Origin of the sequence: Plantactinospora veratri (assembly GCF_036421995.1) — a bacterium.
Classification (GTDB): domain Bacteria; phylum Actinomycetota; class Actinomycetes; order Mycobacteriales; family Micromonosporaceae; genus Plantactinospora; species Plantactinospora veratri.
The window spans coordinates 1-56,824 of sequence record NZ_JAZGQL010000021.1 but is presented as its reverse complement, the minus strand read 5'-3'; the positions used below and the strand labels follow the sequence as shown (position 1 = coordinate 56,824).

Here is a 56,824-nt window from a genome sequence, read left to right as displayed (position 1 = left end):
GGTGGCGGCCGACCGCCACCGCCGCTCCCGTGTCGCGGGCTCAGCCGGCGTTGCGGCCGATCCGGACCACCACCTGTTCCTGGTCGGCGCTCTGCACGGTGGCGTACAGGCCGCCGACCTCGGTGGCCTGCTGGCCGACGGTCAGCGCCAACTGCTCACCAGCGACCTCGATCGTCACCTTGTCGCCGTCGACGCCGATCAGCTTGGCCTCGACCCCGAGAATGCTGGTCTGGGCGTCGACACCCTGCTTGAAGGTGACGGTGCAGGCGTCCAGCCCGCAGTCGGTGCTGGCACCCTCGGAACTACAGCCGGCCATTACGGCCACACCGAGGGCCAGGCCGGCGAGGAGACCGGCGGCACGACGGACGGTGGTCATTTGGCGGTACGGGGGATTCGTCACCCCACCAACGGTACCCGGAGTGATCCAGGCAACGGCCGGGCCGCGTTCGCCGCCACCGGCGATATCGTGCCTGCCATGCCGTTCGAGATCGCCCGGGTCCGGGCCGCCTACCCCGCCCTCGTCGAGGGATACGCGCACTTCGACGGGGCCGCCGGCACCCAGGTCGCCGCTCCGGTCGCCGAGGCGGTGGCCGGCACCATGCGCACGGCGGTGGCCAACCTGAGCAGCGCGCACATTCCCGGGCAGCGTTCCGGTGACCTGGTGGCGGCGGCCCGCGCGGCGGTCGCCGACCTGCTCGGGGCGGCCCCGGACGGGGTGGTGTTCGGGCCGAGCGCGACCGCGCTGACCTATCACGTTGCCCGGACGCTCGCCCAGGCGTGGCGCCCCGGCGACGAGGTGGTGGTCTCCCGGCTCGACCACGACTCCAACGTCCGGCCCTGGGTGCAGGCCGCCGAGGCGACCGGCGCGGTCGTCCGGTGGGCCGAGTTCGACCCGGAGACCGGTGAACTGCCGGCCGGGCAGTACGCCGACCTGGTCGGGCCGCGTACCCGGGTGGTGGCGCTCACCGCCGGCAGCAACGCGATCGGCACGGTGCCGGACGTGGCCGGGATCGCCGCGACCGCGCACGCGGCCGGTGCGCTGGTCTACGTCGACGGGGTGCACGCCACCCCGCACGGCCCGACCGACGTCGCCGCGCTCGGCGCCGACTTCTACGTGACCAGCGCCTACAAGTGGTCCGGCCCGCACCTGGCCGCCGTCGTCGCCGACCCGGCCCGCTGGGCGGAGTTGCGCCCGGCGAAGCTGCTCCCCTCCCCCGACCGGGCCCCGGAGCGGTTCGAACTCGGCACGCCGAGCTTTCCACTGCTGGCCGGGATCCGGGCCGCCGTCGACCACCTGGCCGGGCTGGACCCCGACGCCACCGGCGACCGCCGCACCCGGGTGACGGCCGGTCTCGCCGCCGCGCTCGCCCACGAGGAGCAGCTCTTCGACCGCCTCCGCCAGGGCCTCGCCGGGCTGCCCGGGGTGACGATCTACGGCTCGCCCCGGCGCCGCTGCCCGACCGTGTCGTTCCGGCTCGCCGGCCAGGCCCCGGGGCAGACCGCCGCCGCGCTCGGCGAGCGCGGGGTATGTGTCTCGGCCGGCGACTACTACGCGTACGAGTATTTCTCGGCGCTGGGGCTGCGGGACAGTGGCGGGGCGGTCCGGGCCAGCGTCTACCACTACAACACCGTCGAGGACGTCGACCGGCTGCTCGCCGAACTCGACCGGCTGGCCGTGTCCGGGGTCACCGACGCCACCGGGCTGGTTGGTGGAGAATTGCTCCGGTGAGCTTCCTCGTCGAAGAAAATCCTGCCCGCCGCCGCTTCGAGATCCTGGTCGACGACGCCCTCGCCGGCTTCATCGGCTACCAGGTCGAGTCCGGGACCATGGTGCTGGCGCACACCGAGGTCGACAAGCAGTTCGAGGGGAAGGGCGTGGGCAGTGCGCTCGCCCGGGGCACCCTCGACCAGCTCCGTGACCGGGGCGAGCGGGTCCGGGTCACCTGCCCGTTCCTGCTCTCCTTCCTGGAGCGGCATCCCGAGTACTCGTCGGTGCTGGTCGACGGCTGAGCCGCCGGGGCACGGCGGCCGGGTCCGGTGCACGGGCTACCGTCGTACCCGTGGCGGAGCCGGGAGTGCGCACGACGGGCCGGGCGGGTCGGTGGATCATCGTGCTGGTCGCGGTGGTGGCGCTGGCCGCCGCCGGGATCGGGGTGGGGCTGTGGCGGGGCTGGTTCGCCGACCCGTCGGTCTCGGACGCGCCCCGGGCCCGGGCCGGCACCGTGCAGACCCTGGTGGCCGACCTCGAGGCGCCCTGGGGGCTGGCCTTCCTCCCCGACGGCTCGGCCCTGGTGACCGAGCGGGACAGCAGGCGGCTTCTCCAGGTCACCGGCGGCGAGGCCCGGGAGGTGGCCCGGATCGAGGAGGCGGCACCGGCCGGCGAGGGCGGCCTGCTCGGCGTCGCCGTCTCCCCCGGGCACGCCACCGACCGCTGGGTGTACGTCTACTACACCGCCGCCGACGACAACCGGGTCGCCCGGCTGCGCCTCGGCGGAGGAAGCCCGGAGATCGTGCTGAGCGGGATCCCGCGCGGCTCGCGTACGCACAACGGCGGGCGGATCGCCTTCGGCCCCGACGGGATGCTCTACGTCGGCACCGGGGACGCCGGTGACCGCGACGCCGCGCAGGACCGGAACAGCCTGGCCGGCAAGATTCTGCGGATGACCCCGGACGGTGCGCCCGCCCCGGGCAACCCGTTCGGCGACACCCTGGTCTACAGCTACGGCCACCGCAACGTGCAGGGTTTCGGCTGGCATGCCGACGGGACGATGTACGCGGCCGAGTTCGGCCAGAACCACTACGACGAACTCAACCGGATCACGCCGGGCGGGAACTACGGCTGGCCGGAGGTGGAGGGTGACTCCGACGACTCCCGGTTCGTCGCACCGGTCGCCACCTGGGGTACCGCCGAGGCGTCCCCGAGCGGGCTGGCGGTGGTCGGTGACCGGGTCTGGCTCGCCTGCCTGCGCGGGCAGCGGCTCTACCGGATCGGCACCGACGGGCGCGGCGCGGAGGCGCTGCTGACCGGGGAGTACGGCCGGCTCCGGCACGTCGCCCCGGCGCCGGACGGGTCGCTCTGGGTGCTCACCTCCAACCGGGACGGGCGCGGCTCGCCGTCCGGCGACGACGACCGCATCCTGCGCCTGGTCCCCTGACTCACCCCTGGTGACGGGCGGGTCTAGATGGCGTGTTCCGGGGCGGGTAGTTCGGTGAACGGGAACCGGAGCCGGAAGTCGGGCCACGGCACGCTGAGCCGCAGCCACTCGCCGCCACGGCCGGCGTCGATGCCCAACTCGGCGATCTGACCGAGGTCGGCGAGCGAGCGCCGGGCCTGCTCCTCGGTGACCCCGGCCGCGCCGGCCAGGCTGGTCAGGCTGGTGCTGACCACCCGGCGGCGCCACCGTCGACGGGTGCGCTGGGCCAGCCGGCGGATCGCGATCGCCACCAGCACGGCCTGGTCGTCCCGCTGCGCCCGGGCCTCCAGCTCCCGTTCCGTCTCGGAGAGCGGCAGCACCTCCAGCGGGTCCCGGTCCAGCCGGGGCGTGACCCACGGGTCGTCGCCGTCGCCCTCGGCCACCTCGAAGAGGCCGAACTCCGCCAGGCAGAGCAGCAACTCGCCGACGGTGTGCGGTACCGGCAGGTCACGCCGCCGGCACATCTCGGCGAACAGCTCGATCCGGGTGGCGCGGATCCGCACCATCCAGGCGTAGTGCTGCCGGGCGTGCAGCTCGGCGTCGTCGGCGTCCCGGCCGGCGCGGCGCCGCCGGGCCCGCTCCACCCAGTCGTCGACGCTGCCGGGATCGCACCACGCCGACCCCTCCCACGGGACGATCGCCGACCAGGCCGACCGGCGGAACCGGGGTTCCCCGGGTACGACGGTGAGGTAGACGAAGGCGCAGGGTAGCCACCGGATCCAGGACGGGGTGAGGGCGGCCCGCTGCCAGCGAGGGGTCACCGGACGAACGATACAGCGACTCGCCGTAAACGTGGGGGCACCCTTCGTGACAGTCGTGGTACTGATCGGTTGTCGACCCGAACTCGCCCCCGACGGCCACGACACCGGACCGGGCGACGGTCCGATCAGGACCGTCCGGTGAGCACGACGACGACCCGCTCAGGACCGTCCGACGAGCACCTCGGCGACGGCCCGGCCGGCGGCCCGGGTGGCACCGTAGGTCGCCAGGTGCACCCGACCGGTGACGATCGAGGGCACCCCGAGTTCCACCACCACGGCGTCCGGGCGGTCGGCCAGGATCCGGCGTACCGCCGCCGACATCCAGTGGTGCCGGTGCAGGTCACGGACGACCAGCACCAGCGGTCGCCCGGCCGCCCCGGCGAGGGCACCGGCCGGCGGGACGTGCTCGGCGGCCAGGTCACCGGCGGCCAGCCGTACGGTCGTGGTGCCGGGCAGCAGGGCGGCCAGCGGGGCACCCACGCCCCACGGCGTCTCGGCGCCGATCGCGATGTTCCGGGGCGGCTCGAACTCCAGCACGTGGGCCGGGCCGGTCAGCGGCAGCCCGGCCGGGCCGGCACCGTCGGTGACCCGGATCGCCCGGCGTGCGGCGGCCAGCCCCAGCGCGGAACCGTCCGGGCCGGCCGGGGTCCACTCGGCGCGCTGGGCCCGGGCGGCACCGCTCCAGGCGGCCAGCAGGCCGACCCGCTTGGCGGCCTCGACCAGTCGCTCCTCCGGCAGCACCCCGGCGAGTACCGCGTCGACGATCGCGTCCCGCAGCCGCAGCGCGTCCGCCTCGTCGGCGTGCTCGCCGCCGACACAGATCGCGTCCGCCCCGGCGACCAGGGCCCGGACGGTCGCCCCGGCGAAGCCGTACCGGTCGGCGACCGCGCGCATCTCGATCGCGTCGGTCACCACCACGCCCTGGAAGCCCAACTCCTCGCGGAGCAGGTCGGTCAGGACCCGTCGGCTCAGCGTCGCCGGCCACTCCTCGTCGATCGCCGGGACCAGCAGGTGGCCGGTCATCACCGCCTGCACCCCGGCGTCGATCGCGGCCCGGAACGGCGGCAGCTCACAGGCGTCGAGGCGGGCCCGGGAAACCGCGATCCGGGGTACGTCGAGGTGCGAGTCGACGCTGGTGTCCCCGTGCCCGGGGAAGTGCTTGGCGCAGGCGGCGACCCCGGCCGACTGGAGACCGCGTACCCAGGCGGCGGTGTGCCGGGCGACGAGCCCCGGCTCGGCCCCGAAGGAGCGTACGCCGATCACCGGGTTGTCGGGGTTGGCGTTCACGTCCGCGTCCGGGGCGTAGTTCAGGGCGATGCCGGCGGCGGCCAGCTCGGCGCCGAGGTCCCGGGCGACCGCCTCGGTCAGCTCGGGGTCGTCGACCGCGCCGAGCGCCAGGTTGCCGGGCCGGGAGCTGCCCAGCCGGGATTCCAGCCGGGTGACGTCACCGGCCTCCTCGTCGATCGCCACCAGCACGTCCGGCCGCTCCGCCCGCATCGCGTCGGTGAGCGCGGTGACCTGCTCGGCGTCGACCACGTTGCGGGCGAACAGCACCACCCCGCCGAGCCCTTCACCGAGCCACCGGCGCAGCCAGTCCGGCGGTCGGGTGGTGCCGACGAACCCTGGTTGTAGCACCGCCGCCGCCAGGCTGGACAGGTTGTCCGTCGTTCCGCTCATCCCGCCGGTTCCCCCCGGTATCTACAGTGGACAGCCGCCGCCCTGGTAGCGGCGGGTGCTGCCATGGTCACACCACCTCAGCAAATAGTCAATAAACCTTCCTATTAGCCGGAACGGCCCGGGAGACGGGACACGGCACCGACGACGTGCGAGAGTGCTGGCATGCAGTCCAGCATCGCGGAGACCGCGTCGCGCCTCGTCGAGCTGCCGCAGCAGCTGCTCGCCGCCGAGGAGACGAGCTGGTTCGACATCCCCGGCGTCCGGCTCGTGGGCGCCATCCTCGGCACCGTGCTGCTGGTCGCCGCCCTCCGCTCGATGTTCGGCCGCCGGTAGGCCCCTCCCGGCCGCCCGCGCCGTTTCGGGCCGGGGCCCCCGGGGTACCTCCGGCGACCGATGAAGCTGCCACCCCTGCACGCCACCCGGCTCCGTCGTGCCGCCCGGCACCGGTTCGGCTGGCGATCGTTGCGCCCCGACCAGCTCACGGCGATGCGTGCGGTGATGCGCCGCCGGGACGCTCTCGTCGTACTCCCGACCGGGGCCGGAAAATCGGCCGTCTACCAGGTACCGGCGACGCTGCTGACCGGACCGACGGTGGTGATCTCACCCCTGCTGGCCCTTCAGCAGGACCAGATCGCCGCGCTCAACGACCGTGGCCAGCCGGAGCTGCGGGCGGTGCGGATCAGCTCGGCGGAGAGCGCCGGGCAGCAGGCCGCCGCCCTGGACGAGATCCGGACCGGCCGGGCCCGATTCCTCTTCACCACCCCCGAACAGCTCAGCAACCCGGACCGGCTCGCCGAGGTACGCGCGCTGCGCCCGGCCCTGGTCGCGGTCGACGAGGCGCACTGCATCTCCGCCTGGGGCCACGACTTCCGCCCCGACTACCTGGCCCTGGGACACCTGATCCGGGAGCTGGGCCGCCCGCCGGTGGTCGCGCTGACCGCCACCGCCTCCCCGCCGGTCCGGGACGACATCATCGGCCGGCTCGGCCTGCGCAAGCCCCGGGTGGTGGTCTCCGGGCTGGACCGGGCCAACCTCTTCCTGGAGGTGGCGAACTGCGCCACCGAGGACTACCGGTGGCGGCGGCTGCTCGCGCTGCTCCGCGCCGAGTCCCGTCCCGGGATCGTCTACGTGCCGACCCGGCGAGCCGCCGAGGAGCTGGCCGAACGACTCACCGAGGCCGACTTCCCGGCGAAGTACTACCACGGCGGGATGCCGGCCGGCGCCCGCGAGGAACTGCACGAGGACTTCCTCGCCGACCGGGTGCCGATCATGGTCGCCACGTCGGCGTTCGGGATGGGCATCGACAAGCCCAACATCCGCTGGGTGGCGCACATGGCGCTGCCGGACGCGCCGGACAGCTACCTCCAGGAGATCGGCCGGGCCGGTCGGGACAACGAACCGGCCCGCGCGCTGCTGCTCTGGCGGGCCGAGGACGTCGGACTGCGCCGCTACTTCACCGGCGGCGCCCCGGACCCCGAGGAGCTGCGCGACCTCGCCGCACTGCTCCGGGACGGGCCCACCACCCGGACCGCGCTGCGCGAGCGGACCGGGCTCGGCGCCCGCAAGCTCGGCCAACTCCTCGCCCTGCTGGAGCAGGTCGGTGCCGCCGACACCCGGCCGGACAACCGGCTCGGCAGTCCCCGGTACGCCCCGAAGCCCGTCGACGCGGCCAGCGCCGCACTGGCCGAGGCGGAACGGCAGCAGACGGTGCAGCGGTCGCGTACCGACATGATGCGGGCCTTCGCCGAGACCCGGAGCTGCCGGGGACAGTTCCTGCTGGCGTACTTCGGTGAGCGGCTGCCCAAACCCTGTGGGCACTGCGACAACTGCCACGCCGGGTTGCCCGACACCGCATCGGCCGGCGGCGGCGCGTCTCCGGGCGATCACGGCCGGCGGGGCGGGCGGGCCGCCAGGACCGACGAGCCCTTTCCGGTACACAGCGCGGTCCGGCACACCGAGTGGGGCTCCGGAATGGTGCTCAGCTACGAGGAGGACCGGATGACCGTGCTCTTCGACGAGGTGGGCTACAAGACCCTCTCGGTGCCGGTGGTCAGCGAGCAGGGCCTGCTGGAGCCGGTCGACGACTGATCCACGGCCGGCTGGGGTACGGATCACAGGGCGGCACCGGAACGCCGCCCGTTCCGTACGGCGATTCGGTTTGCCCTCGGCCACGCCGTGCCGTGGGATGTGATGGTTTGTTCTGGACTGGAGGGAGGTTGCCGTGACCGAGCAACCGCTATACGCGAGTGAGTTCGGATTCTCCGACGACGAGTGGGGCCTGCTCGTCGGCCTGCCGCAGTCGGTACTGACCGCGGCCAGCGCCGCGGAGTCGGACGGCAGCCGCCGGACCCGATCGGAGAACGCCGCCGGGTTGGAGAGCATCGCCGCCGGACGGGAGTCGGCCAGCCCGCTGGTCGCCGCCGTCGCCGGAGAGCTGATCACCCGGATCGGCGACCCGGAGGTGGGCGAGGAACTGCCGGCGATCGAGCCGGACGACCCGAAGGCGATGATCGCCGACGTGCTGAGCCGGGCGCAGAGCGCGTCGAAGCTGCTCGCCGGCAGGGTTTCCGAGGGCGAGGCCGGGGCGTACCGGCACTGGCTGCTGACCATCGCCGAGCAGGTGGTGACCGCCGCGTCGACCGGCGGGGTACTCGGCCTCGGCGGCGACGAGGTGACCGAGAAGGAGCGGCGGTTCCGGGACGAGCTGGCGCACGTACTCAACGACTGAGCCACTGCGACAGCGACAGCGCCCCTTAGCCGGCAGGGTTACGGGGTGCGGTCGCTGCTCCCAGGTCACCCGGACGACCTGATCGCCCGCTTGCCCGGCTGGCTGCTCGACGACGCCTGACGGCCAGCGCTCACCTGTACCTCAGAGGCGCTACGACCGACCGGTAGCGCCTCTGAGGCACAGGTGAGTCCACGGAACCCGGCAGCGCGGCGCCAGCTGCGGGCGGCGGCTGACGAGTGGTGCGGGGCGGCGGATCCGTCACTTGGCGAGCAGCGCCAGTACGGCGCGTTCGGCGTCGGCGTCGGTGCTCCCCGGGGTCACCTCGGCGACCGTCCCGTTCTGGTAGAGGTCGATCAGACGAGGGTCCACGTAGGACGCCCGCGCCACCGCCGGGGTGTTGCCGAGCCGGCCGGAGACCCGGCGCATCGCCTCGGCGATCACCCGGCGCCGGGCGGTCACCGACCGCTGCGGACCCGCCTCGGCGAGCGCCCGGGACGCCCACAGCGTGGCGTGCCAGGTGCGGAAGTCCTTCGCCGTCATCTCGCCCCCGCTGGCTGTCCGCAGGTAGTCGTTCACCTCGTCGCTGCGCACGTCCCGCCAGCTCCGGCCGTCCCAGTAGCCGAAGAGCCGCTGGGCGGCACGCCGCCGTCGACGCAGCTCCCGCAGCACCCGGCACGCCTCGGTGTCGTCGATCCGGCACACCTGGTCGATGCCGCCCTTGGCCGGAAACTCGAAGACCACCGCGCCGTGCCGGGTACGCGTGTGCTCGGGCCGGAGCGTGGCGACCCCGAACGTCGGGTCGTCGCCGGCCGCGTACTGGTCGCTGCCGACCCGGAAGGTGCCCATGTCGAGCAGCCGGGCCACTGTCGCCAGCACCCGGGGACGGCGCAGACCCCGCCCGGCCAGGTCGGCGCAGACCTGTTCCCGCAGTACCGGCAGCCGGCCGGCGACCTCCAGCACGTGGTCGAACTTCGCCTGGTCCCGCCGTACCCGCCAGGTCGGGTGGTAGAGGTACTGCCGGCGTCCGGCCGCGTCGGTGCCGACCGCCTGGATGTGCCCGGCCGGGTGCGGGCAGATCCAGACGTCCTTCCAGGCGGGCGGGATCACCAGCTCACGGAGCCGGGTCAACTCGTCCCGGTCCCGGATCGGCCGCCCCTGCGTGTCCAGGAAGACCACGCCGCGACCGTGCCGGCGCCGCCCGTAGCCCGGGGCGGACAGGTCGCTACGCCGCAACCGCACGGCTGCCCCGCCCCACCCGGTCGACCTCACCGGCCGCCCCCAGCACCTCGTCCACCCCGATCGCGGCGAGCGCCGGATGGATCCGTGAGTCGTCGTCCGGCTGCCAGGCCCCGTCGGGACCTACCGTCCGGTGCAGGGCCCGGTGCCAGGGCCGGTCCGGCGGCGGTCCCCAGAGCTGCGGCCGGATCGGCCCGAACAGCACCACCGACGGCGTCCGGTACGCGGTGGCCAGGTGCGCAACGCCGGTGTCGGTACTCAGCACCAGGCGGGCGTGCGCGACCACGGTGGCCAGCTCGACCAGGGTGAGCCGGCCGGCGAGTACCGCCGTGTTCGGCAGTCCGGCCCCGGCCGCCACCCGCCGCGCCAGATCCCGCTCGTCCGGTGAACCGGTCACCACCACCCGGTGCCCGGCCCGGGTCAGTTCCCGGGCCAGGGTGCCGAACCGTTCCGCCGACCAGCGGCGCGCGCTGCCCTTGCCGCCGGGGTGCACGACGGTCACCCCGACCGGCACCCGCCGGGGCGCCGGGCGGCGCAGGTCCAGGTCGTCCGGGTCGCACTCGACGCCGTACCAGTGCAGCAGCCGGCACCAGCGGCGTACCTCGTGCTCCTCCGCCCACCAGGCCGGGCCGTCGAGGTGGCCGGCCTCGGCGCAGTGATAGCCGCAGAGCCGCTCCGGACCGGCGGAGGCGAGCAGCCGGTGCGACTGCGGTCCCCGGCCGTGCAGGTTGACCGCCCAGTACGGTGCCGGCCCGGCCCAGTCGACCGGGTCCAGCCCGTCGGTCGGCAACACGTTGTCCACGTCGCCGACCAGCTCCACCAGCGGGGTGAGCCAGTCCGGGGCGGCCACCGTCAGGGTGTGCTCCGGAAACGCGGCGCGCAGCCCGCGCAGCGCCGGCACCGCCGTCGCCAGATCACCCACCCCGAGCGCCCGCAGCACCAGGATCACGGATAGGACGTTTCCCGGTCGGCGCAGACCACCATCTCCCGGATGGCGCATCCGGGCGGCTGGCGCAGGGCGAAGAGTACGGCGTCGGCGACGTGCGCCGGGTCGTTGAGTACCGCGTCGGCACCCGGCCGGTACTGCGGGTCGCGCTCGTCGAAGAAGGCCGTACGCATCCCGCCCGGCACCAGCAGTGTCACCCCGACCGTGCCGGCCAGTTCGGCGGCGAGTGCCCGGGTGAAGCCGACCACCCCGAACTTGGCCGCGCAGTACGCGGTCGCGTCCCCGACCGCCTTGACGCCGAGGGTCGAGGCGACGGTGACCACGGTGCCGCGCGAGCGTTCCAGATAGGGCAGCGCGGCCCGGATCACCGCGGCGGTGGCCAGCAGGTCGACCGCCACCACCCGTTCCCAGGTCTCCGCCGGCACCTCGCCGAGCCGCCCCGGTACGTCGACTCCGGCGGCGGTCACCACCCCGGCCAGCCCGCCGGCCTGCTCGGCGAGTTCCCGGGTGGCCGCCTCGGCGGCCCGGGTGTCGGCGAGGTCGCAGTGCAGCCACGGGGTGGGGGCGACCGGCGGCTGCCGGTCGAGCACCAGTGGTCGTCCGCCCGAGTTGGCGATCGCGGCGACCACCGCCGCGCCGAGCCCGCTGGACCCGCCGCTGACCAGCACCGCACCGCCGAGGGCGCCGGCAGCGGCGGCGGCACCGGTGGCCGACGAGAGGTCACCGGGCCGACCGGACAGGGCGCCACCGGCCCCGTCGAGACCGCCGCTCACCGGGTCCGTCCCACCGGTCGGCGGTCGGCCCTGGCCGCCGCGATCATCCCGGTGGTGGAGCGCCCGTCCAGATAGGGCACCACCACGGTGTGGCCGCCCCAGCGGTGCATGATCTCGGCCTCCGGCAGGTCCGGGCCGTCGGCACCGGTGCCGTAGTCGCCACCCTTGACCCAGATGTCCGGCCGCAGCCAGGCCAGCGCCGCGTGCGGGGTCGACTCGTCGAAGACGACCACCGCGTCCACGCAGCCGAGCGCGGCCAGCAGCCGGGCCCGGTCGGCGTGCCGGACCAGGGGCCGGTCCGGACCCTTGAGACCGGCGACGCTGTCGTCGGAGTTGACGCAGACCACCAGGCAGTCGCCGAGCTGACGGGCCGCCTCCAGGGTGGCGACGTGCCCCGCGTGCAGCAGGTCGAAGCAGCCGCCGGTGGCCACGACCGTGCCGCCGGCCGCCCGGACCCGGGCGACCACCTCACCGGCGGCCCGGGGGCCGATCCGGTCACTCCAGTCGACCGCCGTGATCGGCACGGTGTCCAGCTGGTGGGCACCGCCGGGCCGGTTCCGCCCCACCGCACCGGGCCGCCCCACCGCACCGGCACCGTCGCCGGGAGCCACCGGGACCGGCCCGTCGGGTACCGCCCGTGCGCCGTCCGGCCTCGGACCTGCCGTCGGTGCGGGCGTCGGACCTGCCGTCGGAGCGGGCGTCGGCCGGGGACCGTCGGGTGCCGCGCCGGGCCCGCCGGAGGCCGACCCCGCTCCGGTACGCACCGTCGCGCCCCGGGCCGGAGCCGCCGGTACGGCACTCGCCACCCCGCCCGCCGCCACGTACCCGGACGCCTCCGCCACGGCCTGCTGCACCGCCTCGGAGACCAGCGCCCCGGCGGCCAGTGCCACGGTGGCGGCGGCGGCGAACCGGTCACCGGCACCGCAGGTGTCGCCGTCGGCGCAGGTCGGTGGCGGCACCACCAGTGGCGTCGACCCGGCATGGCAGAGCAGCGCGCCCTCGCCGCCCATCGTCACCACCACCGCACCGACCCGCCAGCGCTGGCGCAGCGTCTGGGCGGACCGCGCCGCGCCGACCAGCCGGGAGCCGCCGGTCGCCACCCCGGCCAGCTCCCGGGCCTCCACCTCGTTCGGGGTGGCCAGCCGGACGCCGGGTACCGCCGCCGGGCCACGCGGATGCGGGTCCCAGACGATCGGGGCGGCGGTGCCGGCCAGTGCGGTACGCAGGGCCGACAGCCGGGCCACGCCCCGGCCGTAGTCGCTGACCAGGATCCCGGCCGCCCCGGCCAACAGGTCGAGTACGGCCTCGCTCGGCTCGCCGGGCGGTCCGGCCGGCCCACCCCGGTCGTGCCGGAGCAGCACCCGGCCCCGGGTACGCAACCGGATCTTCTCCGGCGTCGCCCCGGGCAGCGGCAGCCCGTAGACCTGCACCCCGGCGGCGGTGAGCAGGTGGCTCAGCCGGGCGCCTCCCTCGTCGTCGGCGAGCGCGGTGACCAGGGCGACCTCGTAGCCGCGTCCGATGGCGAAGAGCGCGGCCAGCCCGGCGCCGCCCGGCCGGTCGACGCTGTTGTTCTCGTCCAGCACCGGCACGGGCGAGTCCGGGCAGAGCCGGTTCACCACGCCCTCCACGTCCCGGTCGAGCAGCGTGTCGCCGACGACCACGATCCGCCCGGTCACGGCGCCTCCTCGGAGCCGGCCGGCCGGAGCGTGCCGGGCACCCGCAGCACCAGTTCGTCCTCGACCCCGGAGGGGCGTACCGGGGTGGCGCCGGCCGACCGGCCGGGACCGGTACCCGGCGGCGACGCCGCCACGCTGGCCACCGCCGGTGCCGGGCCGACACTGGCCGGACCGAACGGCACCGGCAGGTACGCGTCGACGTAGGCGCAGAGCACGTGCGCCGACACCAGGTGGAGTTCCTGCACCACCTGGCTGTCCGGGCAGGGTACGGCGAGCACCTCGGTGCAGGCGTCGGCGAGCGGGTTCGGCGTCGGGCCGGTCAGCGCCCAGCAGCGCATCCCCAGCTCCCGGCCGGCCCGGGCCGCCCGGACCAGGTTGGCGCTGCGCCCACTGGTGGAGAGGAGCAGCAGCACGTCGTCGGGGCGGCCGTGCGCGCGCACCTGCCGGGCGAAGACCTCGTCGAAGCCGTAGTCGTTGCCGATCGCGGTCAGCGAGGAGGTCTCGGCGCAGAGCGCGATCGCCGACAGCGGGGCCCGGTCGTCGCGCAGCTTGCCGACCAGCTCGGCGGCGAGGTGCTGCGCCTCGGCCGCGCTGCCACCGTTGCCGGCGACCAGGACCCGACCACCGCCGGCGAGCAGCCGGGCCAGCTCGTCGCCCCAGCGGGCCAGCCGGGCGGCCTCGGTCCGGTACGGCAGCAGTGCGGAGGCGAGCCCGGCCAGGTGGCTGTCCAGCACCTCCATCGACGCGGTCATCCGGCGACCACCCCGCTCGGCCGGCGCACCTCGCTGACCGCCGTGTAGACGGCCGCGATCTGGTCGGCCGTCCGGGTCCAGGAGTACCAGCGGCGGGCCCGGTCCAGCGCGGCGGCGGCGTACCCGTACCGGCGTACCCGGTCGGCGAGCAGGTCCCGGACCGCGGTGCCGAGCGCCTCCGGATCACGCGGCGGCACCAGGTCGCCGGTCTTCCCGTCCGCGACCGTGTCGGTGAGCCCGCCGACGGCGGTACCGACGACCGGCACCCCGCAGGCCATCGCCTCCAGCGGGGTCAACCCGAACGGCTCGTACCAGGGGGCGGCGACCAGTACGTCCGCCGAGCGGTACCAGTAGGGCATCTGCTCGCGCGGGACGGCGCCGATCAGGCGTACCCGGTCGGCAACCCCGACCTCGTCGGCGAGTGCCCGCAGCCGGCGGACCTGGGGGTCGTCGTCGACCTCGCCGGGCGGCGGCCCGCCGACCACCACGCACTCGGCCTCCGGGACCATCGGCATCGCCCGGATCACGTCCTGGTAGCCCTTCCGCTCCACCAGCCGGCCGACGGTGAGGATCCGGGGCCGGCCGGGCACCCGGGGCACGGACGGGCCGTCGGGCGAGAAGGTCGTGTCGTTGACCCCGGACGGGATCACCGTCACCCGGGCCTGCGGTACGCCCATCCGGACCAGCTCGCGGACCTCGTCCTGGCTCTGCGCGATGACCCGGTCGACCGCCCGGCCCAGCGCCCGCTCGTAGCCGACCCGGCGCGCCGGGCTGGTGTCGGCGGCCCCCTGGTGCCGCCGCTTCACCGTGCCGAGCGCGTGGTAGGTCTGCACCACCGGGATCCCGGTCTGCCGGCCGGCGGCGATCCCGGCCAGCCCGCTCATCCAGAAGTGCGCGTGCGCGACGTCCGGCACCCACTCGTCGCCGCGCCAGCGCGCCACCAGCCAGCGGCTGAAATCCTTCATGTACGGCAGCAGCTCGTCCTTGGCGATCGGGTGCGGTGGACCGGCCGGTACGTGCACCACCTCGACGCCGTCGCGCAGCCGTACCACCTCCGGCGCGTCGGCACTGTCCCGCCGGGTGTAGACCCGCACCTCGTGGCCGGCGTCGGCGAGCGCGGCGGAGAGTTCGGCGACGTGCGTGTTCTGCCCGCCGGCGTCCTCGCCGCCGAGTACCGCGAGCGGGCTGGCGTGCTCGGAGATCATCGCAACGCGCATAGTTCCTCCTCCAGCAACCGGTCCCAGTCGGTCAGGAACCGGTCCAGGCCGTACCGGGCCTGCGCGACCTCGCGGGCCTGTCCGCCGAGCTGGCGGGCGGTGTCGGGCTCCTGCACGAGCTGCCGGGTGGCCGCCAGCAGGGTGTCGAGCCGGGTGGAGAGCGCACCCGCCTCCGGCGGTACCGCCTCGACCGCCTCGGTGGCGGCGAGTACCACCACCGGCATGCCCATGGCCATCGCCTCGATCAGGCTCAGTCCCAGCGACGTCCATCGGCACAGGTGTAGGTACGCCCGCCGCCGGGCGATCTCCGCCTGCATCCGGCCCTGCGGCAGGTCGTCGTAGACGGCGAGCCGGTCGGCGGGCAGTCCCAACCGGTCGGGCAGCCCGGCCACGCCCATGCCGAAGACGTCCAGCGGGGCGATCTCGGCGAAGCGGGGCAGCAGGTCGGTGCCGGTGACCCGCCAGCGGCGTACCGGCTCGTTGACCACCACGGCGAGCCGGTCGAGTTCACCGGTGTACTGCGCGGTGGGTGCGACGATGCCGTGCTCGACGACGGTGGTCCGGGTGCCGCCGGTGTCCCAGTACAGCGCGTTGAAGTGCGTCACGTGTGCGATCAGCAGGTCGTCCCGGTCGGCCAGCGGGTGCCGGCTGTTCGGCACGTTCCCCTCTTTCGGGGTGTTGTGCTCGACGAAGACTGCCGGCAGGTCCCGGCCGACCTGTCGGCCCAGCCAGCGCGCCACCAGGTCGATCTCCTCCGGGCGTTGCAGGATCACCAGGTCGACGTCGGCACCGGCCAGCTCCTCCGGGGTCACCTCGTCGACGGTGTCCGGCCACTGGTAGGTGCGGGCCCGGCCCAGGCCGTAGGGGCAGCGGTCCGGGGTGACCGGGACGAGGTAGCGGTGCTTGCCGTGCACGAAGGCGGTGGTCCAGGAGCCGTGCACGTGCCAGAGCAGGATGTTCACGGCCGCACCTCCTCGACGCCGGCCAGCGCCGGGGTCAGGGGCGGCAGCGCGGCCACCGGCGGTGGTGCGGTCGGCGCTGCGCCGAGCAGCCGGACCGCCTCGACCACCTCGCCCGGCTCGATGCCGGACAGGCACGGATGCCCGGGTACCGGACAGGTGGTGGCCCGGGTGTGCCGGCAGCCGGCGGCGGCGGCACCGAGGCGTACGGTCGGCACCCGGTACGGCCCCCACTGTCCGAACGGGACGGTCGGGGCGAAGAGGCTCACCACCGGTACGCCGAGCGCGGCGGCCAGGTGTGCCGGCCCGGTGTTGCCGACGACCAGGCAACCCGCCCGGGCGATGATCGCGGCCAGCCCGGTCAGCGAGGTCTGCCCGCCCAGGTCGATCCCGGTACCCCCGGCGACCCGGGCGGTCAGGGTCCGCTCACCGGGGCCGCCGGTCACCACCACCCGGTGCCCGGCACCGGTCAGCGCCGCGACGATCTCGGCACAGAGTTCGGGTGGACAGGCCCGGGCCCGCACCGACGAACCGGGGTGCAGCACGACGTACCCCGGGTCGGGCAGCGCACCGTCGGCGGCAGGCGCGTCAGCCCCGGCGCGCAGCCGCAGTACCGGCTCGTCCCCTGGCGGCAGCACGAAGCCGGCCGCCGCCGCCAGCGAGAGCGCCCGCTCGGCCTCGGGGATCCCCGGCGACACCCGGTGCCGCACGTCGAGCAGCGAGCCCGGATAGTCCGGGCTGATCGCCGCGATCCGGTCCACCCCGGCCATCCGCAGCACCAGGGCGAGCGGCAGCGCGGACTGGTGGAAGGAGGTGAAGAGCACCGCCTCCTCGGCACCGGTCGCGGCGAGCCGGGCGGCCAGCCGGTCCACCTCGGCCCGGTCGACCGGACCCGGTTCCGGGTCGATCCAGGGCAGCCGCCACTCGACCAGCTCGTCGACCCCGGGCAGCAGTTCGGCGGCGGCCCGGCCACGCGGCCCGCAGAGCAGCACCACCCGGTCCGCCCCGGCCGCGACGGCCCGGATCGCCGGGCCGGTCACGAGTACGTCGCCGGCCGAGTCCGGCCGGGCCACCAGCACGCAGCGGGGGCGTCGACGCGGGACGCCCGCAGTCGGGCCGGCCAGGGCGGAGCGGTGCCGGCGCAGGATCAGGTCGACCGCACCGCGCAGGTCACCGGCGACCGCCGGAGCGGCGGCGACCTCGTCCGGCCGGGTCGCCGGGGTCGGTACCAGTACGCCGCTCGCCCCGGCCGCACCGGCCGCGGTCATGTCGGCGCCGATGTCGCCGACCAGTACGCAGCGGGTGGGTTCGGTACCGAGCGCGCGGGCCGCGCCCCAGACCATTCCGGGTGCCGGCTTGCGGCAACGGCAGCCCCGCTCACCCGGCGCCGGTTCGGCGTGCGGGCAGACCTGCCAGGTGTCGAAGGGGCCCAGAAGCTCGTCGACCCGGGCGTTCACCCGGGCCAGATCGGCGGAACTGAACCGGCCGCGGGCCACCCCGGACTGGTTCGTCACCACCCCCAACCGCAGCCCTGCGGCACGCAGCCGGTCGAGCGCCTCCCGGGCGCCCGGCATCGGTCGGACCAGGCTCGGATCCCCGTTGTACGGCACGTCGTACACCAGCGTGCCGTCCCGGTCGAAGAGCACCGCGTCGAACAGGCCGGCCCTGGCCCACACCCCGGCCGGGCCACCGTGCGGTGCCCCTGACCTGCACTGATGCGGGTCGACCTGGTCGTTGCGCACGGCCGGCGGGTTCCCGGGGGCAGGAGAAGTAAACATCAATTCGCCCCGGCCGGACGGGCGCGGCCGACCCGTCCGACGTCCCCGTCGGGCCTGCGGCGCAGCCCGGTCGTCGTCACCGGTCGGCATACCCCGGGCGGCTCGCCGCTATCCAGAGCCCGAACCGTTACCCGGGCCCTACATCGGTTTTTCCGGCCACCCGTACGGCGTTCACCGAGGTACGGGCCGGTTTTCCCCTCCCCGGCCCGTGTTGTGGCCCGCGCGCTACGTCAAGTTAGGCTTTGCCCTTGACCGCTGTCGGCCAACCGAGGATGCCCCGATGATCGAACCCGTACAGCTGCCCTCTCCCTGGCGGGACGTTCGCCTGACCGTCGTCGTCCCCACCTACAACGAGGCGGGGAACCTGCCTGTGCTGGTCGAGCGACTGCTCGCGCTTCCGCTGCCCGGGCTGCACATCCTCGTCGCCGACGACAATTCCCCGGACGGCACCGGCGAGGTGGCGGACAAGCTCGCGATCGAGCACCCGGAGCGGATCCAGGTGGTGCACCGGGCGGGCAAGGAGGGGCTCGGACGGGCGTACGTCGACGGGATGACCCGGGCCTTGGAGGCCGGTGCGGAGTACGTGGCGCAGATGGACGCGGACCTGTCCCACCCGCCGGAGGCGCTGCCCGGGATGCTCGGTTCGCTGCTCTCCACCCGGGCCGGTGTGGTGATCGGCTCCCGGTACGTCCCCGGCGGCCAGCTCGACGAGGCGTGGCCGCTGTACCGCCGAGCGCTCAGCGGTTGGGCCAACTTCTACGTGCACACGCTGCTCCAGGTGCGGATCCGGGACCTGACCGCCGGCTTCAAGATTTGGCGGGCGGACGCGCTGCGTGACATCGGCCTGCACCGGGTGCAGTCCAACGGCTACAGCTTCCAGGTCGAGATGCACTACCTGGCCACCAAGCTCGGTCACACCATCCTCGAGGTGCCGATCCGGTTCCAGGAGCGCCTGGACGGCGACTCGAAGATGACCACCGCGACCAAGATCGAAAGCGCGCTGATGCCGTTCAAGCTGCGCGGTCGGCACCGCAACATCACCCGGTTGCCGGGGGCTCCCCGCACGGGCGAGCTTCCGGTGCCGCACGAGGTCCCGCAGCCGCACGAGGTCCCGCAGCCGAACGAGATCCCGCAGCCGGACGAGGTCCCCGCGTCCAGCGAGATCACGGTGTCTGACGAGGTCCGGGAGTCGGTGAGGGTGCCGTCGTCGGACCAGGTGCCGGTGCCGGAGCCGATGAAGGAGCCGGAGCCGGAGCCGAGCGAGCTGACTGAGTCGCCGGAGGCCACGAAGCCGACCGAAGCCGCAGAGCTGGTCGAGGCCACGAAGCCGGCTGAAGTTGCGGAACTGGTCGAAGCCACGGAACTGGTCGAGGCCACGAAGCCGACCGAAGCCACGGAACTGGTCGAGGTCACGAAGCCGACCGAAGCCACGGAACTGGTCGAGGCCACGAAGCCGGCAAGGACCAGGCGGCCGGCAAAGGCCACCAAGGCAGCGGCCACCAAGGCGACGGCGACCAAGGCGACGGCGACCAAGGCAGCGGCGACCAAGGCAGCAAAGGCCACGAAGTCGGTGAAGGCCACGAAGGCCGTCAAGGCCGCGAAGCCGGCCGAGGCCACGGAGGGAACGGCGGCCGCCGAGCCGGCGCAGGTCACCGAGGCGACCAAGCCCGCCGGATCTGAGGTAACCGGTCCCACCGACAAGGTGCCGTCGCCGACACCGGCCAAGCGCAGCCGACCTCGGCCGAGCGCGAGCCGCGCGGGCCAGGCGAACGGCACGGGTCAAGCGAACGGCACGGGCCAGGCGAACGGCGCGGGCCAGACGAACGGCGCGGGTCAGGCGTAGACGGCGCGCTGCGCCCGGGCGAGCACGGCGGCGTACGCCTGGCCGGTCAGGGCACGGTCCCTGGCGAGTGCCGCCCGGGCGGCGTTCGCGCCGGGGCCGCCGTGCACCCCGGCGCCCGGATGCGCCGACGCGCTGGCCAGGAAGAGCCGGTCGACCGGGGTGTCCGCCCGGCCCAGCCCGGGCACCGGGCGGAGGAAGAGTTGCTGGTAGGCGGCGGCCGTACCGCCGCCCACCGCGCCGCCGACCAGGCTGGGATTGCCGCTCGCCAACTCGGCCGGCCCGGCCACGTGCCGGGCCCTGACCAGCCGGCCGAAGCCGGGTGCGGCCCGTTCCAGCACCGCCTCGATCCGCTCGACGTGCGTGCCGACCTCCTCCGCCCGCCAGTTCCGCCGGAACGGCAGGTGGGTGTAGGCCCAGAGCGACCCGGTACCGGCCGGTGAGCGGCTCGGGTCCGCCACCGTCATCTGCCCGGCCAGCACGAACGGGTCGGCCGGCAACTCGTCCTGGTGCAGCGCGGCCGCGTACCGGCGCAGGTCGGCGAGGTCGCCGCCGAGATGTACGGTGCCGGCACCGGCGACCGCCGGGTCCCGCCACGGCACCGGCCCGGTCAGCGCCCAGTCCACTTTGACCGTGGAGCCGTCCCAGCGGAAGTGCGCCAGATCCGCCACCAGCCGGGGCGGCAGCCGCTCCGCCCCGACCAGGTCGAGGAAGAGCGCCGGGGCCGGCACGTCGGCCAGTACCGCACGGCGGGCCCGCCACAGCAGGCCGTCGGCCGAGCGGACCCCGACGGCCCGGTTCCGGGCCACCAGTACCCGGTCGACCGGAGTGCCGGTCCGCACCCGGCCGCCCCGCTCGCGCAGCCGGGCCAGCAGCGCGTCGGTGATCCGCCCCGCCCCGCCGACCGGTACCGGCCAGCCCACCTGCTGCCCGAGCATGGCCAACAGCCAGCCGTACACCCCGGAGCCGGGCTCGTCCGGGGCGAGGTCGGTGTGCAACGCGCAGCCGGTCAGCAGGGCCGGCCCACCCGAGCCGGCGAAGAGTTCCGCCCCGAGCCGGGAGCTGGGCAGCACCAGCCGGCGGGCCAGCCGCAGCATCCCGGCGGTACGCAGCCGGCGGGCGAGCGCCAGGCCGCCGCGTACCGGTGGGAAGGGGCTGAAGAGCGCGTCGAGCAGGGGCGCGGAGATCTGCCGCCACTGCGCGTACGCGTCGAGCCACCGCTCGCCGTCACCCTCGCCGAACCGCGCCACGGAGGCGGCGGTGACCTCGGGGTCGCGGTTGAGCAGCACGGCACCGTCGTCCGGGAACAGGTGCGCCAGCACGTCCGGCGCGTGCCGCCACACCAGGCCGTGCTCGTCCAGCCGGAGGCGGCGCAGCACCGGCGAGGCGTAGCCGAGCGGGTAGAAGGCGCTGTAGAGGTCGCTGAGATAGCCCGGGGCGGTCACCTCGGCCGACCGGACCGCTCCGCCCGGCTCGCCGGTCGCCTCCAGCACCAGCACGTCCCACCCGGCGTCCGCGAGCAGGTTCGCCGCGACCAGGCCGTTGTGCCCCGCTCCGACGACGACCGCGTCGGCGGTGTCCCCGAGCACCGTCACCCGAGCACCCTATCCCGGCCCACCCTGGTCGCCCCGCCACTGTCTCGGACCGACGAGGCGCCCGGTTACGGGTGCGGCGGGATAGTTTGGACCGCCCGGACCGGGGCAAACTGCGCTCCATGTATCAGGTGCAGCAACTCATCGCCGGAGTCTGGGACGGCAGCGGCGACGCCGGATGGTTGACCGTGGTCGACCCGGCCGACGGTACCCCGGTCAGCCGGGTACCGGTGGCGACCGCGGCCGAGGTCGAGGCGACGGTCAAGGCGGCCCGGGCGATGGCTCCCCGGTGGGCCCGGACCTCACCCGCCGACCGGGCGGCCGCGCTGCGTCTCGCCGCCGACGCGATCGAGGCGTCCGCCGACCGGCTCGCCGAGGCGGAGACCGCCGAGATGGGCCGGCCGCTGGCCGCCGCCCGTGCCGGGGTCCAGGCGGGGGTGTCGACGCTGCGTCAGTACGCCGAACTCGCCCCCGTGCGCGGCGGCCGCACCCTCGGCGGCGACGCCGAGGCGATCGACCTGATGGTGCCGCAGCCGCGCGGCGTGGTCGCCGTCGTCACGCCGTGGAACGACCCGGTCGCGGTCTCCTGCGGCCTGCTCGGCGCGGCGCTGGCCACCGGGAACACCGTCGTCTACAAGCCGAGCGAGCGGAGCACGGCCAGCGGTTGGCTGCTCGCCCGACTGCTCGACGAGCACCTGCCCTCCGGGGTGCTGTCGCTGCTGACCGGCGGCGCCGAGGTGGGCGCCGCGCTCGCCGGGCAGGAGGTCGACGTGGTCGCGCACGTCGGTTCGACCGCCACCGGCCGGTCGATCGCCGCCGCCTGCGCCCGCTCCGGCGCCAAGGCCCTGCTGGAGAACGGCGGCAGCGACCCGCTGATCGTCGACGGCGACGTCGATCCGCTCTGGGCGGCCGAACAGGCCGCGACCGGTGCCTTCGCCAACGCCGGGCAGCTCTGCGTCGCGGTGGAGCGGATCTATGTGCTCCGGCCGGTGTCGACCCGGTTCCTCGCCGCCCTGGTGGAGCGGGCCGAGGCGCTGCGGTCGGGGCCGGGGCGCGACCCGATCACCGAACTCGGGCCGCTGGTCGACCGGCGGCACCGCGACCAGGTGCACGGGCAGGTCCGGGCCGCGGTCGCGGACGGCGCCACCGTGCTGACCGGCGGTACCGTTCCGGACGGACCAGGTTCCTTCTACCCGCCGACCGTACTGGCCGAGTGCACCGACCAGATGGCGGTGATGCGGGAGGAGACGTTCGGTCCGGTCGCCCCGGTGATGGTGGTGGACTCGTTCGACGAGGCGCTGTCCAGGGCGTCGTACTCGCCGTACGGGCTGGCGGCGACGGTGCTCACCGGGTCGATGAACCACGCGCAGCGGGCCTGGCGGGAACTCCCGGTCGGCACCGTGAAGATCAACGCCGTCTTCGGCGGCGCACCGGGCGGGGCCGCCGAGCCCCGGGGCGGCAGCGGTCAGGGCTTCGGGTACGGCCCGGAGCTGCTCGACGAGCTGACCGTCACCAAGGTGGTGCACATCGAGGGGCCGGGCGGGGACGGCGGCCGGTGGTGAGCCGCCCGCACACCCCGCCCCACCCCTACCCTGGCTGACCTGCGCATCCGGCTGACCCCGGGCAGCCAAGCGCCCGGGGCCAGCGACGGCTGCGGCGGCGGGTCACCGGCGGTTGCGCGCCTTCTCCCGCCCGCGGGACGCGGTGGTCTTCCGGTTGTTCGCCTTCTGGATCGCGTCGACCAGCTCGGCCTTGGTCATCCGGGACCGGCCCTTGACGTCGAGCCGCTTGGCCAGGTCCATCAGGTGCTCCTTCGGGGCGTTGGCGTCCACGCCACCGGCGGTCGGTGCGCGCCGCGCCGGTCCACCGCCGGCCGCCTGCTCGTCGCTCGGGCCCTTGCGCCCCTTCGGCTCCCAGTGGTCGCCGACCTTCTCGAACGAGTGCTTGAGCGCGGCGAACGCGGTCCGGTGCGACCGCTGCCCCTCGCCGTACGTCTCGACCGCCGAGTCGTGGGTCTTCGCCCAGGTGTCCTGGGCCTTCTGCGGCGAGCGTCGCAGGGTACTGGGCAGAACCTCGCGTCCGGGCATGATCTTCCTCCTCCGGATCGTTGTTCGTCTCCCTGGTTCGGTTTCCCGAGCCACCGTCGGCAAACCCGGGCACGTGGCAGCCCCGGGCCTGCTCTGCGGCGCCGCAGAGTTTGTCCATTTCCCGCCCGGGGTACCGGGCAGCGCAACCCGCCGGGGCGCGACCGCGAGCCCGGCCGGCCCCGCCGACTAGGGGGCGAACATGGCGTCGACCACCGAACCGGTCCCCGCGGCACCCGAGCGGGACCGCCACCTCCCGGGTCAACTGCGCCAGTTGCACTGGTCGACCTGGCGGGGCGTACTGTTCCGCAGCGTCCGAAGCTTCCTGGCGGACAACTGCGCCGACTGGGCCGCCGCGCTGACCTACTACGGGGTACTGGCGCTCTTCCCCTCCGCGATCGTGATCGTCGCGCTGGTCGGCCTGGTCTCCAACGGAGAGCAGACCATCGACACCATCGCCGGACTCGCCGCGGACGTCGGTGCCGGCTCGGTGGTCGCCAACGAAGGGGTCCTGAACGTGCTGCGGGACGTCGTGGAGAGCCAGGGGTCGGCCAAGGTACTGCTCGGCTTCGGTGTGGTGGCCGCACTCTGGTCGGCCTCCGGCTACGTCGGCGCGTTCACCCGGGCCTCCAACGCCATCTACGGGGTCGCCGAGGGTCGGCCGTTCTACCTGCTCCGTCCGCTGCAACTCGGGCTGACCGCGATCGCGCTGGTACTGCTCGCGGTGGTGGCCGCCGGGCTGATCGTGAGCGGCCCGGTCACCGACGCGGTCGGCGACGCGCTGGGGCTCGGTGACGCGCCCCGGACCGCCTGGACGGTCGCCAAGTGGCCGGTCCTGGTCGCCATCATGATGCTGCTGCTCTCGCTGCTGTTCTGGATCGCCCCGAACGTGCGGCAGCCCAGGTTCCGCTGGCTCACCGTCGGCGGCACCGTCGCCCTCGCCTCCTGGGCCGTCGTCTCGGCCGGCTTCGGCTTCTACGTCTCCCGCTTCGACTCCTACGACGTCACCTACGGCAGCCTCGGCGCGATCATCGCCTTCCTGGTCTGGCTCTACCTCTCCAACTGCGCGGTGATGCTCGGGGTGGAGATCAACGCCGAGGTGCAGCGCGGCCGGGCCCGCCAGGGCGGCGCCGAGGACCCGGTGGAGCCCGCGCTACCGCCCAGGTCGCCGGCGGACGACGCTTGACGTACCCGGATCCCGTTTAGCGCGATTCCCCTCGGGTAGCGCATCAGACATGGAACGTGGGAACAGCAAGCACGGCCCCCGCCTGGACGAGCAGATGGACCGGGAGGTGCAGGGTGCGGTGCAGGGCTCGGTCGGCGGACGCGCGGAGGAGTGGCGCGACCCCGAGCCGGCCGGCGAGGACCAGCCCGGCCTGACCAGGGCGCCCGGCAACGACACGCGCACGGGTGTGCCGCAGGGGATGACCTCGGAGGAGGTCGAGCAGCGCAGCCGGCTCGGCCGGTTCATCCCGCTCTCCGCGCTGCCCGGTGACCGGGACGGCCTGCGCCGCAGCGCCGAGGAGAACGAGGCGCCGGACGACATCCTGGCCGAACTGGACCGGCTGCCCCCGGGTACCCAGTTCCAGACCGTCTCGGAGGTGTGGGCCGCACTCGGACACCCGAACGAGACCCGCCGCTGGTGATGACCCCCGGGCTCACCGACGCAGCGACCAGACCCAGACGACCGACCGACAAGGAGGAAGCCAGATGAGTGGCGTGACCAAGTCCGTCGACGTGGCGGTACCGATCCGGACCGCGTACGACCAGTGGACCCAGTTCGAGGACTTTCCGGAGTTCATGGAGGGCGTCCAGGAGGTCCGGCAGATCTCGGACACGATGACGCACTGGAAGGTCGAGATCGGCGGGGTCAGCCGGGAGTTCGACGCCCGGATCACCGAGCAGCTACCCGACGAGCGGGTTGCCTGGACCTCGACCGACGGCACCCGGCAGGCCGGTGTGGTGACCTTCCACCGGATCGACGAGAACCACACCCGGGTCACCGCGCAGATGGAGTTCGAGCCGCAGGGGATCACCGAGAAGGCCGGCGACAAGCTCGGCATGGTGGACCGGCGGGTCGCCGGTGACCTGAACCGCTTCAAGGAGTTCATCGAGCGGCGCGGCACCGAGACCGGTGCCTGGCGCGGGGCGGTCGCCCGGCCGCAGCCGTAGCTCCGGCCCGGAAACGACGAGTCCGGTGGCCGTCGGAAGGGGTACGTCCCTTTTCCGGCGGCCACCGCCATGCTGTCCCCACATCGGCGGGTACGGGCGGGATCGGCGGCGTTTGCCCGCCGAGCGCGCCGGGTAGGGCGAGAGGTATGACGGACAGGGACAGCCACGTCTGGCGCGACGAGGAGCAGTTGCCGCTACAGGAGTTGGAAAGGGCGATGGGTACGTCGACGCCCGACGGGCAGGTCGACGACGTGACCGGCAACGACGCGGGCGCGGAGTCGGCGTTCGGCCACGGCGAGGCGGCGGACGACACCGACCGGCCCTACGACGAGGAGCAGGCCGACCAGCGCACCGACGAGCAGCGCCGGTACCGGCCGTCGACCACCGGGCGGAACGGGCCGCACTGAGCCCGGTTCAGCCGGCCGGGACGGGATGGCGGGCCGCCCGGCGGCTGGACGCCCAGTACAGCGCGATCATGGCCAGCGAGAGTACGACCAGTGCCGGCCCGAGCACCGCGACCGAGGTACGCCCGATCAGTACGCCGATCGCGCCGGGGATGATCGCCCCGCCCAGCCCGGACGCTCCGATCTGCAACCCGATCGTCCGGTCCGCGTGCTGCCGCCCCACCCGTTCGGCGGTGGTGAGGGTGAGCAGCGGGAAGACCGCCGCCGCGCCGAACCCGACGACGGCGAGACCGGCCACCGCCAGCCAGCCCGGTCCGGGCACCGCGACGAGCGCGGAGCCGAACGCCATCGCGTACATGCTGCCGAGCAGCACCGTCCGGGTGCCCAGCCGCTCGGCGACGAACCCCTGCACGACCCGGCCGAGGAAGAGGCTGCCCCAGTAGAGCGAGACGCAGAGGCCGGCGGCGGTCGGGCTCATCCCACGGTCCTCGGTGAGCAGCAGGAAGGCCCAGAGCCCGGCGCCGACCTCGATCGCCACGTACACCGCGAAGGTCAGGACGCCGAACCAGACCGCCGGCAGTGCCAGGGTGGCGCCGATCCGTACCGGCCCGGCCGGGGCCGCCGGGGCGGGGTCAGGGTCTTCGGCCTCGGCGGCGGGGCGCCGGCGCTCCCAGGTCCGGACGGTGAGCACGAAGGCCAGCGCCAGCCCGGCCTGGGCGGCGGCCAGGATGCCGTACCCCCAGCGCCAGCCGAGCCCGGCGCCGATCACGGTGGTCATCACCAGCGGCCCGATGGCGACGCCCAGCCCGAAGGAGGCGTGCAGCCAGTTCATCTGGCGCGGCCCGAACGCATCGGCGGCGTACGCGTTCAGCCCCGCGTCGACGGCTCCCGAGCCGAGGCCGAGCAGCAGCGCGCAGCCGATCACGATCGGCAACCCCGGCGCGGCGGCGTAGCCGGCGAGCGCGAGGCAGGCCAGGGCGGTGCTGCCGGCCAGCAGCCAGCCGACGCCGAGCCGGGCGATGCTGAACCCGGCCACCACGCTGGAGACGAGGTAGCCGACCGTACCCGAGGTGAGCAGCAGCCCGACGGCCTCGGTCGGCGACCTCAGCTCGGCACTGATCGACGGCCAGCCGACGCCGAGCAGGCCGTCGGGGAGGCCGAGGCTGACGAAGGCCAGATAGGCCAGGACGAGCACGGCGAGACCCGCGCTGCGGCGGGAGTACGTGGACACGCTCGCCGATCATGCCGGACGGCTGGACGTCTGGCCATCGCGCCTGGCGGCGCAGGTGCCGGCGGGCCGTCCCGGAGCGTCGGCCCGGCCCGCAGAGCCGGATCAAGTGGACAGGTACCCTGATTTCGTCCGAACGGACGACCGGCGATCGGCGTCCGGCGGGGCAGAATTTCGGGATGCGTCAGGCTCCTGGTTTCCTTTCTGTCCGTCAGCGTCGCCTCGCGTGGCTCGCCTTCCTGCTCACCGCGATGCAGGCGCCGGTCTCCGCCCGCCTGGTCGACGACAGCTCGTGGCTGTTCAGCCTCTGCGTCTCGCTGATGGTCGCCACCGTGATCCTGGCCGACGACGCGATGCGGCGTCGTCCGGTGGACGCCGGCTAGGTCGACCACCTCACCCCCCGCCCTGCACGGCTCGTCGAAGCGGGCGGGATCACAGCACAACGGGCGTACCGGACCAGTCGACGAGCGGATTCGGCGGCTCCGGTTAGGCTGCTGGCATGCCAGGCACGGTCGGGCGGTCACCCGCGCTCCCCTCCACCGTCGCCGGCGCGCCGCCAACTCCCGATGGCACGGCCGGCCCGCCGGCCGAGCGCCGCTGGTCGGACACCCCGCTGGGTCCGCCGGGCCGCTGGGATCCCGCGCTGCGGGCGGTCGTCGATCTGGTGCTCTCCGCCCCGGTGCCGATGGCCCTGGCGTACGGCGCACAGCTCGCGCTGGTCTACAACGACAGCTTCGCCGAGCTGATCCCGGCCAAGCATCCGCAGGCGTTCGGCCGGCCGGCGGCGGAGGTCTTCGCCGAGGTGTGGCAGTTGCCGGGGGTCGGCGACGTGATCGAGCGGGTCTACCGGACCGGCGAGCCGTTCCTGGAGCGGGACGCCCCGCTGCCGCTCTTCCGCGACGAACCGGGGTTCCGCGAAAATCCCCTCTTCACCCGCGGCTACTCACCCGTGCGGGATTCCACCGGCGGCACCGTCGGGGTGCTGACGGTCGCCGCCGAGGCACCCCAGGTCACCCAGCGGTTGCAGAGTCTCGGCGAGCTGGCGTCGGCGCTGGCCGGGACACTCACCCTCGACGACGTCGCCCGGGTCACGCTGCGCAACGCACTCTCGACGTTCGCGGCCGACCAGGTCGAGTTCGGGGTGGACGACGGCGGTGGCTGGCGGCTGGTCCGGCGGATCCGGGGCGAGGTGCTGGACGAGGCCGACGAGCGGCTTCCCCCGCTGTGGCGCCGGCACGGGGCCACCTCCCCCGCCCCGCTGGTCCGGACCGCCGACAGCGGTACCCCGAGCTTCGCCACGGACGGCCAGCCTCTGCTGCACAGCGCCGTCGACCGGCACGACGAGAAGATCCGGGCGCTGGCCGCGCTGCCGCTGCGTACGCCGACGCTGCGCGGCGGGCTGACCGTCGGCTACCGGCAGCCGCACCGCTGGCCGCCGGCCGAGCGGGCCCTGCTGACCGCCTCGGCGGAGCTGGTGGCCCAGGCCGCCGATCGGGCCCGCCGGTTCGAGACCCAGCACGGGACGGCGCAACTGCTCCAGCGCAGCATGCTGCCGGAGCACCTGCCCGACCTGCCGCTGCTGCGGATCGCCGCCCGTTACGACGCCGGGGTCGACGGCAACGCGGCCGGCGGCGACTTCTACGACGCCTTCGCGCTGCCGGACGGCCGGTTGGCGGTGGTCCTCGGCGACGTGGCCGGGCACGACGTGCAGGCCGCCGCGCTGATGGGGCAGGTACGCGCCGCACTGCGGGCGCTGGCCCTGAGCGACCCCGACCCGGTCGGTGTGCTCGCCGGGCTGGACCGGCTGGTGGCGAGCCTGAGTGCGGAGGCGCACAGCGACGAGCTCTTCGTCACCGTGGTCTACGGGTTGATCGAGCCGGAGACCGAGCGGTTGACCATCGCCAGTGCCGGCCATCCACCTCCGCTGGTCCGGCGCGGCTCGCCCGGCCAGCCGGGCACCGCCCGGTACGTCGAGGTGCCGCCCGGGGTGCCGCTCGGGCTGCACGGGCGGCGGACGGCGGTCACCGTGGACTTTCCGCCGGGCGACACGCTGCTGCTGTTCAGCGACGGCGTGGTGGAGCGGCGGCAGCGGAGCCTGACCGACGGGTTCGCGGCGCTGGCCGGCACGGTGGCCGGGTCGGCGACCGGTGACCCGCGTACGCTCTGCGCGCTGGCCAGCGGCGCGGTGCCGGGTAGCACCGAGGACGACGTCGCCGTCCTCGCCGTCGAGCACGCGAGCACGCCCAGCCGGTCGGCGAGCATGGAGGTGCCGGCGGAGCCGACCGCACCGGGCCGGGTACGGCACTGGATGGCCGGTCAACTGAACCTCTGGGGGGTGCCGGAGCAGGTGGTCGGTGCGGCGGTGCTCTGCACCAGCGAGCTGACCACCAACGCGCTGCTGCACGCCGGCACCGCCGCCCGGGTGGAGATCGACCTCAGTCCGGAGCGGTTGCTGGTCTCGGTCGCCGACAGCGGCACCCGGGGCGCGGTGACCCGGGCCCGGACCGAGAAGCTGAGCAGCCGGGGCCGGGGCCTCGGGTTGATCGAGCAGCTCAGCGACGCCTGGGGGACCGATCCGACGGTACGCGGCTCGACGGTCTGGTTCGAGATGATGATCCCCGCTGCGGCCGGCGCCGAGAAGCGGCCGGGCCGTTGACCGTCGCGCCGTAGGCGTGCGGAGTACTCCGGCGGGGAAAGGGTGCCGGGGTGGATTTCTCCGCTACCTCGTACGCGTTGATCGGCCTCGGTGCGCTGCTCGCCGGCATCCTGCCCCGGGTGCTGGAGCGGCGCCCGCTCTCCATGCCGATCGCCTTCCTCGGCCTCGGCATGCTGGTGTTCCTGCTTCCGCTCGGGCTGCCCGAGCCGGATCTGCCGGGCCACGCCGAGATCACCACCCAGCTCACCGAGATCGGCGTGATCGTGGCGCTGATGGGCGCCGGGCTGAAGATCGACCGCCCGTTCGGCCGCCGCCGCTGGTCGTCGACGTGGCGGCTGCTCGCGGTCGCGATGCCGCTCTGCATCGTTGCGGTCGCGCTGCTCGGCTGGTGGTGGCTGGGGTTGGTGCCGGCCGCCGCACTGCTGCTGGCCGCCGCGCTGGCGCCCACCGATCCGGTGCTCGCCTCCGACGTGCAGGTCGGCGAGCCTACCGACGTCGAGGACAACGAGGACGAGGTGCGGTTCGCGCTGACCGCCGAGGCCGGGTTGAACGACGGCCTCGCCTTTCCGTTCGTCTACGCCGCCATCACGATCGCCACGGTCGGGCTGGCCCCCGGCGACTGGCTGGCGCGCTGGCTGACCCTGGACGTCGGCTACCGGGTCCTGCTCGGGGTGGCCGGCGGGCTGCTGGTGGGATGGCTGCTCGGCAAGCTCTTCTTCCGGGCCCGTTCGGAGCGGCTGCGGCTCGCCCGGCACTCGGAGGGCTTCCTCGCGCTGGCCGCCACCTTCCTCTCGTACGGCCTGGTCGAACTGGTCGGCGGCTACGGCTTTCTCGCGGTCTTCGTCACCGCGCGGGCGATCCGGGCGGCGGAGCGGTCGCACGATTATCACCAGGTGCTGCACAACTTCGCCGAGCAGGTGGAACGGCTGCTCACCGTGCTGTTGCTGCTGCTCCTCGGCGGTGCGGTGGTCACCGGGCTGTTCGCCCCGCTGACCTGGCCGGCGGTGGCGCTGGCGCTGGCACTGATCTTCGTGGTGCGCCCGCTGACCGGCCGGCTCTCGCTGCTCGGTGCCCCGGGCCGGCCCGCCGAGCACTGGGTGATCGCGTTCTTCGGCATCCGTGGCGTCGGCACGTTCTACTACCTCGGGTACGCCAGCACGCACGCGCACTTCCCCGGTGCCGACCTGCTCTGGGCGACGGCCGGGCTGGTGGTGGTCGTGTCGGTGGTGGTGCACGGGGTGGCGGCCACCCCGGTCATGCAACTGCTGGACCGTCGTCTGGACCGCACCGGCGACCCGTCCTCGGGCGAGACTCCTGACGACCGGCCGGCGGACGGCTCGGACGACGGATCAGCGGACGGATCGGAGGACCGGCCGGGCGTACCGGCGCAGCGGGTGCCCGGCCCGGCCGGGACCGACAGTCCGACCCGGAGCTGACCGGGATCACGGCGCGGTCAGGTGCCGCCTGCCGGGGCGGGGCCGGCCGTCGGCCCGGCCCGGCGGTACATGTGCAGCCGGACGGTGGTCGAGGTGCTGTCGGTGTGCACCTGGACCAGGTCGCAGAGGTAGTTGACCAGCAGCAGGCCGCGCCCGGTGTCGCTGGCCGGTGACGGCGGGAGGCGGCCGGCGAGCCGGTCGGTGAGCACGCTGGAGCCGGTGATCTCGCAGGTCAGCCCCTCGTCGTCGAGCCAGACCCGGGCCACCGCCGGGCGTCCGGAGTGCACCACCGCGTTGGTGGCGATCTCGTTCGCCGCCACCCGCAGGTCTTCGACCTGGTCGCGGTCGAGCCCGGCCTCCCGGGCCAGCGCGGCGACCATGGCACGCATCCCGGAGAGGCCGGCGGCCTCGAAGAACAACGTGGACGCCGACGAGGGCGCGGACGGGAAGGGGAGGTTGAACGAGTCGACCACGCTCTCCGGGCGGCCGTAACCGGCACTGGCCTGCCGGTCGCCGTCACGGATCAGGAACGGGTGGGTGCTGGCCGCGTCGGCGATGGCGTCCACGTCCAGCCGCGCCGCGTCGTACGGGCAGAGCACGCTGACCGGCCGGTCGGCGAGGGCGATGTTGATCAGAGCCTCGTGCTGTACGCAGCGGGGGTAGGCGAGCACCGAGCGGCCGGGCCAGACCGGCTCCCCGACGACACGTACCCGCAGCGGCGCGTGCTCCTCGACGAAGGCGTGCAGCACTCCCGGGATGATCCACCCCGGGTTGCGTCCCTCCCGCGCCATGTCGACGAAGCGCAGTTCGGTGCTGGCGCCGAGCGCCGCCCGCAACAGGTCGAGCCGGATTCCGGGGACCGCGATCAGCACCGGCTCACCGGCGGCGAGCCCCTCGGCCACGAAGGAACCGATGCCGTCGACGTAGTCGTCGTCGGTGCGGTAGAAGAGGGCGTCGTGCCGCAACGTTCCGGCCTGCGGCCGGGCGGCTGGTTCGAATGTCATCGTCCGCCGGTCGTACGCGACGCGTTCACCGCCCACCTCCGTCTGGCAGCGTACGCGGCACCGGCAACATCCGGCCACGCAGCGTCAGCGGGCGGGTCCCCAGCGCTGCCGACGTGCCGCTGGCGGGCCGGCGGCTGTCCGGCGAGGGCGTCGGAGTGGTACCGCGTTCAAGTCGCTGACCTGCGGTGATGGCGTACGGCGGAAACCAGGGCTTCACACGGACGCAACATGGCCTTACCGTAATCGATGTCTGTGGGAGCGCTTCCAGCGATGCCCCTCGATCTCCCACCGTCCCGAAGGGAGTACCGCATGCACCTCAGACCCGCGCTCGCCGCAGCCGGTGCCGTCGCCGTCACGGCACTCGCCGCGACGACAGCGGTCGGTGTCGGCCTGTTCAGCCCCACCCCGGCGAGGGCCGCCGACTCGGCGTTCTACGTCGATCCGGACACCAGCGCCGCACGCTGGGTCGCCGCCAACCCCAACGACTCCCGCGCCGCCGTCATCCGGGACCGGATCGCCAGTGTCCCGCAGGGCCGGTGGTTCACCCAGAACAACCCCAGCACCGTAGGCGGTCAGGTCGACGCCTTCGTCGGCGCCGCCGCCGCAGCCGGCAAGATCCCGATCCTGGTGGTCTACAACATCCCCAACCGGGACTGTAGCGGCGCCAGCAGCGGCGGGCTGCCCAACCACACCGCCTACCGGCAGTGGATCGACCAGGTGGCCAGCGGCCTGAACGGGCGACCGGCGAGCATCATCCTCGAACCCGACGTGCTCGCGCTGATGTCGGACTGCATGAACTCCTCGCAGCAGGCCGAGACGCAGGCGTCGATGGCGTACGCCGGCAAGCGCTTCAAGGCCGCCTCCAGCCAGGCCCGGGTCTACTTCGACGCCGCGCACTCGGCCTGGCTCACCCCGTCCGCGATGGCCTCCCGGCTGGTCGCGGCGGACATCGCCAACAGCGCCGACGGCATCTCGGTGAACGTCTCCAACTACCGCACCACGACCGAGTCGGTCAACTACGCCAAGGCGGTCGTCGCGGCGACCGGCGCACCGAACCTCAAGATCGTCGTCGACACCAGCCGGAACGGCAACGGCCCCGACGCCCGGGGCGAGTGGTGCGACCCGCCGGGTCGGGCGATCGGCACCGCCAGCACCACCGAGACCGGCGACCCGGCGGTCGACGCGCTGCTCTGGATCAAGCTGCCGGGCGAGGCCGACGGCTGCATCGCCGGTGCCGGGCAGTTCGTTCCGCAGCGCGCCTACGACATGGCGATCGCCGCCCCCAACCCGCCCACCGGGCCGCCGACCACCCGGCCGCCGACGACGGCACCGCCCACGGTGCCGCCGACGACTCAGCCACCGACCACCCCACCGGCCGGTACGAGCTGCCGGGTGACCTGGACCGCCAACTCCTGGAGCGGGGGCTTCACCGCCGAGATCCGGGTGACGAACGAGGGACCGGCGGTCAACGGCTGGACGCTGACCTTCGACGTCGGCGCCAACGTCCGGTACAGCAACGGCTGGAACGGCGTCTGGAGCCAGTCCGGCAGCCGGATCAGCGTCGGCAACGTGGCCTGGAACGGCTCGCTGCCGACCGGCGGCACCACCAGCATCGGCTTCCAGGGCAGCTACAGCGGGACCCTGGCCACGCCGACCGGTTACACCCTGAACGGCAACGCCTGCACGAGCTGACCTTCCCCCTCCGGCCCGGGTCGCCGTCCGCCACGCGCGGGCGGCGGCCCGGCCACCCGGGCACACCGCCCCTGACCTGGCCGGGCTGGCCGCAGCCGCCAGCGCCCCGGCCGTACGATCGGAATGGTGATGACGAGATGACGGTCGCCGGACAGCGGCAGCGACCGGTCGGCCAACTGCTGCGCGAGTGGCGTGAACGGCGCCGGCTCAGCCAACTCGAACTCGCCATCCAGGCGGACATCTCCACCCGGCACCTCAGTTTCGTGGAGACCGGCCGGGCGATGCCGAGCCGGGACATGGTGCTCCGGCTCGCCGAGCAGCTCGACGTGCCGCTGCGCGAGCGCAACCACCTGCTGCTGGCCGCCGGGTACGCGCCGATCTACCCGCGTACGCCGCTGGACTCCCCGGCCCTGTCCGCCGTACGCGGCGCGGTCCGCCAGGTACTCACCGCCCAGCAGCCCTATCCGGCGATCGCCGTCGACCGGGGCTGGTATCTGGTCGAGGCGAACGCCAGCATCGGCCTGTTCACCGCCGGGGCGGCGGCGCCGCTGCTCACCCCGCCGGTCAACGCGCTCCGGCTGGCCCTGCACCCGGCCGGACTGGCACCCCGGATCGTCAACCTCGGCGAGTGGCGGGCACACCTGCTCGGGCGGCTCCGCCGGCAGGTCGCGCTGAGCGGCGACGCCGAGCTGAACGACCTCTACGGCGAGCTGCGGGCGTACCCCTGCGACCAGCCGGAGCCCGAGGTCGAGATCCCGGGGCCGGGTGAGGTCGTGGTACCGCTGCGGATCCGGGACGGAGACCGGGAACTCGCCTTCTTCAGTACCGTCTTCACCTTCGGCACCCCGCTGGATGTCACGGTGGCGGAACTTGCGGTCGAGTCGTTCTTCCCGCTCGACGACCACACGGCGGCAGCGGTGCGTTCGGCCGCCGAGCAGGAGGAGCGACGGATCGGCACCGCGACCGTCCGCTGACCGTCCGTCCATGCCGTCCGTCGCCGGGGCGTCGCTTCGGCGGCCACCGTACCGGTCTGACCGGACATTCCGCCCAATCGCCCCCTTCCGTTTACCGCGCGCGGAACGGGTTACCAAGTGGGGGCAGGCGGGGAATCGAGCCGTGACGAAGGAGGCTGATTCATGATGTCCAGGAACCCGACGGCGGCTTGGCGGTCCGGTATGCCTGGTATGCCGGGCGTTGCCGGAGGCAACAACCTACCTGCCGGACCGTCCGGCGACCAGTTCAGGGCGCCGAGCAGCGAGGGTGGGATCGCGCCGGAGCAGCAGTCCACGGTGACCGTCGCCTCGTACCCGGACTACCCATCGGCGCAGTACACGGTGGACTTCCTCTCCGACAACGAGTTCCCGGTCGAACGCGCCGCCATCGTCGGCACCGACCTCAGGCTGGTCGAAACGGTACTGGGCCGGATGACGACCGGCCGGGCCGCGCTGGCCGGCGCCGCCACCGGCGCCTGGTTCGGGCTCTTCATCGGCCTGCTCTTCGGCATCTTCACGGTCGGCAACTGGTGGGCCGTGATCCTCGTGGGTCTCGCCATCGGTGCGGTCTGGGGCGCCATCTTCGGCGCCATCGCGCACGCCATGACCGGCGGCCGGCGCGACTTCACCTCGGCGAGCAGCCTGCGGGCCAACCAGTACGCGGTGACCGTCGACGCGACCTTCGCCGACCAGGCGCGGCAGCTCATCGGCCGGATGAACTGGCAGGGTCAGCGGCAGGCCGGCGCCACCGGTTGACCGGCGGCGTTCCGACGGTACGGCCGCCATGCCGTCCCGCCGGAGGCCGGCGTACCGGTCGGGTCGGCGGGGTCAGTGGTAGACGCGCTCGCCGGCCCGGACCGGCGCCGTGATCCGGTTCTCCTCCGGCGCCAGCGGGCAGGCCCACCGGTCGTCGTAGGCACAGGAGGCGTTGTAGGCGTAGTTGAAGTCCAACCGGAGCCGGCCGCCGGGCAGCACCGTCACGCCCCGGCCGTAGGTGCCCTTGACCGTGTCGGTGAGATAGCGCCCGCCGCCGTAGCTCTCCCGGCCGGCGGTGCCGTCCCGGAACGGCAGGAAGAGCCCACCGCCGTACGCCTCGATCCACCAGAGCGTCAGCGGACCCCACGGAGTCTCGGCGATGCCCGAACGCCGGTAGTGCACCGTCCCGTCCGGCCCGCCGGTGTCGATGCTCAGCGTGCCGCTGGCCGGACGTACCGGTACGTCGACCACTGCCGACGGCTCGGGTGGGAAGTAGCGCAGGCCGGTGAAGCCGGCCCGCTCGGCCAGCGGGATCGGTGACTGCGGATGCCCGGCGAAGAGGGCGTCCCGGGCCGCCCGGAATCCGGCCAGGTCGAGGTCGGACAGGTAGAGCCTCGTCACCTGCTCGCGCCAGTCCGCCAGCTCCAGTTCCTCCACCCGTCAGAGCCTAGCGGCGCGGATCCGCCGCCGACGCCGCGCATCCACAGTCCCACTGACGGAGGTGTCAGGAAGCCACAATGGTGCCTTCCTGGCACATATCCGCCGGGAGGGGGCCCGGCGGAAACGGGTGGGCGGCGGACGGGCAGGATGTCGGCCATGCCTGATGATCTTCCGACGGTCCGCCTGCAACCGGTGACGGCCGACAACTGGCGGGACTGCACCCGGCTCCGGGGCCGGCCGGATCAGGCCGACCTGGTGATGCCGGTGGTCTACAACCTGTGCCAGTGCGCGTACGGCGGCGTGTGGCAGCCGCTGGCGATCACCAGTTCCGGCCGGGTGGTGGGCTTCGTGATGTGGGGACGCGACGACGACCGGAGCATCTGGATCGGCGGCCTGCTGGTGGACGCCGCGGCGCAGCGCCGCGGCGTGGCCCGCAGCGCGGTACGCCAGCTACAGCAGCGGTTCGCCGCCGAGTCCGACTGCCCGAACGTGGCGCTCAGCTATCCGCCCTCGAACACCGCCGCCCGTGACCTCTACGCCTCACTCGGGTTCCGGGAGACCGGCGAGACCGAGGACGACGGCACGGAGGTCGTGGCCCGGTGGTTCCCGGAGCGGTGAGCGCGTCAACCGGTCGTTGACATTCCCGGGCGACCACAGACATCATCCGGGGATGTCACCCGAGAGAGCGGACCAACCCGAGGGCCCTGCGGCGCAGCCGCCGACCGGTTCGCCGTCGGACGAGGTGGGGCGGCGGCTGGCCGCGTACGCGGCGGTGCTCGGCGCCGCCTCCGGCAGCGGTACCGGACATCCCCCACCACTGGCCGCGTTACGGCTGCTGGAGGGGGTACGGGCCGGACTCGACGAGGCGGAGCGCCGGCTCGTCGAGGCGGCCCGGGAGCAGCGGGCGAGTTGGGCACAGATCGCCACGGCACTGGGACTGGCCAGCCGGCAGGCGGCCGAGCAGCGCTGGGTACGGCTCTCGGGTGCGGCGACCCGGGACCCGGCCCGGGTGCGCGCCGAGCGCAAGCGTCAACAATCCGTTGACAGTATCTACGGGACGACGATCACCCAGCTCCGGGCGGCGGTGGTGGCCGTACACCGGCAACTGAGCACCGAACCGGACCGGGCCGGCTGGCATCCACGGGCCCGACTCGCGCGAACCACCCTCGGACTGGCCCGCTCCGCCGAACCCGGCGGACTGTACGCGCTTGCCACCCAGGCCGTCGCGGATCTCGACCTGGTCCCGTCGGAGCAGTTGGACGGCGCACTGCCGGAGGCACTGGACCGGCTCCGCCGGGCGGTCGAGCGGGCCGCCCCGGCGTCCGATCGGCGAGCCACCGACGACGACGGAGAGAACTTGAGCCGATCCGACGCAAGTTCTGGTTGACAGATGACGACGGGTGATCCGAGGATGTGAGTCTCATCGACTCAATACCTCGGAGGTCGGAACGTGCCCGTCGCCCAGCGGCGCAGCCCGGAGAAGCGCAACATCCTGATCTTCGTCGGCATCTCGCTGATCTCCGGCTTCGGCGGTACCGCGCTCAACGTGGCCTCCGGGGTCTGGGTACTCGACCTCACCGGCTCCAGCAGCCTCGCCGCCCTCACCGGCCTCTGCCTCTTCGCCCCGACGCTGCTCGGCCCGGTCCTCGGCGCACTCGTGGACCGGCTGCCCCGCAGGCCACTGATCGTCTGGACCCACCTGCTCACCGCAGTGGCCGTACTGTCGCTGCTCGCGGTCCGCACCGACGCCCAGGTCTGGCTCGTCTACCTCGTGATGGTCGGCTACGGCACCAGCCTCGTCCTGGTCGACGCCGCCGAGAACGCCGTACTCCCGGCCGCCCTCCCACCGGCCGCCCTCGGCGGGGTCAACGGGTTGCGGACCAGCGCACAGGAGGGCGTGAAGCTGCTCGCCCCGCTGGTCGGTGCCGGACTCTTCGTCTGGCAGGGCGGCCATCCGGTGGCCGCGCTCACCGCAGCCGCGCTGACCCTGGCCGCCGTCCTCTACACCCTGCTCACGCTGCGCCCACAGTCCCCGGCGGCCCCGGAGACCGCCGCACGGCGGGACGGCGGGAGCAGGCGGATCCGGGCCGGTGCCGCCTTCCTCTGGCGGCACCCCGAACTGCGCACACCCGTACTGGTCGGCTCGGTCACCATCGCGATGTCCGGGCTCACCACCGCCGCCGTCTACGCCGTCGTCACCGAGGACCTGCACCAACCCGCCGCGTTCGTCGGGGTGCTCTCCTCCGGGCAGGGCGCCGGATCGCTGCTCGGCGGTCTGCTCGTCGGCCGACTGCTGCGTACCCGGGGAAACCTCGCCGTCGGCGCACTCGGCGCCGTCCTCTTCGCGTTCGGCACCCTCGGCCGGATCGTCCCCTGGTCTCCGGCGGCCGTGGCCTGCTCGGTGCTGGTCGGGATCGGCCTGCCCTGGACCCTGGTGGCGGCCGTCACGGCGGTGCAGTCCCGGACTCCCGAGGCGTTGCTCGGACGGGTGTCGGGCAGCGCCAACACCCTGCTCTTCGCGCCCATCGCGCTCGCCACCCCGGTCGGCGCGGCCCTGGTGCTGCCGGACCACCGCCTGCCACTGGTCGTCGCCGCCCTGCTCTGCCTCGGCACCGGGCTGGTCGCGCTCCGCTCGGCCCGGCACGCCGGTCGCCCCGGTGACCCGGCCATCGAGGAGCCGCCGGACGGCGCGGGCCAGCACACCAGGCGGCACGGCGGTGCCGACACCGCGCCGCACGGGGACGCCGTGGTCCACGCCGGACCGGACGGGAGTCGGACCCGCTAGCCGTGCTGCCGGCCAGCGGGTCCCGTCACTGTCAGATCGAAGATCGTCACGTGGAGACGGCGAAGATGCCGGCCACCCCGAGCAGCACCATCACCAACACCGCGACGAGGGCCCCGCGCTCGCTCTCCACCGCCGCCTGGTCCGGTCGATCCGGCTCGGCGTCCATGATCTCGCTGGACATGCTGTCCTCCCCTGGTCGTCGCCTGCTCTCCGACACGGGCAGGACGACCACCGCCGTACCGGCTCCGACGTCTGCCGCCGACCGACCGGTTGCCCGGCGCCTCCGCTGGTACGCGCCGGTCGTCCTCGCCTGGCACCCGCCTGGGCACCTGGGCTGCCCGAAGGCCGTGTACGAGCACAGCCCCACCGACCTGCGCGATCGGGGCAACCCGACCTCGGAGTTGCCGCTCTGGGCGATCGGAAACCCGGCAACGCCGGCCGATTCCGGGGTAGCCTGCCCGCCCGGACCCGCCCGGTGGGAACCGGAGGCGGGTTCGCGCCGAAGCCTCCGCCCCGCCCGTTCCGTCCGGGTCCCGACCGAACGAGCGGTCTCTGCGGTTCCGGCGTTCCGTCCGGATCCAGCGCGGGTTGTGGAATCCGATACCGCCGGTTGTGGAATCCGCTGGGTTGTGGGACCCGACCCCGACGCCGGACCGGTTTCAGTGCCGGACCGGTTTCAGTGGACCGGTCTCAGTGCTGGGTCCAGCCGGTCGGCACCAGGATCGGCTGGTCGGGATCGCCGGCCGGCACCAACTCGGCCGTCCAGTCGCAGATCGTCGGCTCGCCCCGGGCCACCCAGCGGTCCCGCAGGGCGAGCGCGTCGGCGGCGTACCGGGCGGCGGACGGTCCGGCCGCCTGCACCGAACCGTCGGGGAGCAGCCCCGCCCCGCCACCGTGCACCTCGTCCAGAAGCAGGCAACCGCCGGGGCCACCCCACCCGCCCGGCGGCCCGGCGGAGAAGGTGGTCCGCCGGTCCCAGGCCCCGACCGCGAACCACAGGTCGTGGTAGCGGAAGACATCCAGCGGCGGATGCCAGCAGGGCGGATGCCGCACGGTCGGCGACGGCAGCGTGCCACCGCGCTGCGGCGCCGGATGCCCTCCCGGATAGCGGGCCGCCAGCGGCCCGGCCGCCGACATGAAACCGGCGCGCAGCTCGCCGCGCACCTCGCCCATCCCCGGCCCGGCCGGCCGGATCCGCAGCACCGGATGGTTCCCGGCGTGTTCGACCGGTGCGAGCAGGTAACCGTCCGGCGCGAGCTGGTCCAGCCAGCGTGGAGACACCCCGGTCACCCCGACCGTGACCACCACCCGGTCGTACCCGGCGTCCGCCGGCACGCCGAGGTAGCCGTCGCCGAGGCGTACGTCGACGGCGTCGGCCAGCCCGACCCGGCGCAGCGCCGCCCCGGCCCGCTCGACGACGTCCGGCGCGATGTCCACGCTGGTCACCCGGGCACCCATCGTCGCCATCAGGGCCGCGTTGTAACCGGTGCCGACCCCGATCTCCAGTACCCGACTGCCGGGGCGCAGCTCCAGCGACTCGATCATCGCCGCCATCAGCGACGGCTGGCTCGACGAGCTGACCGGCACACCGTCGACGACCTTGGTGACCAGCGGATGGTTCCGGTAGACGAGGGAGAGGAAGTCCGGATCGGCCGGCCCGACCCAGCGCCCGTCGCCGCCGTCGAAACCGGTCGCGACGAACTCCTCCCGAGGCACCGTGCCGAACGCCCGGACCAGGTCGGCACCGTCGAGCAGGCCGTCGCGGCGCAGCTGGTCGACGTACCGGAAGCGCAGCTCGGCCGCCGACGTCATGGCCGGCCCGCCGGACCGGCCGGACCGGACTGCCTCAGTGCCCGACCCAACCCTCGCTGCCCGGCAACGCGAACGACGAGCGTGGCGAATAGAAGCCCCACAGCAACTCCAACGGGTTGGCCGGACGGAGCGCGTAGACGGGATGGTCCGGCGCGAGGAACTCCACCGACTCGATCTCGAACGGCGCGACCGGCTCGAAGATGTACGGGCAGGTGGCGCCGACGAGCTGGCTGTCGAGCCGGCTCAGGTAGCGGACGTGGCCCCGGTAGACCCGGGAGACGTTGCTGCCCACCCGGGCGGTGGTGCGGATCAGCGCTACGCCGTCCACTTCGGTCACCGCCACCAGCGCCCGGCCGATGATCTCGATCGTGGTCCGGCCGGCGCCGGCCGGCACGCCGCGTACCGCTGCCTGGGTCTGGGCCAGCGGGCTCGAACTCAGGTGGTGGGCGTACCACCGGCCCCGGCCCGCGTCGGCCAGGTCGAGGTCCGGGCCGAGCCCGGCCGCCGAGTAGCTCTCCAGCCCCGAGGTCTGGGCCGCGTCGTCCACCACGTACTGCTGGAGGAATACCTGCCGGTTGGCCGGCAGTCGCAGGCCCGGCGGCACCAGCGCCGCCACCGCCTCGGGGTCCGCCGGCACCCAGCCGAAGTGGAGCATCCGGCAGTGCACGACGAGTTGCGGCGGAACAGGCTGGCTCAACAGGGCTCCTGTCGCGTCGGGATAGCCGCGACGCTACGACCGGCCCCGGACACAGACAAGCGCAGGCGAGACGGAAAGTCGACAGTCACCTCCGCCGGCTCAGCCCGTTCGGGCCGCCCGGTCCAGACAGCCGGGCACGTCGGCGGCGTGGAACACCCGCTCGCTCGGCTCGATCCGGGCCAGGAAGTCGGCGTACACCGCCGCCATCCGCAACGCCGCCACCGGGCGGAGCAGCTCCACCGCCCGGGCCGGGTCGCTGCCCGGGACGCTCGACCGCCAGCGCCGGACCCAGGACCGCAGCAGCTCGCCGGCCGGCTCCGCATCGAGCGCCTCGGTCAGCCGCAGGATGTCGAAGGCGGGATGGCCGACGAAGCCGTCCGCCCAGTCGATGATCACCCGACGGTCGCCGGCGATCCGGACGTTGCCCGGATGCAGGTCGCCGTGGACCAGCACGTCCGGCAGGCCGCAGCGGGCCACCTCGGCCATCCGGTCCGGCAGGCCGTCCAGCAGCGACCGCACCGGCGCCAGGTCGGCGCCGTGCGCGGTCAGCCGGTCGCGTACGGTCCGGGCCAGTGCCGCGCCGCGCCGGTCCGGTACGCCGTCGGCGACCAGCCGCTCGACCTCCCCCACCGAGGCGAGCTGGATCCGGTGCTGGTCGGCCGCGATCGCGTCCCGGCCAGCCGGGTGCAGCCCGTAGCCGTCCTCCCCCGGCACGTGCTCCAGCAGCATCCGTCCGCGGCCGTCGGCGGCGAGCAGCACCGGCACCAGGTCGGGTACGGCCGTGCCCAGCCAGCGCAGCAGCACCGCCTCGTGCGCGAAGAACCCGGGTACCTGCTTGAGCCAGACCGGTGTGCCGGCCCGGCCGGCAACTCCCGCGACGTCGAGCCGCCAGATCGCCGACAGGTTCCAGGCCCGCTGCGGCACGGCCACGTGTGGACCCCGGCCGGCCCGGTGCAGTTCGGCGGCGGCCCAGCGCAGGCTCGCGACCGGCCCGCCCGGCTCCGCCCAGGGCGCCCGCAGCGGCTCGGCCGACAGGTCCACCTCGGACGGTGCCAGCGGTACGCCGGGCGGCACCCGTGCGCCCGGGTCGAGCTGGGCCAGGTAGCCGACCGTACCGCCGTGCGGCTCGGGCCGGTCGGTGTGCAGCAGCCGCAGCACCGAGACGTCGAGGCCGTACCGCGCCCGGGCCCCGGCCACCACGTCGGCGACCTCCTGCCACCAGGGCGCCGGCACGTCGTACCGGGGCAGCGTGCCGAGTGGCCGGCCGGCGCCGTCGAGCAGGTGCAGCAGTACGGTCCGGGTCACGGCCACCAGGCTCTCGCCGGTCGGCTCCCGACCTGCCCCGCCTGGCGGGCCTGTGCCGGGGGCAGCGACTCCGACCAGCGGCGGCGCAGCCGGTCGAGGTCGGCCGGGGCGATCCGGCCGGGCAGCCGCAGCCGGGCCATGCCGCCGTCCGGGAAGACGTCCAGCCGTACCTCGGTCGCGGTCGGGACGGCGTCGACCGGGAACCGGTGCCGGGTGTCCGGCTGCAACCGGGTGCGCGGCAGGATCTCGAACCAGGCCGCCTCGTCCGCCGGGTCGGCGACCCGGGTGTCGATCCCGCGCAACCTCGCCGCCGCCGGTGCGTTCCCCTTGAAGTGGCTGGTGTCCAGCTCGACCTGCCGGATCTGCCCCGGTGCGGCCAGCCGGACCCGTACCCAGTCGTTGCCGTCGTCGCGCCGCCGGGCGGTCTCCCAGCCCTCGCCCATGCTCCGGGCCAGGCCGGGCGCGATCAACTGCCGTGGCGAACCGTAGAACATGTCGCTGCACCCGACCACCAGGCCGCCGTGCTCCAGCGCCGCGAGGTCGAGCTGCCCGTCGGGAAAGAGCGCCGGATCGGGTACGACCACACCGTGCACCCGCAGCCGGGCGACCCCGCCGTCGGGGTAGATCCGCAGCCGCACGTGCGTGTAGCGGCGTGGGTCGTCCACCTCGAAGAGGTTACGGCCGTTCCCGCGCAGCGCCGCCCGGGGCACCAGGGTGGTCCAGTCGGCGTCGAGCAGCTCGGCCGGGTCGGGATATCCGGCCATCCCGCACGCCTCCACCGACGCGTGCGGCGGATAGTTGCCGACGAAGTGGGAGGTGTCCACCACCACCCCGGTGACCATGCCGGGGGCGCCGAGCCGGAGGATCGCCCAGTCGTGTCCGGGCTGCCGGCGGCGGCGGGTCTCCCAGCCGTCGTACACCTGGCCCTTGGCCCCGAAGGTGCCGGCGGCGAAGGCCGGCGGCTCGTCGGTGACCAGGTTGTCCCGGGCGGCGAAGAACTCGTCGTTGGCCGCCACCACCGCACCGCCGAGTGATCGTGCCGCCAGGTCGGGCAGCTCGGTGAAGGCGCTCATCCGGGTCCCCTTCCGGCCGGCCGGTCCGGGTCGTCCGCCCGGCGTTCGTCCCGGGAGAGCAGGCGTCCCCGGGGCGGGTCCGTCGCGGTGACCGGCTCGCCGCGCAGCCAGGTGCCCCGGACCACCCCGGTCAGCCGACGCCCGGCGTACGGGGTGACCGGGTGCCGGTGCAGCAGCCGCGCCGGCTCGACGGTCCACTCCGCGTCCGGGTCGAATGCCACCAGGTCGGCGTCGGCACCGGCCCGCAGCACCCCCTTGCCGGGCAGCCCGGCGATCTCGGCGGGCCGCCGCGCCATCCAGCGCACCAGGTCGGCGAGACCGTGCCCGCGCCGCCGCGCCTCGGTCCAGATCACCGGCAGGCCGAGCTGGACCGAGGCGATCCCGCCCCAGGCGGCGCCGAAGTCGCCGCTGTCGAGCCGCTTCAGCGCGGGTGGGCACGGCGAGTGGTCCGAGACGACGCAGTCGACCAGCCCGTCGGCCAGGCCGGCCCAGAGCGCCGCCCGGTTCGCCGCATCCCGGATCGGCGGGCAGCACTTGAATTCGGTCGCCCCGTCCGGTATCTCGGCGGCGTCCAGGGTCAGGTAGTGCGGGCAGGTCTCCACGGTCACCCGTACCCCGTCCGCGCGGGCGGCGGCGATCGCCGGCAGGGCGTCGGCGGCCGACAGGTGCAGGACGTGCACGCGCCGGCCGGTCCGCCGGGCCGCCTCCAGCACCACCTCGACCGCGTGCCGCTCGGCGACCGGCGGCCGGGAGCCGAGGAAGTCCGCGTACCGGGCCGAGGTTGGCGCGACGGCGATCCGGGCCGGATCCTCGGCGTGCACCACGAAGAGCGCGTCGACGGCGGCCAGCGCCGCACCCAGCCCGGCCGGGTCCAGCGGCGGGAACTCCGGCACCCCCGAGTCGACCAGGAACGCCTTGAACCCGAACACCCCGGCGGCGTGCAGGGCGGGCAGCTCCGCCAGGTGCTCCGGGACGGCACCGCCCCAGAAGCCGACGTCGACGTGGCAGCGGTCCCGGGCCGCGTCCCGCTTGCGGCGCAGCGCCGGCACGGTGACGGTCGGCGGCACCGAGTTGAGCGGCATGTCGACGATCGTGGTCACCCCGCCGGCCAGCGCGGCCCGGGTGGCCGAGGCGAAGCCCTCCCACTCGGTCCGACCCGGCTCGTTGACGTGCACGTGCGTGTCCACCAGCCCCGGCAGCAGGGCCAGGTCGCCGAGGTCGGTGCCGGGCACCTCGTCGTAGCCGGCAACCCGGGCGATCCGACCGTCGCGGACGCAGATCGCCGCCGGACGCTCACCGTCGGGCAGCACCGCCCGGCGGGACCGCAGCACCAGGTCGTACCCGTTCATCGCTCCCCTCCCCCCGCACGCCCGGTGGCGGTCACACCGCCGCCAGCGCCGCCCGGTCGTAGCCGGTCTCGTCCTCGGTCAGCGCGCCGCAGTCGAGCCCGCGCAGCAGGAAGCCGGCGAGCGCCCGGGCCGTCGCCGGCTCGTCCAGGATCCCGCCGGAGCGCCCCGCAAGGTACGTCCGCAGCCGCGCCACCGCCGCCGCCCGCCCCTCCCGGAAGAACGCGTACGTGCCGGCGAACCGGGTCGGCAACTGGGCCGGATGCAGGTCCCAGCCCTGGTAGTAGCCGCGTTCCAGCCCGCGCCGGACCAGCGCGGCGTGCTCCGCCCAGCCGGCCTGCACGGCAGCGGTGTCACCGACCGGGAGCAGGTTGGTCGAGCCGTCCGCCAGGCGTACCCCGGTCCCGGCGGCGGCCACCTGCATCACCGCCTTGGCGAAGTCGGCGGCCGGGTGCGCCAGGCTCTGCTGCGCGGCGGCGATCCCGCAGGCGGCGCTGTAGTCGTAGGTGCCGTAGTGCAGCCCGGCGCACCGGCCGGCGGCCGCCCCGATCAGCCGGCCCGGCGTCGCCAGCCCGTCCGGGCCGAGGATCGCGGCCGGCGTCTCGATCTGCACCTCGAAGCGGAGCCAGCCGGCCGGCAGCCCGTACGCCGCCTCCAGCCGCTCGCAGAGCAGCACCATCGCCTCGACCTGGGCCGGTACGCTCACCTTCGGCAGCGTCACCACGAACCGGTCGGCCGGGGGCAGCTCGGCACCGCCGTCGCGCAGCGCGTCCAGGAAGAGGTCCAGGGTGCGCACCGCCCGGCGCCGGACCGGCCCGGTCAGGCTCTTGATCCGCAGCCCCGTGAACGGCACCCCGAGCCCGCCGCCGACGAGCCGCCCCGCCGCCCGGGCCGCCTCGTCCTCGGCCTCGTCGTCGGGTGTCCCGTAGCCGTCCTCGAAGTCGATCCGCAGGTCCTCGATCGGCTCCCGGCGCAGCTTGTCGACCACCCGATCGTGCAGCGAGGCCGGAAAGGGCAGCGGCGGGTGCTCGCGCAGCGCCGCCAGCGCCGCCGCACCCCACCGTGCCGGCAGCCCCGGGCCGCAGCGGTCGGCCGGCACGTAGACGGTGTGCACCGGCTGCCGCCCGGACGGCTGGCCGGGATAGCGCCGCCGCAGCTCGGCGTCGACCGGCGCCAGCCGCCCGTCCAGCTCGGCGTAGACCTCCGGGGGGAGCCGGCCCATCAGCCGGTCCCGGTCAGGTGCTCGGGCCGGACCGGTACCCGGGCCAGCGGCAGCCCGGTCGCCGCCCGGATCGCCGCCACGATCGCCGGGGTGGCCGAGATGGTCGGCGGCTCCCCCACCCCGCGCAGCCCGTACGGGGCGTGCGGGTCCGCCAGCTCCAGCACGTCGACCGTCATCGGCGGCACGTCGGCGACGGTCGGGATCAGATAGTCGGTGAAGGACGGATTCCGGATCACCCCGTCGACGACCTGGAGTTCCTCCATCAGCGCCAGCCCGAGTCCCTGGGCCGTGCCGCCGTGGATCTGGCCCAGCACCGCCTGCGGATTCATCGCCCGGCCCACGTCCTGGGCGGTGGCGATCTCCACCACCCGGACCAGCCCGAGTTCGGGGTCCACGTCCACGGTGGCCCGGTGCGCCGCGAAGGCGTACTGCACGTGCGCGTCACCCTGCCCGGTCACCGGGTCCAGCGGCCGGGTCGGCCGGTGCCGCCAGCGGACGGTCTCCTCGACCGGGCCGGCGGCGAGCAGCTCGACCAGGGTGCCGAGGGTACTGCCGGCGGCGTCCCGTACCGCACCACCGGCGAACTCCAGCCCGTCCGGGTCGGGTCGGCCGGCGGAATCGGGCAGTCGCGCCGCCAGCGCCGCCCGGACCGCCCGGCAGGCCGCCCGCACCGCACCGCCGGTCATGTACGTCTGCCGGGACGCCGACGACGACCCCGCGCTCCCCACCGAGGTGTCCGCGGTCGCCACCACCACCCGCTCGACGCCCAGCTCGGTCCGGGCGATCTGGGCCTGCACCGTCACCAGCCCCTGCCCCACCTCGGCCGCCGCGGTCCGCACCAACACCGTCGGTTCGCCGCCGACCAGCTCCAGCCGGACCCGCGCCGTCGAGTAGTCGTCGAAGCCCTCCGAGAAGCAGACGTTCTTGATCCCGATCGCGTACCCGACCCCCCGGACCACCTGCTCCGGCCCGGTCGTGTTCGCCACCCCGCCCGGCAACTGCCGCGGGTCGTCGCCGGCCGGCGGCGGTGCCGGCCGGTCCCGGACCAGCTCCAGCAACCGGGCCACCGGCGCCGGCCCCTCCACCCGCTGCCCGGTCGGCATCGTCCCGCCCTCGGCCAGCGCGTTGCGGACCCGCAGCTGCACCGGATCCAACCCGACCGCCTCGGCCAGCCGGTCCATCTGCGACTCGTACCCGAAGCACGCCTGCACCGCCCCGAACCCGCGCATCGCCCCGCACGGCGGGTTGTTGGTGTGCACCCCGTACGCGTCCACCGTCACGTTCGGCACCCGGTACGGCCCCACCCCGAGGCTGGCCGCGTTCGCCACCACCGCCGGAGTGGTGGACGTGTACGCCCCGCCGTCGAGCAGGATCCGGGCCCGTACGTAGACCAGCTCGCCGTCCCGGGTCGCGCCGTGCTCGTAGCGCAGGATCGCCGGGTGCCGGTGCACGTGCCCGACGAACGACTCCTCCCGGCCGTAGACCATCTTCACCGGCCGCCCGGTGCGCAGTGCCAGCAGGCTGGCGTGCACCTGCATCGACAGGTCCTCCCGGGCACCGAACGCGCCGCCCACCCCGGCCAGGCGGAGCCGCACCAGCTCGACCGGGAGCCCGAGCGCGGCGGCGACCTGCCGCTGGTCGGCGTGCAGCCACTGGGTGGCGACGTAGAGTTCGATCCCGCCGTCCTCGGCCGGCACCGCCAGCCCCGACTCCGGCCCGAGGAACGCCTGGTCCTGCATGCCGACCCGGTATTCGCCGGTCACCACCACCTCGGCGACGGCGTCCGGGTCACCCCGGCGGATCGGCACGTGCCGGACCAGCCGGCCGCCGGCCAGCGCCGCCTCCGGGTCCGTCACCGGCTCCCGCACCAGGTAGTCGACCACGATCCGCCCGGCCGCCCGCCGCGCCGTCTCCGGATGGTCGGCGGCCACGATCGCCACCGGCTCGCCCCGGTAGCAGACCTCGTCGACGGCGAGCACCGGCTGGTCCGCCACCTCCAGCCCGTAGTACCGGTCACCCGGCACGTCGTCGGCGGTCAGCACCGCGTACACGCCCGGTACGGCGAGTGCGGCGCCGACGTCGATGCCCCGGATCGCCGCCGACGGGTGCGGGCTGCGCAGGGTGACGCCGCACAGCATGTCGTAGACCCACAGATCCGACGAGAACGCGAACTCGCCGCGCACCTTCAGCGCCCCGTCCGGTCGTACCGGGCTGGCCCCGATCCCCTGGGAGGCCGGAGCCGCACGGCCGGGCGCGGCCTCGACCCCGTCCCGCACGCGCCGTGCGCCGCCCGACGGCCCGGTCATCGTCGTGCCTTCCGGACCAGCGTCCGGTGCGCCCGCCGGAGCCCCCGCGCCAACTCGCCCGGGTCGGCCGTGCGCAGCTCACCGTTGTCGACCACCGGCGCACCCCCGACCAGCGACAGCTCCACCGGCGCCGGCGGCCCGAAGACCAGCGCCGCCACCGGGTCGTCGATGCCGACGTGCCCGAGCCCGTCCAGCCGCCACAGCACCACGTCGGCGAGCTTGCCGACCTCCAGCGAGCCGAGCTGGTCGGCCCGGCCGAGGCAGCGCGCCCCGCCGACGGTGCCGAGCGCCAGCGCGTCCCGGGCGGTCAGCGCCGCCGCCCCGCCGCGCAGCCGGGCCGCGTAGAGCGCCTGGCGCAGCTCCGCGCCGAGCTGGCCGGCCTCCTGCGAGGCCGGCCCGTCGACGCCGAGCCCGACCGGTACGCCCCGGTCCAGCAGTTCCCGGACCCGCGCGGCACCGGCACCGAGCCGGGCGTTCGAGCTGGGACAGTGCGCGACCGAGGTGCCGCTGCCGGCCAGCGCGTCCAGCCCGGCGTCGTCCAGGTGTACGCCGTGCGCCAGCCAGACGTCCGGGCCGAGCCAGCCGAGCCGTTCGGCGTACTCGACCGGGGTGCAGCCGTGGGTCTGCCGGCAGTACTCCTCCTCGTCGACGGTCTCGGCGAGATGGGTGTGCAGCCGTACGCCCCGGCGCCGGGCCAGCGCCGCCGACTCGGCCATCAGTTTCGCGGTGACGCTGAACGGCGAGCAGGGCGCCACCGCCACCCGCAGCATCGCGTCGTCGGCCGGGTCGTGGTAGCGGTCGATCGCCTCCTCGGTGGCGGCCAGCGCCGCCTCGGTCTCCTCGACGATCTCGTCCGGCGGCAGCCCGCCCGCCGACGCACCGAGGTCCATCGACCCGCGGCACGGGTGGAACCGCAGCCCGACCCCCCGGGCCGCCTCGACCTGGGCGGCCATCAGGTCACCGGCGCCGGCCGGATAGACGTAGTGGTGGTCGGTGCTGGTGGTGCAGCCGGACAGCGCCAGCCAGCCGAGTCCGGCGGCGGTGGTCGCGGCCACCACCTCGGCGTCCAGCCCGGCCCAGACCGGATAGAGCGCCTTCAGCCAGCCGAACAGCTCCTCCTGCTGCGCCATCCCCCGGGTCGCCCACTGGTAGAGGTGGTGGTGGGTGTTCACCAGGCCGGGGGTGGCGAGGCAGCCGGTGCCGTCGATCCGGCGTACCGAGCGGTGGTAGCGGGGGGCGTGCCCGGGGCCGACCGCGACGATCCGGCCCTCGTCGAGCACCAGGTGCCCGTCGGAGTACTCGGTGCCGGCCGGGTCGACGGTGGCGACGGCGCAGTTCTCGATGATGATCACGATTCGTCCTCCCGGCCGGCGGCCAGTCGTACCGCCGTCAGGATCTTCTCGTATCCGGTGCACCGGCACAGGTTTCCGGCCAACGCCTCGCGGATCTCCGGATCGGCCGGGGACGGCGTCCTGGCCAGCAGGTCGTGTACGGCGACCACGAGTCCGGGGGTACAGAATCCGCACTGCACGGCGCCGGCCGCGAGGAACGCCCGCTGCACCGGGTCGAGTTCGCCCGGCCCCGGGCCGAGCCCCTCCACGGTGACCACCTCGCGGCCCCGCGCCTGTCCGGCCGGGACCAGGCAGGCGCAGACCGGCTCGCCGTCCAGATAGACCGTGCAGGAGCCGCACTCCCCCTGCTCGCAGGCGTTCTTGGCGCCGGGCAGGCCGAGCCGCTCCCGCAGCACGTGCAGCAGGCTCTCCCCGGCCCAGACGTCGTCGGCCCGGCGCGGCTCGCCGTTTACCACGCAGTCGATCCTCACCCGTCGCCCCCTCTGCGATGCTCCGCCCAGACCCGCTGCACCGCCCGCCGGGCCAGTACCCCGAGCGCGTGCCGGCGGTAGGCGGCCGTACCGCGTACGTCGTCGATCGGACTCGCCGCCGCCGCGACCAGCTCGCCGAAGCGGCGGACCAGCGGTTCCGGCAACGCGGCCCGGTCCGCCCAGGGCAGCTCGGCGGCGAGCAGCTCCTCGGCCGCCGCCGCCCGGACCGGGGTCGGTGCCGCCGAACCGATGCCGGTGCCGACCGTCCGGTCCGCCGGCCGCAGCGCCAGCGCGAACGAGCAGACCGCGATCACCATCGCGTTCCTGGTGCCGACCTTGGCGAACTGCTCCGGCCCGCCGTCCGGGGCGATCAGCACGGCGGCGATCAGCTCGTCCGGGGCCAGCAGGCTGCGCTTCGGTCCGGTGCAGAAGCCGGCCACCGGCACCCGGCGGACCCCCCGGACCGAGGCCAGCTCCACCAGCGCCCCGGCGGCGAGCAGCGGCGGCAGCGCGTCACCGGCCGGCGAGGCCGAGCCGAGGTTGCCGCCGACGGTGCCCCGGTTGCGGATCTGCGCCGAACCGACCGTCCGGGCCGCCATCGCCAGCCCCGGCACCCGGCCGGCGAGTTCGGTGACGATCCGCCGGTACGGCACCCCGGCGCCGAGCCGCAGCAGGCCGTCCTCGACGCCCCAGTCGGCCAGCCCGGCGACCCGACCCAGGTCGAGCAGGGCCGGCGGGCGGCGGCGGGCGAAGTTCAGCTCCACCATCACGTCCGTGCCGCCGGCCACCGGCAGCGCCTCCGGGTACGCCGCCCGCGCCGCCAGCGCCTCGGCCCAGCTCTCCGGTTGCAGGAACTCCATCAGCCCGCCCCGCCGTCCCCGGCCGCCCCGGCATCCGGCTCCCGAGTCACCGTGCCCTCGATCAGCCCGTACGGCCGGTCGGTGGCCACGAAGATCTCACCCGGGTTGTCCAGCCCGAACGGCGCCAGGTCAACCAGCAGGTGGTGGCGGTTGGGCAGGGCCAGCCGCACCTGTGCGATCTCCGGACGCTCGGCGAGTACCCGGTGCCCCATCGCGTACAGGGTCTGTTGCAGCGAGCGGCTGTAGGTTTGCACGAAGGCGTCGACCAGCGCGGCCCGCACCCCGGCGTACGACCCCGCCCAGTCCCGCCCCGGGCCGGCCGGGTCGACGTCGTGGTGCCGCCACCGCGCCTCGACGGCGGTGGCCAGGATCCGGTCGCCGGTCTCCGGCAACGTCGTGTACCGGTCCTTCAGGTAACCCCGGAACTCCGAGTCGGTGCTGTTGAGCAGCACCAGCCCGGAAACCCCGGACTCCACCACGCTGCCCTCGGCGTCCACGGTCACCGTGGCGGTACGGCTCTCGGCACCGTCGCGCTGGAACGAGTGCGGGCCGAGCCGCCGCCAGCCGTGCTCGGCCAGTTCCACCCGGGCCCGGGAGATGGCCGGTACGTTCCGGGCGAAGTGCCGGGCGAGCAGCAGGCCGAACTCCTCGGGCTGGTCGACGCCGTGTTCCCGGGCGAAGGCGTAGACGGTGTTCTTCTGCGAGTCGGTCGGGAGCACGTGCGCGTTGTCCCCGCTGCGGTGCACCTCGTCGAGGTCTCCGGCGAGCGCGATGCTGACGGTCAGGTCGCGCAGTTCGTGCCGGGGACCGTCCCGGCGTACCCGGACCAGCCGCACCTCGGCCTTGCCGTACTGGTTCGCACCGAGCACGATCGCCACCGCCGCGCCTCCTCAGCTTCCCCGATAGGTGGTGTAGCCGTACGGGCTGAGCAGCAGCGGCACGTGGTGGTGCCGGTCCGGCTCGGTGACCTGGAAGGCGACCACGATCTCCGGGAAGAAGACCTCGCCGGACGGGTAGTGGCGCTCGACCTGGAACACCAGCCGGTAGCCGCCGGCCTGCCAACCCCGCAACGGCAGCCGGTCCAGCAGCGGTGTCCAGTCGGCCAGCCGCCCGTCGGGGTCGGTCCGGCCGTGTGCCACCGGCGTCCAGCCGCCGCTGTCCCGCCGGTCGAGCCGGACCGGGATGTCGGCGGCCGGCTCGCCGCGCACGGTGTCCAGCACGTGCGTGGAGATCCGGATCAGGCCGTCCGGTGCGTCAGTCCGGTCGTCGCTCACGAGAGCAGCCTCCTCAGCCGGAGCAGCGCGATCTGCCGCAGTTCGCCCCGCACCACCTCGCGTTCGGTGCCGGGATCGTTGCCGAGCCGTCGCCGGGCCGCCGCGAGCAGTTCCAGGTCCGTCCGGCCGTCGGCGAAGACCAGGAAGAGGTGTCCGAACCGCTGCTCGTACTCCCGGTTGGCCCGGTCGAGTGCGGCCCGGGTGTGCTGGTCGGCACCGTCGAGTCCGGACTGTTCCCGGCGGGACCAGTCCGACTCCCGACCGGTCCCGGCCGGCCGTTCACCGATCCGCGGGTGTGCGGCCAGCGCCTGCGCCACCTCCGACCAGGTCAGCCGGCGCAGCGCGGCGTCGGCCACCGCGACCACCGCCGCGACGTCCGGGTACGGCCTCCGCTCCGCCACCGCGCGGGCCCAGTCCGGTACGGCGCAGCAGGCGAGCAGGGCCTGCTCGGCCTGGCCGGCGGACCGCCGGTTGAACTCGTCCAACCCGGTGCTGACGGTGGCCACCCGTTCACCTCCTGCGGTTGACCAGAAGTACAACAGCCCGGCGGTGCCCGGGTGAACCGGCGCGATCACCGAAACCACCGCCGCCCGCCGTATCGTTTTCGTAGGTTCCTCCAACCGGCCTGTCGCCGGGATCGGACGGGTACGCGATGCTGCTGCGTGAGGCGCTGGACCGACCCCAGTTGCGGCTGACGCTGCTCACCGGCGAATCCGGACTGGACCGCCCGATCAGCCGGGTGTACGTGACCGACCTACCCGATCCGCGCCGCTACCTCTCCGGCGGCGAGATCGTGCTCACCGGGCTGATGTGGCGGCGCCGTGCCGGTGACTCGGACGGGTTCGTGGCGGCCTGCGCCGCCGCCGGGGTCGCCGCGATCGGGGCCGGCGACGCGGCGTACGGCTCGGTGCCGGGAGACCTGGTGACGGCGTGCCGGCGGTACGGCGTACCCCTGTTCGAGGTGCCGGTCGAGGTCTCCTTCCGGGACATCATCGACGAGGTCACCCCGACCCTGTGGGCTCGACGGGCGAACGGGCTGGCGACGGTGCTCGGCCGGTACCGGGGTCTGGTCGCGGCGATGGCCGGCGGCGCCCGGTTGGCCGACCTGATCCAGCCGGTCGCCGCCGACCTCGGCGTCGACTGTTGGGTGCTGACCTCGACCGGCCGGGCCGTCGCCGGCACCGGGGCGCTGCCGGCCGGTTCCCGCCGCCGGTTGGCGGCGTCGTTCCTGGCCGCCGGTCGGTTGCCGGCGGTGGTCGAGGTCGACGGCCGGCGGGTCTGGCTGGTCGCCGTCGCCGGCCGACCCGAGCATCGGCTCGCCGCCTGGCTGCTGGCCTGTGCGGCACGGGAGGCGGAAGCGTCCGCGCCCGACGTCACCGCCCGGCCCGGGGCCGCCGGTCCCGGCGCAGACACCGGCCGGTGTCCGGAGACCGGCCGCTTCCCGGAGACCGGCCGCTCTCCGGTCGGCGAGTCCGCGCCGCCGCCCGGGCTACCGGAGGCGGCAACCGAACTGGTCAGCCTGGTGGCGCTGGAACGGGCCCACGCCGACGAGGCGGGTCGGCTGGAGCGGCGACTCGCCGACCAGTTCGGCACGGCCCTGTGCTCCGGCGCCTCCCGGGCGGAGCTGCGCGCCGCACTCTCCGCCTGCGGGTTGCCGCCCCGGTCGACCCTGCTGGTGGCGGCCGTCCGGCTGACCGGGCTGACCACGCCCCCGGAGCTGGCGGTCGCGGTCACCGAGGAACTCGCCCGGTCGACGGCGCTGCCGGCCGTGGTCACCGGCGCCGGCCGTCCCGGGACGGTGCTGGCCGTGCTGGCCGGCGGACGGACCGAACTCGCCGAGGTGTGCGAGGCGGTCCGGGGCACGGTCGCCGGGCTCGTGCCGGGGCTCGGCGCCGGGCGGCTCGCGGTGGGGATGAGCGGACCGGTCACCGACCCGGGCGGCCTGCCGGGCGCGGTCGAGCAGGCCGAGCACGCCCTCGCCACGGCGCTCGCGGACCCCGGCCCCGGCACCGTGGTCTCGGCCGGAGATCTCGCCTCGCACCTGCTGCTGCTCTCCGGCGTACCCGCCGAGGCGCGACGGGCGTTCCGGGACGGGGTACTCGGCCCGGTGCTGGCCTACGACCGGGCGCACGACGCCGACCTGCTCCGCACGTTGGACGAGTTCCTCGCCTGTTCCGGGTCGTGGAGCCGGGCGGCCGAACGACTGCACCTGCACGTCAACACGCTGCGGTACCGGATCGGCCGGATCGAGCAGCTCACCGGGCGGGACCTGTCGCGGTTTCCCGACCGGGTCGACTGCTATCTCGCGTTGCGGCTGCCGCACTGAGGCCGGACCCGCGACGAGCGGGCGTCGGCCGGACGAGGACGGGTCACCGTGTGGGGCGACGCCCGCCGCGTCACGGTACGGTCGCCGGTGGCACGTCCAGGTCCGCGTCGTCCGCGACATCGGCACACGGTACGACCGACAGCCGCGCCTGGTGCCGGCGCAGGTACGGCCGGGCGCCGACGTCACCGACCGCCAGTTCGGCCACGCCGGACCAGTGTGACCGGCCGAGCAGTACCGGATGGCCGCGCCGGGTGCCGTAGCCGGCCGTTCCGAGCGCGTCCGGTGCGGCGATCTCGACCAGCCGACGGACCGCCTCGGCGGTGATCCCGGGCATGTCGACCAGCAGGACGACCGCCGCGACGGCGCCGGAATCCCGCAGCGCGGTCAACCCGGCCCGCAGCGAGGAGCCCATCCCGGTCTCCCACTCCGGGTTGTGCACGGCTACGGCGTCGCCGAGTTCGGCCCGGGACCGGATGGCCGGTGCGGCGGCCCCGAGCACCGCGACGACCGGGTCGCAGCCACCGTCCCGGGCGACCTGGACCGCCCGCTCGACCAGGAGCTGGCCGTCGAGCCGGACCAGTGCCTTGGGCCCGCCGTAGCGCCGCCCCGCGCCGGCGGCGAGCACCAGCCCGCCGACCCGCTCGGCGGGCTGGTGGGCGGCGAGCCGGTCGACGGGTGCGGGCCGTCCGGTGGTTGCCGACCGCCCGAGACGGTCCGGTACCGGCTCGTCCGGCGCGAGTTGGGTCACGGTCGGCAGCCTAGTTCAGTCGAAAGATCTCGACGAAGTTCCGCTTATGAGCGGTATTATCCGTTTTATACATCAGCCGTTCGGCTAGCATCCGCCGATACCAACGGGCTAAGGTGATGCCTGAACAGCCACACGACACCTCCACCACCCGACCACCACATAACCAACCTCCACCACCGAACAACTCACACCCCCGCCCACCCAGCAGGGAGGACCACCATGACAACCACCACAGCCCCCACCACCACGGCCCCGGCCACCACCCGGACCACACACCCCACCCCCAACGACACCGCCACCGAACTCCTGCACGCCATGACCGCCCTACCCACCCACCACCCCTCCCGACCCGCCCTCCGCGACAAGGCCATCGAAGCCTGGCTCCCCCTGGCCCACCACCTCGCCCACCGCTACAGCGGACGCGGCGAACCCACCGACGACCTCACCCAGACCGCCGCCGTCGGCCTCATCAAAGCCATCGACAAATGGGACCCCACCCGCGGCGTCGATTTCGCCGGCTACGCCATCCCCACCATCATCGGCGAACTCAAACGACACTTCCGCGACCGCACCTGGGACATCCGCGTCCCCCGCCGCCTCCAGGAACTCCGCCTCGCCATCAGCGAAGCCAACAGCAACCTCCTACAAACCCTCGGCCGCTCCCCCACCATCACCGACATCGCCACCCACCTCAACCTCACCGAAGAAGAAGTCCTCGAAGGACTCGAAGGCGCCCGCGCCTACAACGCCGTCTCCCTGTCCACCCCCACCGGCGACGGCGACCGCACCACCGAACTCGGCGACCTCCTCGGCGCCGAAGACAACGAATACGAACTCGCCGAACTCCGCGTCGCCCTCGGCCCCGCCCTCGCCACCCTCGACGAACGCGAACAGAAAATCCTCACCCTCCGCTTCTACGGCAACCTCACCCAATCCCAGATCGCCGAACAGATCGGCGTCTCCCAAATGCACATCAGCCGCCTCCTCACCCGCGCCCTCACCAAACTCCGCGGCCAACTCGCCGACACGTACTGA

53 protein-coding genes and 1 pseudogene are annotated in these 56,824 nt (G+C 74.4%); 23 read left to right on the top strand and 31 right to left on the bottom strand.

Annotated elements, in window-relative coordinates:
• Positions 1-40: 40 nt before the first annotated feature.
• On the bottom strand, positions 41-376 hold the full coding sequence (locus V1634_RS25025) for a hypothetical protein (RefSeq protein WP_331210369.1): 336 nt from the start codon (positions 374-376) through the stop codon (positions 41-43).
• Positions 377-475: 99 nt separating this feature from the next.
• Here V1634_RS25025 and V1634_RS25020 point away from each other — a divergent pair, with 99 nt between their 5' ends.
• The 3 genes from V1634_RS25020 (at position 476) to V1634_RS25010 (ending at position 3,155) form a co-directional block, all read left to right on the top strand.
• Positions 476-1,729: a cysteine desulfurase-like protein gene (locus V1634_RS25020; protein WP_331210330.1), complete on the top strand. Its 1,254-nt coding sequence runs from the start codon at positions 476-478 to the stop codon at positions 1,727-1,729.
• On the top strand, positions 1,726-2,010 hold the full coding sequence (locus V1634_RS25015) for a GNAT family N-acetyltransferase (protein ID WP_107262902.1): 285 nt from the start codon (positions 1,726-1,728) through the stop codon (positions 2,008-2,010). Before V1634_RS25020 ends, V1634_RS25015 begins: the two co-directional genes overlap by 4 nt.
• A gap of 104 nt (positions 2,011-2,114) precedes the next feature.
• A complete protein-coding gene (locus V1634_RS25010; protein ID WP_407951848.1) occupies positions 2,115-3,155 on the top strand; it encodes a PQQ-dependent sugar dehydrogenase in 1,041 nt (346 codons plus the stop codon).
• Between the two features lie 23 nt (positions 3,156-3,178).
• Here V1634_RS25010 and V1634_RS25005 read toward each other — a convergent pair whose 3' ends face one another.
• Both V1634_RS25005 and V1634_RS25000 read right to left on the bottom strand, forming a co-directional pair.
• Complete coding sequence (locus tag V1634_RS25005) at positions 3,179-3,955, bottom strand: DUF6042 family protein (protein WP_331210328.1); 777 nt, start codon at positions 3,953-3,955, stop codon at positions 3,179-3,181.
• A gap of 159 nt (positions 3,956-4,114) precedes the next feature.
• The gene (locus tag V1634_RS25000; protein WP_331210327.1) at positions 4,115-5,632 is read right to left on the bottom strand and encodes a glycoside hydrolase family 3 protein; all 1,518 of its coding nucleotides are present in this window, start codon (positions 5,630-5,632) and stop codon (positions 4,115-4,117) included.
• A 162-nt stretch (positions 5,633-5,794) separates the two neighbouring features.
• On the opposite strand from V1634_RS25000, the gene V1634_RS24995 reads away from it, so the two are divergent.
• From V1634_RS24995 to V1634_RS24985, 3 genes are all read left to right on the top strand, one after another.
• Positions 5,795-5,965, top strand: coding sequence for a hypothetical protein (locus V1634_RS24995; RefSeq protein ID WP_331210376.1), 171 nt, complete (start codon positions 5,795-5,797; stop codon positions 5,963-5,965).
• Between the two features lie 60 nt (positions 5,966-6,025).
• Positions 6,026-7,720, top strand: coding sequence for a RecQ family ATP-dependent DNA helicase (locus V1634_RS24990; protein WP_331210326.1), 1,695 nt, complete (start codon positions 6,026-6,028; stop codon positions 7,718-7,720).
• Positions 7,721-7,853: 133 nt separating this feature from the next.
• Positions 7,854-8,360: a hypothetical protein gene (locus V1634_RS24985; protein ID WP_331210325.1), complete on the top strand. Its 507-nt coding sequence runs from the start codon at positions 7,854-7,856 to the stop codon at positions 8,358-8,360.
• A gap of 258 nt (positions 8,361-8,618) precedes the next feature.
• Here the strand turns inward: V1634_RS24985 and V1634_RS24980 are convergent, their stop codons facing one another.
• The 8 genes from V1634_RS24980 to V1634_RS24945 form a co-directional block, all read right to left on the bottom strand.
• Positions 8,619-9,599: a DNA topoisomerase IB gene (locus tag V1634_RS24980; protein WP_331210324.1), complete on the bottom strand. Its 981-nt coding sequence runs from the start codon at positions 9,597-9,599 to the stop codon at positions 8,619-8,621.
• Positions 9,583-10,545 (bottom strand): glycosyltransferase family 9 protein, encoded by a 963-nt coding sequence (locus V1634_RS24975; RefSeq protein WP_331210323.1) that lies wholly within the window; start codon positions 10,543-10,545, stop codon positions 9,583-9,585. The genes V1634_RS24980 and V1634_RS24975 overlap by 17 nt, the downstream gene beginning before the upstream one ends.
• Complete coding sequence (locus V1634_RS24970) at positions 10,542-11,210, bottom strand: SDR family oxidoreductase (RefSeq protein ID WP_331210368.1); 669 nt, start codon at positions 11,208-11,210, stop codon at positions 10,542-10,544. The genes V1634_RS24975 and V1634_RS24970 overlap by 4 nt, the downstream gene beginning before the upstream one ends.
• Before the next feature lie 101 nt (positions 11,211-11,311).
• A complete protein-coding gene (locus V1634_RS24965) occupies positions 11,312-12,976 on the bottom strand; it encodes a PfkB family carbohydrate kinase (RefSeq protein WP_407951847.1) in 1,665 nt (554 codons plus the stop codon).
• Positions 12,977-12,987: 11 nt separating this feature from the next.
• On the bottom strand, positions 12,988-13,743 hold the full coding sequence (locus V1634_RS24960; protein WP_331210321.1) for a D-sedoheptulose-7-phosphate isomerase: 756 nt from the start codon (positions 13,741-13,743) through the stop codon (positions 12,988-12,990).
• Positions 13,740-14,960: a glycosyltransferase gene (locus V1634_RS24955; RefSeq protein ID WP_331210320.1), complete on the bottom strand. Its 1,221-nt coding sequence runs from the start codon at positions 14,958-14,960 to the stop codon at positions 13,740-13,742. Before V1634_RS24955 ends, V1634_RS24960 begins: the two co-directional genes overlap by 4 nt.
• Positions 14,945-15,922 (bottom strand): glycosyltransferase, encoded by a 978-nt coding sequence (locus V1634_RS24950; RefSeq protein WP_331210319.1) that lies wholly within the window; start codon positions 15,920-15,922, stop codon positions 14,945-14,947. The genes V1634_RS24955 and V1634_RS24950 overlap by 16 nt, the downstream gene beginning before the upstream one ends.
• Positions 15,919-17,697 carry an HAD-IIIA family hydrolase gene (locus tag V1634_RS24945; RefSeq protein WP_407951846.1) on the bottom strand — a complete coding sequence of 593 codons (1,779 nt, stop codon included), beginning with the start codon at positions 17,695-17,697 and terminating at the stop codon, positions 15,919-15,921. Before V1634_RS24945 ends, V1634_RS24950 begins: the two co-directional genes overlap by 4 nt.
• Before the next feature lie 280 nt (positions 17,698-17,977).
• Here V1634_RS24945 and V1634_RS24940 point away from each other — a divergent pair.
• Positions 17,978-18,742: pseudogene (locus tag V1634_RS24940) on the top strand (polyprenol monophosphomannose synthase); the annotation flags it as partial.
• A gap of 788 nt (positions 18,743-19,530) precedes the next feature.
• Here V1634_RS24940 and V1634_RS24935 read toward each other — a convergent pair.
• Positions 19,531-21,132: a phytoene desaturase family protein gene (locus V1634_RS24935; RefSeq protein ID WP_331210317.1), complete on the bottom strand. Its 1,602-nt coding sequence runs from the start codon at positions 21,130-21,132 to the stop codon at positions 19,531-19,533.
• Between the two features lie 119 nt (positions 21,133-21,251).
• Between V1634_RS24935 and V1634_RS24930 the strand changes: the two genes are divergently transcribed.
• Positions 21,252-22,691 (top strand): aldehyde dehydrogenase family protein, encoded by a 1,440-nt coding sequence (locus V1634_RS24930; RefSeq protein WP_331210316.1) that lies wholly within the window; start codon positions 21,252-21,254, stop codon positions 22,689-22,691.
• 102 nt (positions 22,692-22,793) lie between these two features.
• Here V1634_RS24930 and V1634_RS24925 read toward each other — a convergent pair whose 3' ends face one another.
• A complete protein-coding gene (locus V1634_RS24925) occupies positions 22,794-23,216 on the bottom strand; it encodes a ChaB family protein (protein WP_331210315.1) in 423 nt (140 codons plus the stop codon).
• Between the two features lie 199 nt (positions 23,217-23,415).
• Here V1634_RS24925 and V1634_RS24920 point away from each other — a divergent pair, with 199 nt between their 5' ends.
• From V1634_RS24920 to V1634_RS24905, 4 genes are all read left to right on the top strand, one after another.
• Positions 23,416-24,399, top strand: a complete 984-nt coding sequence (locus tag V1634_RS24920) for a YihY/virulence factor BrkB family protein (protein ID WP_331210314.1) — start codon at positions 23,416-23,418, stop codon at positions 24,397-24,399.
• Positions 24,400-24,448: 49 nt separating this feature from the next.
• Positions 24,449-24,859, top strand: coding sequence for a DUF2795 domain-containing protein (locus V1634_RS24915; RefSeq protein WP_331210313.1), 411 nt, complete (start codon positions 24,449-24,451; stop codon positions 24,857-24,859).
• A gap of 64 nt (positions 24,860-24,923) precedes the next feature.
• Positions 24,924-25,385 (top strand): SRPBCC family protein, encoded by a 462-nt coding sequence (locus V1634_RS24910; protein WP_331210312.1) that lies wholly within the window; start codon positions 24,924-24,926, stop codon positions 25,383-25,385.
• Between the two features lie 146 nt (positions 25,386-25,531).
• Positions 25,532-25,792 carry a hypothetical protein gene (locus V1634_RS24905; RefSeq protein WP_331210311.1) on the top strand — a complete coding sequence of 87 codons (261 nt, stop codon included), beginning with the start codon at positions 25,532-25,534 and terminating at the stop codon, positions 25,790-25,792.
• A 7-nt stretch (positions 25,793-25,799) separates the two neighbouring features.
• On the opposite strand, the gene V1634_RS24900 is transcribed toward V1634_RS24905, so the two are convergent.
• On the bottom strand, positions 25,800-27,020 hold the full coding sequence (locus V1634_RS24900) for an MFS transporter (protein WP_331210310.1): 1,221 nt from the start codon (positions 27,018-27,020) through the stop codon (positions 25,800-25,802).
• A 176-nt stretch (positions 27,021-27,196) separates the two neighbouring features.
• On the opposite strand from V1634_RS24900, the gene V1634_RS24895 reads away from it, so the two are divergent.
• The 3 genes from V1634_RS24895 (at position 27,197) to V1634_RS24885 (ending at position 31,109) form a co-directional block, all read left to right on the top strand.
• Positions 27,197-27,400: a hypothetical protein gene (locus V1634_RS24895; protein ID WP_331210309.1), complete on the top strand. Its 204-nt coding sequence runs from the start codon at positions 27,197-27,199 to the stop codon at positions 27,398-27,400.
• A 116-nt stretch (positions 27,401-27,516) separates the two neighbouring features.
• Entirely contained in the window at positions 27,517-29,673 is a 2,157-nt protein-coding gene (locus V1634_RS24890) for an ATP-binding SpoIIE family protein phosphatase (RefSeq protein WP_331210308.1), read from the top strand.
• Between the two features lie 50 nt (positions 29,674-29,723).
• Positions 29,724-31,109, top strand: coding sequence for a cation:proton antiporter (locus V1634_RS24885; protein ID WP_331210307.1), 1,386 nt, complete (start codon positions 29,724-29,726; stop codon positions 31,107-31,109).
• A gap of 17 nt (positions 31,110-31,126) precedes the next feature.
• Here the strand turns inward: V1634_RS24885 and V1634_RS24880 are convergent, their stop codons facing one another.
• Positions 31,127-32,113, bottom strand: a complete 987-nt coding sequence (locus tag V1634_RS24880; RefSeq protein ID WP_331210306.1) for a sensor histidine kinase — start codon at positions 32,111-32,113, stop codon at positions 31,127-31,129.
• 309 nt (positions 32,114-32,422) lie between these two features.
• Here V1634_RS24880 and V1634_RS24875 point away from each other — a divergent pair, with 309 nt between their 5' ends.
• The 3 genes from V1634_RS24875 (at position 32,423) to V1634_RS24865 (ending at position 35,553) form a co-directional block, all read left to right on the top strand.
• The gene (locus V1634_RS24875) at positions 32,423-33,805 is read left to right on the top strand and encodes a glycoside hydrolase family 6 protein (protein ID WP_331210305.1); all 1,383 of its coding nucleotides are present in this window, start codon (positions 32,423-32,425) and stop codon (positions 33,803-33,805) included.
• 137 nt (positions 33,806-33,942) lie between these two features.
• Positions 33,943-34,779, top strand: coding sequence for a helix-turn-helix domain-containing protein (locus V1634_RS24870; protein ID WP_331210304.1), 837 nt, complete (start codon positions 33,943-33,945; stop codon positions 34,777-34,779).
• Positions 34,780-34,944: 165 nt separating this feature from the next.
• Positions 34,945-35,553 (top strand): general stress protein, encoded by a 609-nt coding sequence (locus tag V1634_RS24865; RefSeq protein WP_331210367.1) that lies wholly within the window; start codon positions 34,945-34,947, stop codon positions 35,551-35,553.
• 72 nt (positions 35,554-35,625) lie between these two features.
• Here the strand turns inward: V1634_RS24865 and V1634_RS24860 are convergent, their stop codons facing one another.
• A complete protein-coding gene (locus tag V1634_RS24860; RefSeq protein ID WP_331210303.1) occupies positions 35,626-36,210 on the bottom strand; it encodes a DUF1684 domain-containing protein in 585 nt (194 codons plus the stop codon).
• A 159-nt stretch (positions 36,211-36,369) separates the two neighbouring features.
• Between V1634_RS24860 and V1634_RS24855 the strand changes: the two genes are divergently transcribed.
• The 3 genes from V1634_RS24855 (at position 36,370) to V1634_RS24845 (ending at position 38,998) form a co-directional block, all read left to right on the top strand.
• Positions 36,370-36,831 (top strand): GNAT family N-acetyltransferase, encoded by a 462-nt coding sequence (locus V1634_RS24855; protein ID WP_331210302.1) that lies wholly within the window; start codon positions 36,370-36,372, stop codon positions 36,829-36,831.
• Positions 36,832-36,883: 52 nt separating this feature from the next.
• On the top strand, positions 36,884-37,600 hold the full coding sequence (locus tag V1634_RS24850) for a hypothetical protein (protein ID WP_331210301.1): 717 nt from the start codon (positions 36,884-36,886) through the stop codon (positions 37,598-37,600).
• Between the two features lie 63 nt (positions 37,601-37,663).
• A complete protein-coding gene (locus V1634_RS24845) occupies positions 37,664-38,998 on the top strand; it encodes an MFS transporter (RefSeq protein WP_331210300.1) in 1,335 nt (444 codons plus the stop codon).
• Between the two features lie 46 nt (positions 38,999-39,044).
• On the opposite strand, the gene V1634_RS24840 is transcribed toward V1634_RS24845, so the two are convergent.
• The 14 genes from V1634_RS24840 to uraD form a co-directional block, all read right to left on the bottom strand.
• Positions 39,045-39,179 (bottom strand): hypothetical protein, encoded by a 135-nt coding sequence (locus V1634_RS24840; protein WP_331210375.1) that lies wholly within the window; start codon positions 39,177-39,179, stop codon positions 39,045-39,047.
• 509 nt (positions 39,180-39,688) lie between these two features.
• The gene (locus V1634_RS24835) at positions 39,689-40,810 is read right to left on the bottom strand and encodes a protein-L-isoaspartate O-methyltransferase family protein (RefSeq protein WP_331210299.1); all 1,122 of its coding nucleotides are present in this window, start codon (positions 40,808-40,810) and stop codon (positions 39,689-39,691) included.
• 34 nt (positions 40,811-40,844) lie between these two features.
• Positions 40,845-41,507 carry a hypothetical protein gene (locus tag V1634_RS24830; RefSeq protein ID WP_331210298.1) on the bottom strand — a complete coding sequence of 221 codons (663 nt, stop codon included), beginning with the start codon at positions 41,505-41,507 and terminating at the stop codon, positions 40,845-40,847.
• A gap of 99 nt (positions 41,508-41,606) precedes the next feature.
• Positions 41,607-42,812 (bottom strand): aminoglycoside phosphotransferase family protein, encoded by a 1,206-nt coding sequence (locus tag V1634_RS24825; protein WP_331210297.1) that lies wholly within the window; start codon positions 42,810-42,812, stop codon positions 41,607-41,609.
• The gene (gene alc, locus V1634_RS24820; protein WP_331210296.1) at positions 42,809-43,885 is read right to left on the bottom strand and encodes an allantoicase; all 1,077 of its coding nucleotides are present in this window, start codon (positions 43,883-43,885) and stop codon (positions 42,809-42,811) included. Before alc ends, V1634_RS24825 begins: the two co-directional genes overlap by 4 nt.
• Complete coding sequence (allB, locus tag V1634_RS24815) at positions 43,882-45,234, bottom strand: allantoinase AllB (RefSeq protein ID WP_331210295.1); 1,353 nt, start codon at positions 45,232-45,234, stop codon at positions 43,882-43,884. The genes alc and allB overlap by 4 nt, the downstream gene beginning before the upstream one ends.
• Positions 45,235-45,265: 31 nt before the next feature.
• Positions 45,266-46,453 carry a DUF6986 family protein gene (locus tag V1634_RS24810; RefSeq protein ID WP_331210294.1) on the bottom strand — a complete coding sequence of 396 codons (1,188 nt, stop codon included), beginning with the start codon at positions 46,451-46,453 and terminating at the stop codon, positions 45,266-45,268.
• On the bottom strand, positions 46,453-48,759 hold the full coding sequence (pucD, locus tag V1634_RS24805) for a xanthine dehydrogenase subunit D (RefSeq protein ID WP_331210293.1): 2,307 nt from the start codon (positions 48,757-48,759) through the stop codon (positions 46,453-46,455). The genes V1634_RS24810 and pucD overlap by 1 nt, the downstream gene beginning before the upstream one ends.
• A complete protein-coding gene (locus V1634_RS24800) occupies positions 48,756-50,111 on the bottom strand; it encodes an 8-oxoguanine deaminase (RefSeq protein WP_331210292.1) in 1,356 nt (451 codons plus the stop codon). The genes pucD and V1634_RS24800 overlap by 4 nt, the downstream gene beginning before the upstream one ends.
• On the bottom strand, positions 50,108-50,581 hold the full coding sequence (locus tag V1634_RS24795) for a (2Fe-2S)-binding protein (RefSeq protein WP_331210291.1): 474 nt from the start codon (positions 50,579-50,581) through the stop codon (positions 50,108-50,110). The genes V1634_RS24800 and V1634_RS24795 overlap by 4 nt, the downstream gene beginning before the upstream one ends.
• A complete protein-coding gene (locus V1634_RS24790; RefSeq protein WP_331210290.1) occupies positions 50,578-51,441 on the bottom strand; it encodes an FAD binding domain-containing protein in 864 nt (287 codons plus the stop codon). The genes V1634_RS24795 and V1634_RS24790 overlap by 4 nt, the downstream gene beginning before the upstream one ends.
• On the bottom strand, positions 51,441-52,319 hold the full coding sequence (pucL, locus tag V1634_RS24785; protein ID WP_331210289.1) for a factor-independent urate hydroxylase: 879 nt from the start codon (positions 52,317-52,319) through the stop codon (positions 51,441-51,443). Before pucL ends, V1634_RS24790 begins: the two co-directional genes overlap by 1 nt.
• A 12-nt stretch (positions 52,320-52,331) precedes the next feature.
• Positions 52,332-52,715: a hydroxyisourate hydrolase gene (gene uraH, locus V1634_RS24780; RefSeq protein WP_331210288.1), complete on the bottom strand. Its 384-nt coding sequence runs from the start codon at positions 52,713-52,715 to the stop codon at positions 52,332-52,334.
• Positions 52,712-53,221 (bottom strand): 2-oxo-4-hydroxy-4-carboxy-5-ureidoimidazoline decarboxylase, encoded by a 510-nt coding sequence (gene uraD / locus V1634_RS24775; RefSeq protein ID WP_331210287.1) that lies wholly within the window; start codon positions 53,219-53,221, stop codon positions 52,712-52,714. The genes uraH and uraD overlap by 4 nt, the downstream gene beginning before the upstream one ends.
• Before the next feature lie 146 nt (positions 53,222-53,367).
• Between uraD and V1634_RS24770 the strand changes: the two genes are divergently transcribed.
• On the top strand, positions 53,368-55,041 hold the full coding sequence (locus V1634_RS24770; RefSeq protein ID WP_331210286.1) for a PucR family transcriptional regulator: 1,674 nt from the start codon (positions 53,368-53,370) through the stop codon (positions 55,039-55,041).
• 70 nt (positions 55,042-55,111) lie between these two features.
• Here the strand turns inward: V1634_RS24770 and V1634_RS24765 are convergent, their stop codons facing one another.
• Complete coding sequence (locus tag V1634_RS24765; RefSeq protein WP_331210366.1) at positions 55,112-55,669, bottom strand: nucleotidyltransferase family protein; 558 nt, start codon at positions 55,667-55,669, stop codon at positions 55,112-55,114.
• A gap of 339 nt (positions 55,670-56,008) precedes the next feature.
• Between V1634_RS24765 and V1634_RS24760 the strand changes: the two genes are divergently transcribed.
• Positions 56,009-56,824, top strand: coding sequence for a SigB/SigF/SigG family RNA polymerase sigma factor (locus V1634_RS24760; RefSeq protein WP_331205637.1), 816 nt, complete (start codon positions 56,009-56,011; stop codon positions 56,822-56,824).

Bases quoted from the DNA above. Each gene is read 5' to 3' on its own strand.
- V1634_RS25025 (WP_331210369.1), bottom strand. From the start codon at position 376: ATGACCACCGTCCGTCGTGCCGCCGGTCTCCTCGCCGGCCTGGCCCTC.
- V1634_RS25020 (WP_331210330.1), top strand. From the start codon at position 476: ATGCCGTTCGAGATCGCCCGGGTCCGGGCCGCCTACCCCGCCCTCGTC.
- V1634_RS25000 (WP_331210327.1), bottom strand. From the start codon at position 5,632: ATGAGCGGAACGACGGACAACCTGTCCAGCCTGGCGGCGGCGGTGCTA.
- V1634_RS24995 (WP_331210376.1), top strand. From the start codon at position 5,795: ATGCAGTCCAGCATCGCGGAGACCGCGTCGCGCCTCGTCGAGCTGCCG.
- V1634_RS24990 (WP_331210326.1), top strand. From the start codon at position 6,026: ATGAAGCTGCCACCCCTGCACGCCACCCGGCTCCGTCGTGCCGCCCGG.
- V1634_RS24960 (WP_331210321.1), bottom strand. From the start codon at position 13,743: ATGACCGCGTCGATGGAGGTGCTGGACAGCCACCTGGCCGGGCTCGCC.
- V1634_RS24955 (WP_331210320.1), bottom strand. From the start codon at position 14,960: ATGCGCGTTGCGATGATCTCCGAGCACGCCAGCCCGCTCGCGGTACTC.
- V1634_RS24945 (WP_407951846.1), bottom strand. From the start codon at position 17,697: ATGTTTACTTCTCCTGCCCCCGGGAACCCGCCGGCCGTGCGCAACGAC.
- V1634_RS24930 (WP_331210316.1), top strand. From the start codon at position 21,252: ATGTATCAGGTGCAGCAACTCATCGCCGGAGTCTGGGACGGCAGCGGC.
- V1634_RS24925 (WP_331210315.1), bottom strand. From the start codon at position 23,216: ATGCCCGGACGCGAGGTTCTGCCCAGTACCCTGCGACGCTCGCCGCAG.
- V1634_RS24920 (WP_331210314.1), top strand. From the start codon at position 23,416: ATGGCGTCGACCACCGAACCGGTCCCCGCGGCACCCGAGCGGGACCGC.
- V1634_RS24915 (WP_331210313.1), top strand. From the start codon at position 24,449: ATGGAACGTGGGAACAGCAAGCACGGCCCCCGCCTGGACGAGCAGATG.
- V1634_RS24910 (WP_331210312.1), top strand. From the start codon at position 24,924: ATGAGTGGCGTGACCAAGTCCGTCGACGTGGCGGTACCGATCCGGACC.
- V1634_RS24905 (WP_331210311.1), top strand. From the start codon at position 25,532: ATGACGGACAGGGACAGCCACGTCTGGCGCGACGAGGAGCAGTTGCCG.
- V1634_RS24895 (WP_331210309.1), top strand. From the start codon at position 27,197: ATGCGTCAGGCTCCTGGTTTCCTTTCTGTCCGTCAGCGTCGCCTCGCG.
- V1634_RS24890 (WP_331210308.1), top strand. From the start codon at position 27,517: ATGCCAGGCACGGTCGGGCGGTCACCCGCGCTCCCCTCCACCGTCGCC.
- V1634_RS24880 (WP_331210306.1), bottom strand. From the start codon at position 32,113: ATGACATTCGAACCAGCCGCCCGGCCGCAGGCCGGAACGTTGCGGCAC.
- V1634_RS24875 (WP_331210305.1), top strand. From the start codon at position 32,423: ATGCACCTCAGACCCGCGCTCGCCGCAGCCGGTGCCGTCGCCGTCACG.
- V1634_RS24870 (WP_331210304.1), top strand. From the start codon at position 33,943: ATGACGGTCGCCGGACAGCGGCAGCGACCGGTCGGCCAACTGCTGCGC.
- V1634_RS24865 (WP_331210367.1), top strand. From the start codon at position 34,945: ATGTCCAGGAACCCGACGGCGGCTTGGCGGTCCGGTATGCCTGGTATG.
- V1634_RS24855 (WP_331210302.1), top strand. From the start codon at position 36,370: ATGCCTGATGATCTTCCGACGGTCCGCCTGCAACCGGTGACGGCCGAC.
- V1634_RS24850 (WP_331210301.1), top strand. From the start codon at position 36,884: ATGTCACCCGAGAGAGCGGACCAACCCGAGGGCCCTGCGGCGCAGCCG.
- V1634_RS24840 (WP_331210375.1), bottom strand. From the start codon at position 39,179: ATGTCCAGCGAGATCATGGACGCCGAGCCGGATCGACCGGACCAGGCG.
- V1634_RS24835 (WP_331210299.1), bottom strand. From the start codon at position 40,810: ATGACGTCGGCGGCCGAGCTGCGCTTCCGGTACGTCGACCAGCTGCGC.
- alc (WP_331210296.1), bottom strand. From the start codon at position 43,885: ATGAGCGCCTTCACCGAGCTGCCCGACCTGGCGGCACGATCACTCGGC.
- allB (WP_331210295.1), bottom strand. From the start codon at position 45,234: ATGAACGGGTACGACCTGGTGCTGCGGTCCCGCCGGGCGGTGCTGCCC.
- V1634_RS24810 (WP_331210294.1), bottom strand. From the start codon at position 46,453: ATGGGCCGGCTCCCCCCGGAGGTCTACGCCGAGCTGGACGGGCGGCTG.
- pucD (WP_331210293.1), bottom strand. From the start codon at position 48,759: ATGACCGGGCCGTCGGGCGGCGCACGGCGCGTGCGGGACGGGGTCGAG.
- V1634_RS24790 (WP_331210290.1), bottom strand. From the start codon at position 51,441: ATGGAGTTCCTGCAACCGGAGAGCTGGGCCGAGGCGCTGGCGGCGCGG.
- V1634_RS24770 (WP_331210286.1), top strand. From the start codon at position 53,368: ATGCTGCTGCGTGAGGCGCTGGACCGACCCCAGTTGCGGCTGACGCTG.
- V1634_RS24760 (WP_331205637.1), top strand. From the start codon at position 56,009: ATGACAACCACCACAGCCCCCACCACCACGGCCCCGGCCACCACCCGG.